Genomic DNA, 55311 nt, shown 5'->3' with positions numbered 1-55311 from the left:
CGTGACGGCAGCCGTCGTCGCTGCCGCCGGAGCTGGAACGGCGGCTGGCGGCACTGCGGCGGCGGCCGGCGCCGAAGCGGCGGCAGCGGCAGGGGCGCCCGTCTGCGTATCGTTGCCTGGCGGCGGCGGCACGGAAATCAGGGGCACGGACGGCGACTGCACGGGCGTCAAGTCCTGGCCCGGCTTGATCAGGGTCGTTTCCACGGGGCCCACCTCCGCATGCGCCGCTTCCTTCCCGGCCTGCGGGGACAGCAGGCTGGCCGGCACGTAGCCGAGTTTATAGGCACCAAAGGCGGCCGCCACGACGACGGCCACGGCGCCGGCGATCCAGAGGGGAGTCTGGTTCGACGAACGCTGCGTCATCGACGGGAAGCGCGATTCCGAGAACGTGGCGGAAATCTCGCGCCGCACGGGCGCTGCCGGGTCTTGCGCCGGCGCCGGATGGACTTCGATCATGGCCACCAGCGGGGCTGCGTCGAGACGCACTACCTTGGCGTAGGCGCGCACGAAACCGCGCACCACGGCCACGTTCGGCAAGGCCGCCATGTCGCCCTCTTCCAGCGCGATCACCTGGCGCGGCGCCAGCTTGAGCTGGTCGGCCACCTGTTCCACGGGCCAGCCCAGCGCTTCGCGCTGCGCCTTCAACTGTGCGCCTGCCAACGCAAGATTGCCCTGGGGCTGCTGCTGAGGCGTTTCTGCCCACTCTGAATTCATTGGTATCCCTGTCTCACTCATCAAACGCCCCATTTTGATAAGCAGCATATTCGGGGGAGCCGGAATGGTGGCTGCGCAAATGCGCCGCCAGGCCAGCTTCCGCACCTGCATCCCCGAGCTTATGCTGCACCTTGATCCCGAGCCACAGCACATCGGCCGTCTGGCTCTCCATTGTTGCTATCTTACCGAGCCGCTGCCAATACTCAGCCGCCTGCCGGTAGTCTTGCTGTTGGTAATACACGCGCACCAGGCCGGCATACGTGATTGCCGCGCCAGGTGCGATGCGCTCCGCCTTGAGCCAGTACTCGGCGGCGCGCGGGTAATCTTTCATGACCAGGCTGCATGCCGCCGCATTATGCAGCGCCAGTTCAGGCGTGCCATAGGCAACATCTTGCAGTGCGGCATCAAAATACGCCAGCGACTGCGCCGCGCGCCCGGTCTGGCACAGAAACTGGCCATAATTATTGCTCAACTCGGGATTGTGGGGCGCGAGGCGCAATGCGTAAAGAAAATCTTTTTCAGCAGCCCCAGGCTGGCGCAACGCGGCAAGAATCAGGGCGCGCATGCCGCGCACCTGGGCGTTCTCCGGCAGCAGCCGCACCGCCTGCTCCGCTTCGGCCAACGCCACCGCATACTGATCCTGCATATAATAGGCGCTGGCCAGCTGCAAGCGCAAGGCGGCGCGCTGCTCGACAGATGCAGCTTGCTCCTTGTCTGCGGTGGAAGCACAGCCGACCAGCAGCACAGCCAGGCAAACAGCGGCCACAGCGAGCGAGCGTTGGCAAGCCATGCTTTCCCTCATCAGGAGCGGATCTCCACGATCTTGCCGAAATTGGCGCCAAATTTCTGTTGATACTCAGTCATCTTTTCCATCCGCTCCTGCACCCGCGTGCGATCCTTGACTTCGCCGGCCAGCTGGCCGCAGGCCGCGTCGATATCGTCGCCGCGCGTCTTGCGCACGGTGGTGACGATGCCGCCATCCATCAGCACCTGGGCAAACGCCTTGATGCGCGGGTTCTTCGAGCGGAACAGGCCCGACTCGGGGAAGGGATTGAAGGGAATCAGGTTGAACTTGCAGTTCACGCCGAACTCGCGGTCTTGCACCAGCGCCAGCAGTTCGCGCGCGTGCTCGTCGCTGTCGTTGACGCCATCGAGCATGCAGTATTCAAACGTGATGAAGTCGCGCGGCGCGAATTCCAGGTAGCGCTTGCAGGCCGCCATCAGTTCCTTCAGCGGGTATTTCTTGTTCAGTGGAATCAGCCCGTCGCGCAAGGCATCGTTCGAGGCGTGCAGCGAGACGGCCAGGGCCACCGGCACTTCCTGCGACAGTTTGTCCATCATCGGCACCACGCCCGACGTCGACAGGGTCACGCGGCGGCGCGACAGGCCGTAGGCGTTGTCGTCAAGCATCAATTTCAGGGCCGTGACGGTCGGTTCGAAGTTCAGCAGGGGCTCGCCCATGCCCATCATCACCACATTGGTGATCTGGCGCTCGCCCTTCGGACCCGGTTCGATGCCCTTGGTGCGGCGCAATTCGAATTCGGCCATCCACAGCTGGCCGATGATTTCGCCGACGCTCAGGTTGCGGTTGAAGCCTTGCTTGCCCGTCGAGCAGAAACGGCAGTTCACAGCGCAGCCGGCCTGGGTCGAGATGCACAAGGTGCCGCGGTTGTCTTCCGGAATGAACACGGTTTCCACGGCATTGCCATTGCCTACGTCGACCAGCCACTTGCGCGTGCCGTCGGCCGACGTGTGGTCGCTGATGATGGCCGGGGCGCGCACTTCGGCGCGCGTGGCCAGTTTGTCGCGCAGCGACTTGGCCAGGTCCGTCATGGCGTCGAAGTCGGAGGCGCCGAACTGGTGTATCCAACGCTGCAATTGTTTCGCACGAAACGGTTTCTCTCCCAACTCGGCGCAGTAGGCGATGAGTTGCGCGGGATCGAGGTCCAGCAAGTTGGTGAGTGTCGTCGTATGCATGATCTTGTCTATTCTAAAAATCCGTCCCCGCGCGCATCAGGGGCAAAGCACCACAGCGCAGCGGGAACAGGGGGTGATAAGTTATTTCACAGATAACGCCAGGAAATAACGTTATCTAAGGCAATTAAGCCTTCAGTTCTGGGAAGAAGTAAGCGATTTCCACTTTAGCAGCTTCGACAGCGTCGGAACCGTGTACGGCGTTAGCGTCGATCGAATCGGCGAAATCGGCGCGGATCGTGCCTTTTTCTGCTTTCTTCGGATCGGTCGCGCCCATCAGGTCACGGTGGGCCAGAACGGCGTTTTCGCCTTCCAGGGCTTGGATCATGACGGGACCGGAAACCATGAAGTCGACCAGGTCTTTGAAGAAGCCGCGCTCTTTGTGCGCTGCGTAGAAGCCTTCAGCTTGTTCGCGCGACAGTTGGGTCATGCGTGCTGCAACGATTTTCAGGCCAGCGTTTTCAAAACGCGAGTAGATTTGACCGATTACGTTTTTTGCAACTGCGTCTGGTTTGATGATCGACAGGGTGCGTTCGATTGCCATGTGTGAAAACTCCAATAAAAAGAAAGGTTTAAAACGGTAAATTGATAACTCAATCAACCTTTGATTTTACCATACTCCACCCCATATCACCCAGACAGGCAGGTAGGCATCTTCCGCCCTTGCCTGAGTTTAATGAAATCTTAAGCTGGTTTTTTTGTAAAAACCGGGGTCCATGCTATCCTTGGGCAAAGCAGTAATTTGAATTGACAACACGGAGGCACTATGAATCAGAACATGCAACGCACCTTTGACCTGTCGGGGGGCATGCAGCAAGTCCGCCACCAGGTCTTGCGCAACACTTACTGGCTGCTGGCACTGTCCATGATACCGACCGTGCTGGGCGCCTTCATCGGCGTGCAAATGCATTTGCCGATGCTGACCGGCGGCATGGGTTTCATCATCTTCATGGCCGTCGCATTCGGCTTCATGTACGCGATCGAGAAAACCAAGAACTCGGGCCTCGGCGTCGCCGTCCTGCTGGGCTTTACCTTCTTCATGGGCCTGATGCTCACGCCCATCCTGACGCGCACGCTCGGCTACTCGAACGGCGGCATGCTGATCATGACGGCATTCGGCGGCACGGCCACCATCCTGGCCGTGATGGCGACGATCGCCACGGTGTCGAAGCGCGACTTCTCGGCCATGGGCAAATGGCTGTTCGCCGGCGTGATCGTGCTGATCCTGGCATCGGTGGCGAACATTTTCCTGGGCCTGTCGGCACTGTCGATCGTGATCTCCATGGTCGCCATTGCCATCTTCTCGGCCTACATCCTGTATGACGTGCAGCAAATCATCAACGGCGGCGAGACCAACTACATCTCGGCCACCCTGCGCATCTATCTGGACGTGTACAACATCTTCACCAGCCTGTTGTCGCTCTTAGGCTTCGCTGGCGGCAGCCGCGACTAAGCGCTGCGCTTATGCGCATGAAAATAAAAGCCGACCCACGGGTCGGCTTTTTTACGTCTGTCGAGCCTACTTGCTTCGCTCCGCCACCTCGAGCAGGCAGGCGCGGGCGCGGTCCAGGGTCGGATTGTCGCGCTGGGCCGCGTAGACGGCGTAGGCGGAATGCGAGAACTCGGGCGCGTCGCGCACGCGGTACAAGAGGCCCCCGTCGAGATACGGCAGCGCGCTGCCGATGCGAAAGTAGCTGGCGCCGCCCACTTCCAGCAGGTACACGAGGGCCAGCGGCCCCAGGGAAATGGAGATGGGCGGGCTGCTCAGCTCAGGATACGCCGCCTGGTGGTTGGCCGCGAAGCTGGGTCCCCAGTCGACATACACATAGGTATCGGCCTGCATCTGTCCATCCGCGCGCGTGGTCACCATCACCAGCTTTTCCTCGGCCAGCAATTCGCTGGCCAGGCCCGGGCGCTGCGGCGGGTTGTACAGCACCGCCAGGTCCAGCGAGCCGTCGTGCACGGCGTCGAGCAGGCGCGCGGGACTGTCGACTTCGGCGCGCAAGGCAATCTCGGGGCAGTCGCGGCTCATGCGTATCAGCCAGTCGCCGAGCAGCGGCTGCCACAGGCTCAGTTCGCAGCCGATGCTGACGGCGTCGTCGCGCCCCGGCGGCAAGGCCACCTGGTGGCGCGCCCGCTCCCACACCTGCACCATGGTGGCCGCGTGGCGCATGAAGCGCTCGCCGGCCGACGTCAGGCGCGCGCCCGCCTTGTTGCGCACGAACAGCTGGCGCCCCAGCTGCTGCTCCAGGGTGCGGATGCGGGCGCTGACGGCCGTCTGCGTCACGTGCATGCGTTCGGCCGCCATGATGAAGCTGCCGCAGGAAGCCACTTCCAGGAAGGTACGCGCTTGATTGATGTCCATCAATCCATCATATCAGCTGACGCGCGCATAGCCACCCAATACGCCCTGCTTCGACAAGACCCATTGCCACAGCTGCAGGTCGCGCGCGCGGAAGGCGCCCGCGCAGGACAGCAAATAGTACGACCACATGCGGTGGAAGCGCTCGCCCAGCCGGGCGGCAAAGCGCGGCCACGCATGTTCAAAATTCGCATGCCACGCCATCAGGGTCTTGTCGTAGTCGGCGCCGAAATTGTGCAGGTCCTCGGCGACAAACAGGTCATCGATGGCGTCGCCGATCTGGCCGATGGAGGGCAAGTCGCCATTCGGGAAAATGTACTTGTCGATCCATGGATCGCATGCGGAATCGCGCTTGTTCTTGCCGATCGTGTGCAACAGGAACAGGCCGTCGTCTTCCAGGCAGCGGTGCGCCACTTCCATGAAGGTGCGGTGATTCTTGTGCCCCACATGCTCGAACATGCCGATGCTGACGATGCGGTCAAATTTTTCATCGGTGTCGCGGTAATCCTGCAGACGGAAGTCCAGGTTTTCTCCGCCCGGCATGCCGCGCGCGTACGCGACCTGCTCTTGCGAGATCGTCACGCCCACGCACTGCACCCCGTATTTTTGCGCCGCATAGCGCATGAAACTGCCCCAGCCGCAGCCGATGTCGAGCACGCGCATGCCCGGTTCCAGCCGCAGCTTGCGGCAGACCAGATCGAGCTTGGCTTCCTGCGCCTCGGCCAGGTTGCCGGCATCCTTCCAGTAGCCGCAGGTATAGGTCATGCGCGGGTCGAGCATGGCCGCATAGAAGGCGTTGCCCAGGTCGTAGTGTTCCTTGCCCACCATCCACGCGCGGCGCTCCGTCTGCAGGTTGAACAGGCGCGCATACAGCGCGTGGAAGGCCAAACGCATGGGGCGCACGTCGTCGGCCACCCGGGCGCGCAGCAGATGGCAAAAGAATTCGTCGAGCTGCTGCGCATCCCAGTCGCCATCCATGTAGGCCTCGCCCAGGCCCAGGTTGCCGCTGGCGAAAGCCCGTTCGGGCACGCCCGGTTTGCGCAGCTGCATGTCCCAGGCGGCGCGGCCATTCAGGTGGATGTCGGCGCGTGCCAGCAGCTCGGCCGCTTCGCGGGTCAGCCGCGTGTCGAGCTGGAGTTCAGTACTACTTGCCGGTGCTTGCTGTAACTGTGTCATTTGCTGCGTGTTCATGCCCTGCCGCCTCCAGATGGTTGTCGGTGCTGGCGCACGCCGGCAATGCACTCAGCGGCCGGGCGCCGCGCCAGCCATMAAATTAYCCGCCCGCCATGACCATCTGGATAATGAAACATCATGGCAATTCATATCAAAATAATTGCTGAAAAATGATTTGAATAAATTTTTTTATAGAAATGTCTTATACAAGAAGCACACCGCACAATGAAAAAAGCCGCCAGTACGGCGGCTGTGCGCGGCAAGTGAACCTACAATCAAAAGTCGTGATTCGGCGGATACTTGCTGTAAAAATCGTTATCCCATTTGAAGTTGGTAAACGCCACCGTCATCGACACGTCGAGCGCCTCGACGAAATGCCAGCAGCCGACGGGCAAAAACAGGATCTCGCCCGGCGCCAGCACGCATTCGCGCACCTGCACGTCGGCCATCAGCGGATAGCGCTGCAAGTCGATGGCGCGTCCGTCGACGGGCGTAAAACAGTGGCGCTGGTTATACACCCGCGCCACCTCGCAGGCGGCCATGATGCGCAGCCGCTTGCGCCCCTGGACCTGCGCCATGAAGTTGTTCGTCAGGTCGTGGTGGAATGGCGTCACCGTACCGGCCGGGCCGAACCACAGAAAACCCGTGGGGCCGCCACTCTGCTCCAGGTATTCGGGCAGCTGGCCGATGTCGTCCCACAGCTCGCGCAAGGCTTGCCGGTTCTGCGAATTGTTATTCGCCGTCATATAGAAATCGTTGGTCGCGCCGCTGCCCTCGACCAGGCTGGCATATTCGCCAAACGCCATCTTGCGCTTGTGCGCCACGCTGTTCATTTCATACTGCGCGTCCGCTTCGCGGCCGAACTGCACTTCCACTTCGCGCTGCGCAAAATGTTCGCGGAAGTAGGCCGGGCTCCACTTGGCCATCGCGGGCCAGTTCTCCATCATGCCCGTGATGATGACGGGCTGGTTGGTCGAATAGAATTCGTCCAGGAATTCCTGCGAGGACAGCCTCTCGCGGCGTGGAATTTCGGGCGGGCGCAACTGGTTCAGCTTGCGCTGGATGTCGATCACCCAGTCGCGCTTGGCCAGGCGGTTCGACAGCCGCACGGCGCCGGCCAGGTAGGGGCTGTGCAGCGCCAGCTCGATTTCGCGGCGCGCCAGGCCTTCGGCGATGCCGGCCTGCTGCAGCACCGGCATCAGCGCCGACGGGTGACTGCCCAGCATGAGGTTTTCCGCGATCCAGCTGCGCCACTCGCGGCTCAGTTCCTGTTCCGGATGTTTTACTCCCAATGTCGACACTGCCGCCATCGCCCGTCTCCTCTTTTTTATATGAACAAGCGGCCGGGCAGCAATGCCGCCCGGCCGCATCCTGCTACGCTAGCACACGGTTAGCGCACCTTCCACACCTCGGTCGCCAGCACGCCATTCGCGTCGCCATCGAGTTCCCACGAGAACGCGCCGCGCAAGCCCTGGTCCTTGACGTATTTCACCTTGGTGCCGATGACGGTCGGATCATCATAGCTCCACCATTGGCCGCCCGCCCCCGTGTACAGATACAGCTGCTTGGTCACGGGATGGTAGTAGCGCGTGCCGGCCTTGGCGACGAGGATTTTATAGTCCTCGATGCCCGACTCGTACGTGCCCGGCGCTGTGCCCGTGGCCGCCTGGTACAGGCCATCGCCGTTCGGTCCCGGCGCCACGCCCGTCCAGCCGCGGCCATAGAACGGTATGCCCAGCAACAGCTTGTCGCGCGGCACGCCGGCGGCAATCATGTACTGCACCGCCTTGTCGCCCACGTATTCGCGCGCCATGCCTGTCGACGGATCGGCAGGGTCGGCATACAGCTGGGCGTTGAAGTTGGTACTGTTTTCCCAGCCGCCGTGGAAGTCGTACGTCATCAGGTTGATCCAGTCCATGTACTGCGAGTACAGGGCCGGTTCCGTGTTGTCGATCTTGTCCTTGCCCGCACCGACAGCGGCCGTCAACAGGTAGCGCTTGCCGTTGGCGGCGCCGAGCGCATCGAGCTGGCTGCGGAATTCCGCCATCAGCAAGGTGAAGTTGCGCTTGTCGTTGGGGCTGACCGTGTTGTACGGCTGGCCGCCGCCGACCGGGTATTCCCAGTCGATGTCGATGCCGTCAAAGATGTTGGCCGCCGCACCCACGCCACCGCGCCCGCCCTGCACCGGCAGGTTGCCCTTGATGTAGATATCGATACACGAACGCACCATCTGCTTGCGCAGCGCATCGGTGGCCGAACCGACGGAGAAGTTCTTCGACCAGCTCCAGCCGCCCAGCGAGATGAACAGTTTCAGATTCGGGTGCGCCGCCTTCAGCTTTTTCAGCTGCAGGAAGTTGCCCGACAATGGAGCGTCCCAAGGAATGGCCTGGCCATCGACGGTGCGCTTCGGCGTGCGGATGTAGTCGGCCTCGGCATCGCCGCCCGTGCCCGCGTCCGGCGAATTCGGATTCGTCGCGCCCGGCTCCGTCTTGGTGATCATGCCGCATTCGTAGCCGCCGTTTTTCGGATAGATATTGCCGAAGGCGTAGTTGATGAAGGTCAGCTTGTCGGCCACGCCGCTCGTGTGCACGTTCGCCACTTCGTAATCGCGGCCATACACGCCCCATTGCGCAAAGTAGGAACCGACTTCGCGGCCGGTCGGCGTTGGCGTTGGCGTTGGCGTCGGCGTCGGCGTCGGCGTCGGCGTCGGCGTTGGCGTCGGCGTCGGTGTTGGCGTTGGTGTTGGTGTTGGTGTTGGAGTCGGCGTCGGTGTCGGGGTTGGCGTGGTGCCGCAGATCTCCAGGCTGGTCCATGGTTTGCCCGTGCCGGCGGCGCCGCTGCTGGTTGACGGGTTGTCGCCCTGCGTCCAGTAGTTGGCGCGGTAATTCGTACCCGCATAGCTGACGGTGGCGCCCGCGCTGTAAGCCGTGCCGGCCGCCCACGCCAGTGCGCAGGTGCCGCTGGTGGGAGTCGGCGTTGGCGTTGGCGTGGGTGTCGGGGTTGGATTCGGCGTCGGGGTCGGTGTCGGCGTTGGCGTGGGGGTGGGAGTCGGCGTAGGAGTTGGCGTAGTTCCGCCGTCGCACATGCCGCCGGCGCTCCACAGGCTCGGCGTGGAGACGGGGTTCCAGCCCGAGCCCACGTGGTCAGTCTGCGTCACCAGGGCCGTGTAGTTGGCGCCCAGGTAAGTGACCACCGTGCCCGCGTTATACGTGCCGCCCTCCTGCCACGGCACGCAGGCGACCACCGTGCTGGCCGCCAGCAATTGCGAGCCAGCCGGTGCGCCGGCGTCGCCGCCACCGCCGCATGCCGCCAGCACGCCACCGCTGGCCAGACATATCATCATGTTCCTGATCGTTTTTTTGAGTATTAAATTTTCCACGCTGTCTCCTGTTCAGGTTTGCGGAAATGCCACTCTGCATCGATAAGAGTTACCCTGTGATTTTGGTTTTCTGCAGTTGCAAGAACAGCATGCTGCTGAAAAAATAGGCGGTCAAGTGGTTTTGAAGTGGCCTCAAAGTGCGCAATACCACTTCACGCAAAAAGCGCAGCGGCATATGCGAACGGCGTGTTGTCCTACTGGACAATCAAAAAACAGCAGAGGGAAGATGAAAAAAGACGCTGGACGGGAAAAAGACAGACCAGTTTTATAATACGGCGTAAGTGGTATTGCGCCGGCTTGCTGCGCCGCTGAACGCGGCAACGGCGGGTGCGTGCCTGGCCACCCGCCGTATTTTGAATGCTTATTGCGCCAGATCAAACACCGCCATCGACTCCACATGGGACGTGTGGGGGAACATGTTGACCACGCCCGCCTTGCTCAGCACATAACCCGCTTCCAGCGCCAGGATGCCGGCGTCGCGCGCCAGCGTCGACGGGCTGCACGAGACGTACACGATACGCTTGGGCAGCAGGTCCGGACGCACTTGCGACAGGCCGACCAGCGCCTGGCACAGGGCCATGGCGCCATCGCGCGGCGGGTCGACGAGGATGCGATCAAAACGGCCCAAGGCGATCAGGTCGTCCGTCGTCACTTCGAACAGGTTGCGCGTCGAGAACGAGGTTTTTTCCGCCAGGCCATTGGCCAGCGCGTTTTCCAGCGCCCGCTCCGTCAAGGTGGTGCTGCCTTCGATACCCACCACTTCACTGCCTTGCGTGGCCAGCGGCAAGGTAAAATTGCCCAGGCCGCAGAACAGGTCGGCCACGCGGTCCGTCGGCTGTACTTCCAGCAAACGCAGGGCTTTCGACACCAGCACGCGGTTGATGTGGTGGTTCACCTGCGTGAAATCGACGGGCTTGAACGGCATCTTGACGCCGAATTCCGGCAGCAGGTAGTGCAATTGCTTGTCCAGCGGATAGAACGGCACGGCCGTTTCCGGGCCTTTCACCTGCAGCCACCATTGCACGCCATACTCGTCGGCAAAGGCCTTCAGCTTCGTTTCATCGTCCGCCGTCAACGGCGCCATGATGCGCAGGACCATGGCGGTCACGTCTTCGCCCACGGCCAGTTCGATCTGCGGCATCTGGTCGAAGATGGACAGCGAAGCGATCAATCCACGCAGCGGCAGCAGCATGGCGGAGATGTGCGGCGGCAAGATTTCGCAGCTATCCATGTCGGCGACAAACGCCGATTTCTTTTCATGGAAGCCCACCAGCACGGCGTCTTTCTTCTTGACGTGGCGCACGGACAGACGCGCGCGGTAGCGGTAGCCCCAGGTCGGGCCATACATGGGGCGCATGATGCTTTGCGGACGCACCTTGCCGATATGCCACAGGTTGTCTTCCAGCACGCGCTGCTTGATCGCCACCTGCGCCGACGGTTCCAGGTGCTGCATCGAGCAGCCGCCGCAATTGTCGAAATGCTTGCACTTGGGCGTCACGCGCATAGCCGATTCGCGGTGCAGCGCCGTCATGCGGGCCATTTCCCAGTTCTTCTTTTTCTTGAACGTGACAAAGCTGACGCGCTCGCCCGGCAGCGCGCCTTCGACAAACACGACCTTGCCCGGCGAGCCGTCTTCGTTCTCGATATGGCCAACGCCACGGGCGTCCATGTCGAGCGATTTGATTTCGAGGATATTTTCTTGCATAGCGATCAATAGGTAAGAGTGGGCCAGGACGCAGGGCCGCGCTGGAACTTGCAAACAATGGGGGAAAGGTCAGGCGCCGCGAGCGGGGCGTATGATAGCAGATGCGGCCCCGGAAATACCGGGACCGGGCGTCCTAGAGCAGTGAGTCGCGCACGACGCCGCGTGCCGCCATGGCGCGTTTGAGCTTGATCAAGGCTTCCTGCTGGATCTGGCGCACGCGCTCGCGCGTCACGCCCATTTCTTCGGCCAGGGTTTCCAGGGTGGCCGGATCGTCGTTGTCGAGGCCGAAACGGCGCATGATGACGACGCGCTGCTTGTCGGGCAGCTTGGTCAGCCAGTCGCGCACCAGCACCGTCATTTCATGGTGTTCCGCGCGCGCATCGGGGCTGTCTTCGCTGGCGCCGGGCAGCATGTCCATCAGCGACGATTGCGGATCGTTGTCGAGCGGCGCGTCGAGCGACGTGGCGTGCTCGGACAGGGCCAGGATATCCTGCACCTCTTCCACAGGACGGCCCACGAGGTGGGCGATGTCTTCCGCGGTGGCATCCTTGCCGTCGTGGTGCTGGGCTTCCAGATGATATTTGCCGCGCAAGATTTGGTTCAGTTCGCGCACCATGTGCACGGGCAGGCGCACCGTGCGCGCCTGGTTCATGATGGCGCGCTCGATGCTCTGGCGTATCCACCAGGTGGCGTAGGTAGAGAAGCGGAAACCGCGCTCGGGCTCGAACTTGTCGATGGCGCGCATCAGACCGATGTTGCCCTCCTCGATCATGTCGAGCAAGACCACGCCGCGGTTGATGTAATGCTTGGCGATCGACACGACCAGGCGCAGATTGTGCTCGATCATGGTTTGCCGGGCTTCGAAATTGCCCTGCTTGGCCAGGGTGGCGTAATGCACTTCTTGCGCCGCCGTCAGCAGAGGCCGCGTGCCGATCTGGTTCAGATAGTGCTGCGTGGTATCGGTCGACAGCTCGGCCGCCAGCACCTTTTTCAGTTCATCGACACTTTCGACCACCACGCTGACGCTGGCTACCTCGCCACCCTCGCCCGCGTCGACGGCGTCAATGCCGTCGAGCTCGCCGGCATCGTCCGTCACGACTTCGTCTGCCCCGTCTTCCGGCAGTTCCGGGTCATCGTCCAGCTGGTCGTGCGGCGCGTGTGTCATTGCTTTACCTAACGGTTAGGCAGGAATTTCGAAGGGTCGACAGGCTTGCCCTGCTGGCGGATTTCAAAGTGCAGCTTCACGCGGTCGGCATCGGAATCGCCCATTTCAGCGATGGCCTGGCCTTTGTTGACGTTCTGCCCTTCCTTCACCAGGATGCTGCGGTTATGCGCATAAGCCGACAACAGGCTATTACTGTGCTTCACGATGACAAGATTACCATAACCACGGATTCCGCTCCCGGCATACATGACTTTTCCCGCGCCTGCTGCCACCACTTGCTGGCCGGCCTTGCCGGCAATATCGACGCCCTTGTTCTTGCCTTCGTCAAAAGTGCCGATGACCTTGCCTTCGGAAGGCCACATCCAGCTGATCTTGTCGTCGCCAGGCGCCGATGCGGCAGAGGCTGCGGCAGCCGGTGCGGCGGCGACAGTTGCCGCCGGCGCGGGCGCCGGCTTGGACTCGCCGGTACCGCCATCGGCGCGCAGCTCGGCCAGGGTGGCGTCGGAATACGCGCGCTTCTCGCCGCGCGGGCCCGTTTTCTTCGGCACGGCAGGCGCGGCCGGCTTGACTTCCGTCGACGGCGGCATCACGATGGCCGACGTTTGCGCGCCGCCTGTCTCGCCAGTCGGCGGCAGCACGCGCAACACCTGGTCGACCTTGATGTCGTTCGGGTTGCTCAAGTCGTTCCAGGCCACCAGGTCGCGGTAATTCTGGCCATGCTCGAGGGCGATGCGCAACAGGGTGTCGCCACGCTTGACCGTGTAATAGGCCGGATCGCGGTCGCGCGGATCGCTGGCGGCGGCGCTGCTGCTCGATGGATGGCGCTCAACGACGGGCGCCTGGACGCCAGTGGTGCCGCAACCGCTCAACAGGGCGGCCAGCGTGACGCTGCATATCAGTATGTTACTTTTCTTAATCATTCGCATGTAATAGTATGTCCTGCTTGCTAGCTGATCCGGGGATCATATGGTGCCCGGGCGCAAAGGCACGAAATGGCAATCTTCCAGGGTTTGGCTGGTCCATTCCGTTTTCCCCACCCGGGTAATGAGTTGTAAGTGTTGCAATTTAGCCCCCACCGGCGCAACCAGACGCCCGCCGGGCGCCAGCTGTTCCAGCAAGGCTTGCGGGACTTCCAGGCCGGCTGCGGCAAGGATGATCCCGTCGAAGGGCGCCGCCTGCGGCAGGCCAAGCATACCATCTCCGTACTGCAAGCGCAGATTCGACACGCGCAACGGGCGCAAATTGGCCTTCGCCAACTCGTGCAAGGGCCGGATGCGCTCGATCGAATACACCTCCTTCGCCACCAGCGACAGCACCGCCGCCTGGTAGCCGCAACCGGTGCCGATTTCCAGCACGCGCTGCAAGCTGCCGCCCTGGCGCATCACTTCGATCATGCGTGCGACGATATACGGCTGCGAGATGGTCTGGTGGTGGCCGATCGGCAAGGAGGCGTCGATGTACGCCTGCGATGCCAGCGCCTCGTCCATGAACAGATGGCGCGGCACGGCTTGCAGGGCGTCGAGCACCACCTGGTCCTTGACGCCCTGCTTCGCCACGCGGGCCACCATGGCCCGGCGCACGGCCTCGGAGACCAACGGGTTTTGCCGCGGCGGCGACACCACGGCCGGCTGCGCCCGCTCATTGGCGATGGCTTGGGCGCGCGACGGCGCGATGGCCGCGTGCGTGCCATACGGCGGCGCTGCGCCGCGCGCCGCGTTTTGCGCCGCATTCTGCGTGGCCGTCTGCGGCGTGGCGATCCTGGACTGGGCCAGCGACTGCCCCCCGCCCTGCCTGGCGGGCTTGCCGGCCAGCGAATCGAGGGAAAGGGGGAAGGTACGCGGCTTGTCAGTCATAGTGAGCGGTCATGCCAGGCCTTTTGCCAGTGCATCGAGTTGGGTGGTATGGGTCAGGTCGATCTGCAGCGGCGTGATCGATACTTGTCCATGTTCAACGGCATGGAAGTCCGTGCCCGGGCCGCCTTCCTTGGCGGCGCCGGCGGGGCCGATCCAGAAGATTTCACGGCCACGCGGGTCGAGCGCGCGAATGACGGGCTCGGCAGAATGGCGCTTGCCCAGGCGCGTGGCCGCCATGCCTTGCAATTGCTCGTAAGGAATGGCGGGGATATTCACGTTCAGCAAATACGGTTTCTGCAGGGCGTCGAACTGGCGCTCGACGATTTCCCGCGCCACGCGGGCAGCCGCGTCCAGGTTGGCCCAGCCGAACTGCGACTGGGAAAAGGCGATGGCGGGAATGCCGAACAGATAGCCTTCCGTAGCCGCCGCCACGGTGCCCGAGTACAGGGTGTCGTCGCCCATGTTGGGACCGTTGTTGATGCCGGAGACCACCAGGTCGGGGCGCTCGATGAGCATGCCCGTCAGCGCCACGTGCACGCAGTCGGTGGGCGTGCCGTTGACAAAATAAAAGCCGTTGGCGGCCTTCTGCACGGACAGGGGCCGGTCCAGGGACAGCGAATTGGACGCGCCCGAACGGTTGCTGTCGGGCGCCACCACCACGATGTCGGCAATGGGCGCGAGGGCGTCGGCCAGGGCCGCCAGGCCAGGCGCCAGGTAGCCGTCGTCGTTACTGATAAGGATTCTCATAACGAGATTTTACCTGAAGCAATGCCCACACTGCGCATGCCGCACGCCGATAGGCAGCATTTTTTGTGCCGCCGCGTGAACCTGGCGCGCAAGCTCAGCGCTGCTCGATGCGCGCTTCCGACAGCGCCCCTTCCAGCGCCTGCACCTCATCCTCCTGCAAGGCCAGCAAGGCATTCAGGTCGCCTTGCAACTTGTACATTCTTTTCAGCTGCGCCATGCCGCGCCTGCGCAGCTTGCCCGGCACGCCAGGGCGCAGCAGGCAGGATTTCAAATGTTCGGCCAGTTCGCCCGCCTGCGCATACTGTTCCCGTTCGATCATGCCTTGCAGCATAGAGATCATGCTGGCCAGGGTGTCCGGCTCGGCCGCATCCTGTTCGTTGGCGCGGCCGGCCAGGATGGTTTCCTGCAAATGCCGCGCACCGTCGAGCACGCTGTCCGCATGCCCCGTGACGGACGCATTCAAGAGCCGGTCACTGCCGCTGAGCACGGCGTCTTCCAGCAGGCGCGCCGCCTCGTTGTCGCCCTGCTGCTGCAGGGTGCCGGCCAATTGCTTCTTGCTGTGCAAGGTATCGAGGTGGTCTTCGCCCAGCAGGCGCGCATGCACTTCCAGCACCTGCTCCTGCACGCTGCGCGCCGCATCGAGTTCACCGCGCCGCAGCAGCGCCTCGGCCAGCTTGCGCTGGCTCATCAAGGTTTCCGGATGGTCGAGCCCGTGCGTGCGCTCGCGCGCCGCCACCTGGTCTTCATGCAGCTGGCGCGCGCCGGCCCAGTCGCCCTGCCCGGCCACGATATCGGCCAGCAAGTCGCGCGTGGACAGGGTCGCCGCATGGTCGCCGCCCAGGCGCCGCTCCTGCACCTGCAGCACGGCGGCGAGCAGGCGCCGTGCGCCCTCCAGGTCGCCTTCGCGTCCCAGCGCCTGCGCCAGGGCCAGCTTGCTGCGCAAGGTATCGCCATGCTCGGCGCCAAACAGGCGCTCGCGCGCCGCCACCACCGTGCCCAGCAATTGCCGCGCCTGCGCCAGCCTGCCCATGCGCAGCAAGGTGGCGGCGCGGCCATCCATCGCATCCAGGGTCAGCGGATGCTCGCCGCCCAGCTGGCGCACGTAGGTGGCCAGCACCGTATCCTGCAGCAGCAGCGCCGCCGCCAGCTCGCCCTGCAGCAACAAGGTTTTCGCCAGGCAGGCCCGGGCGGCCAGGGTGTCGGGATGCTCGCTGCCCAGCACGCGCTCGCGCACGTCGAGCACGTCTTCTTCCAGGAAGCGCGCTTCATCGAGCTTGCCCAGCTGGCGCAGCAGGCGCGCCATGCCGCTCTTGCACGCCAGACTGTCGGGATGCTCCTCGCCCAGCAGGCGCACGCGGATCTCGACGCTCTGGCGGAAGGCGTCGAGCGCCTGCGCGCTGCGTCCATCCTTGCGGTACAGCTCGCCCAGACGGGCCAGATCGCGCGCCAGCGGAAGGGCCACGGCGCGGCCCGGTTCCAGCTGCAAGGCCTGGCGCGCTTCGCTGATGGCGCCCAGCAAGGCGATTTCGCGGCTCGATTGCCAGGGAAAGTAGCCGCCCGTCAGCCAGTGCAAAAAGGCTTCGAAGGTGCGCGTAAGGGAAAAGCGGTCGCCGCCCTGGTCGATGCGCACGGCCAGCTGCTCGCCATAGGCAAAGGTTTTCGTCTGCTGCAGCTGGACTTCGTCGAAATAGCTGTCGAGGGCGATCTGCGGCAAGCCGTAGGACGTGCGCAGCAGGCGCTCGAACATGGGCTGGAAGCCGGCGATGCCCTTGTGCACGTCGCCGCGGCGCCACTCGGCGCGCTGCGCGCCATCGCCCATTTCTATGCGCGACGGCAAGGGATACACGAGCAGCGGGCGCTGTTCATCTTCATGGCTGCGCCGGTACTCGATGGCCCGCGTGACGAGCGCGTCGACGCCCTCCAGGCTTTGCCGGTTTGGCGTGAAGACCACCACCAGCTTTTTCGGCAGCAAGGTGGTGCAGATGCCGGCGCTGTCCGTGCGCCCCGTGCGCGAATCGACGAGCACGTAGCGGAAATGCTGGGCCAGGGTGTCGGCAAAGCAGCGGAACAGGGCCGGGCAGCTGTCGAATAGCTGATCCCAGCGCATCTGCGCCAGACGCTCACTGTAGCTGGCGTCGAAGCGCCCCGCGCGCATCAGGTACAACGGACTGCCCTGGTCGACGCGCACCACGTACTGCTGCCAGTCGATGGCGTCGAGCACGCGCTGGGCCAGCGCCGCGTCCTCGCGACCGGTACCCTGCCCGCAGGCGCGCCCGCCCGCCGTTTCCAGACTGATACGTTCGATCTGCTGGCGGCACGCCTCGAAGAACTCGAGCACGCCCGGCCGCTCCTCGTGCTGCTCGAAATAATGGTGCAGGCCCGGCGCTTCCATGTCCCAGTCCAGCATCAGCACGGGCACGCTGGCGTTTTCCCGGCGCGCCAGCAGGACGGCGATATTCGACAGGGCCATGGTGCGGCCGGTGCCGCCCTTGTAGGAATAGAAGGTGACGACTTCGCCAGGGGCGCTCAAAGGCGGCAGGGAGAGGCGTTGGCATTCCATGACGGGACCTTTTACGTGATTAACGTGGAAAGTGGGGAGGCGGAATGGCGCGCCATTCCGGTGGAATATCGGGCAACACGAAACGGCTGCAATCGTGGCCGGGCGGTGTTGACCGCTTGAGCAAGTGGTAATGCGTGGCGATGCGCTGCACGATGCGTTCGATGTCGGGCAGGTATTGCGGATTCGACTTCAGGTCGCCGCTGGCCAGCGTATAGCCGGAAAAATCGACGTACAGACCCGACTCCGTGATTTGCGGCGGCAAGCCGTCCGGATGGCGCGTCATGATGATGGGGATGATCAGGTGGCTGGGCAGTTCATACCAGGCGCGGCGCTCTTGTTCGATCAGCTGCATGGCGGCAAATTCGCGCCGCGTGTAGCCGTGCGCTTCATATTTGGGCGTGTACAGCACGATCATGCAGACGCTCTGGCACATGGCGCGCGCCACGCGCTGGTCGATATCGTCGCCGCCGCCCAGTTGCTCGCTGTCGATGAACAGGACTTCCTCGCGGTCGAGGTGCGGCTCCAGATAGCACGCCAGCGCCTCGATGAGGTCATTCTTGAACTTGTTCATGAACGCATATTGGCCGTGTGCATAACTCAAGAAACAGCCGTAGCGGATCTCCATGGCATCCCCCTGTTCCCCGTGCGGCCCTGCCGTCGCCGCGCCTCATCCTGCAAGGCATGAGCTCACTGTAGACTGCCCGGCAACAAGACTGTTTGCGCTGGCACAAAGATGTGTCTGGCGTCCTGGACATGCGTCACAATGCCAGAAAATGGCGTGATCGCGCCGTTTTCTGGCATGCCCGGCGCGCAGGCACGCAGCGCGCGAAAAACGCTACTCGCTTGATAACAAAGGGAAATAAGCCGGCGCGCCGATGGCGCCGGCAAGCAGGACCTACGCGTCCCTGGCCGGCAGGTTGCGGAAGAACTCCACCACTTCGTTTGTGTCACGCGTACGCTTGAACGGCGGCAGGCTTTGCCAGATGCGCTTGCCGTACGGCTTGGAAATGAGGCGCGGATCGCAGATCATCAGCACACCCCGGTCGCCCTCGTCGCGGATCAGTCTGCCCGCGCCCTGCTTCAGGTTGATGATGGCTTCCGGCAGCGAATGGTGCATGAAACCATTCTTGCCCTGCTTTTCCATCACTTCGATGCGGGCGGCCAGCACCGGGTCGTCCGGCGGCGCGAACGGCAGCTTGTCGATGATGACCAGGGACAAGGCATCGCCGCGCACGTCGACACCTTCCCAGAAGCTCTGGCTGCCAATCAGCACGCCATTGCCGGCGGCGCGGAACTGGTCGAGCAATTCCGTACGGCCCTTCTCTCCCTGCACGAACAGGGGGAAGTTCAGGCCCCGCTGCCTGAATTCGTCGGCCAGACGCTCGGCGGCCCGCTTCACGGCGCGCAAGGTGGTGCACAGGAAGAAGGTGCGCCCGCCCGCCGCCTCGATGATGGGCAAGGCGCAGTCGATGACGGCATCCGTGTAGCCGAGCGAGTTCGGCTGCGGCAGGTTTTGCGGCACGAACAGCAAACCCTGCTGGCCATAGTCGAACGGACTCGGCCACGTATGCGACGGTTCGCCCGTCAAGCCCATCTGCTCGGAAAAATGCTTGAAATCGTTTTTCACGGCCAGGGTGGCGGACGTGAAAATCCAGCTGCGCGGCGTGCCTTCGCGCTGGTTGTTGAAGATCGGCGCGATCGACAATGGCGTTTTGTGCAACTGCAGGGAACTGGAAAACGCTTCCACCCAGAACACGGCCTCTTCACCGGCCGCCACTTTCGCCTTCGGATCGAACTTCCAGCCGCTCAATTGCTGCGCCAGCTCGACGCCGCGCACCCTGCACTGCTCCAGCGTTTCCGCCCGTTCCGCCTGGGTTTCCAGCACGGCCACCATGCCGTCAAGCTCATCCTTGAGCGTGTCGAGCGCAGGGAAAAAGTCGCTCGACGGGGCGATCTGCGGCAGCGACAGGCGCACGATATCCTGCGGGAACGTCAGGCGCAGGTCGCGCGCCGCCTTTTCCACCACCGTCACGGTCTTGGCCCAATCGATGCCGCGCGCGTGCGCGAGTCCCTCGGCAAGCACGTCGCGGCACAGTTCCAGGATTTGCGAGGTCGACACCGTGTTACCGAAGAACAAGGTTGCCGTATCGGGCAGCTGGTGTGCCTCATCGAAGATGATGGTATTGGCCGAAGGCAGCAATTCGGCCACGCCCGTGTCTTTCAGGGCCACGTCGGCAAAGAACAAATGGTGGTTGACCACCACCACGTCGGCCTGCTGCGCTTCCTTGCGGGCCTTCATGACGAAGCAATCCTGGTAATACTGGCACTCGGCGCCCATGCAGGTGTCGCGCGTGGACGTCACCAGGTTCCAGATCATGGCGTTTTCCGGCACCTTGGCCAGTTCGGCCTTGTCGCCGGAGCTGGTCATCTTGATGAAGCGCGAAATTTCGCGCAGATGCCCCACGTCGTCGCGCGAGGTCATGCGCCCGTTCTGCAGGGTGCGTTCCAGGTGGTAATGACAGACGTAGTTCGAGCGACCTTTCAGCAGGGCGACGGAGACGGGCGCCTGCAGCGCGGCGCGCACGGTCGGGATATCGCGCAGGAACAATTGATCCTGCAAGTTTTTCGTGCCGGTGGAAACGATGGTCTTGCCGCCCCACATCAGGGCCGGCACCAGATAGGCGAAGGTCTTGCCGGTGCCCGTGCCCGCCTCGGCGATCAGGGTCGTCTGGCTGTCGATGGCGCTGGCGATGGCCTTGGCCATTTCCGTTTGCGAACGGCGCGGCTTGTAGCTGCCCACGGCCGGACCGAGCGGGCCGCCGGCGCCAAACAGGCGCTCGATGTCGGCATCATGCTTGCCAGGCGCCGCCTGTGGTTCGGCCGGCGGAGTCGCTTGCAGATCGGTCGGCTGGCCATCCGGGTTTACTGGCAATAAATTGTGATCGGTCAAAATATACTTAAGTGAAGGCTGGACTGGACGCTACTGGCGCCCCTCAGGCGGGAACGTCGGGCACCAACTGCATTTTCAGCAAGGTGATGTGATCCTTCAATTGCAATTTGCGCTTTTTCAGGCGGCGCAGTTGCAGCTCGTCATGGTGGCCATCGAGTATCAGCAACTCGATGACGGCATCGAGGTCGCGGTGCTCCACGTTGAGTTCAATCAGGCGCCGCTCTATTTGCTGTGCATCGCTCATGTGTTGCGTTCCAGGCAGTGTTGGTAACAGTGTTGGGAAACCGGCGCGGCGCGCGCAGGCAGCCATGGTGCATAGTTTAACCTGCCGCGCGCGTTAGGGCACGCCATTTCCGGCGTCCCCCTGCGCGGCGGTGTTATTTGACCGGCGGCACAGGCGCGGCAGCCGCCGGCGCGCTGGCAGCGGCGGCTGCCTTGGCGGCCTTGGCATCGGCTTCGGCCTGGCGCTCGGCCAGGCGCTGGGCCACGCGTTTCTGACGCGCCACGGCATCAGCCTGTTTCTTCGCATAGGCTGCTTCGCGGGCGGCGCGGCGCGGCGCCTCGGCGGCATCGTCGGCCGCTTGTTTCGCCACTTTCGCCGCGTGCTCGGCCTCGCGCTCGGCAACGCTCTTGCCTTGCGGCTTGGGCGGCGCCGGATCGGGCGTGACCACTTTCACGGGCTTGGGCACGGCCGCGGCCCGCTGCTCGGCATCGAGGCGCGCACTTTCCTGCGTCCTGGCCAGGTCGATATCGCGCAGGCGCACGGACTCGGCGCGCTTGAAATAATTCGCTTCCGCGTCGATGGCGCGCAGGCGCACGAGGATCAGGCGGCGCTTTTCCTTGGCCTTGTCGAGGCAATTATTCACGAAAAACTTGTCATAGCACTCCAGCTCGCGCGCGGCAAACTCGTTTTCCGCCGCTTCGCGTTCGCTGGCCGACTGCTTCAGCTTGGCGTCCGCCTCCTCCACGGACAAGGTGGCGGGCACCTGCGGTGCGCCGACCTCATGCAACGCCGCGGCACCCTGGTGCACGCAGGCGGACAACGCCAGAACCAGGCCCAGCGCCGCACCCAGCTTGTATAGTGTATTTGCCATCATGTTCCTTATCCCTGCCTCAAACGATCGCGTCGGCCGCGCCGCGCTGTTCTTTTTCCATGTATTCGCGCGATTGCATCTCGATGATACGCGAAACGGTGCGGTGAAACTCGTTGGCCAGCATGCCGTTCGTGTACAGCTCATCAGGCGGCACTTCGGCCGACATGATCAGCTTGACTTTCTGGTCGTAAAACACGTCGATCAGCCAGGTGAAGCGGCGCGCCTCGGACGACTGCGCCGCCGACATGGCCGGTATGCCGGACAATATCACCGTATGGAAGCGGCTGGCGATTTCCAGGTAATCATTTTGCGAACGGGGCCCGCCGCACAGGGTGGCGAAATCGAACCAGATGATGCCACCGGCGCGGCGCAGGCAGTGGATTTCGCGGCTCTCGATGCGGATGCGCGCATCTTCGTCGGCCGTCTCGGCGATGCGCGTGTAGGCGTCGCGCAGGGCCCTATCCGTGTCCGCGCCCAGCGGCGTGTAGTAACTCTCCACCTGCTCCAGCGCGCGGCCGCGGTAGTCGACGCCGGCGTCGACGTTCATCACGTCGAGTTTTTCCTTGAGCAGCGCGATGGTCGGCAGCATGCGGTCGCGGTGCAGGCCGTCCGGGTACAGCAGGTCCGGGTCGTAATTCGAGGTCATGATGAAGGACACGCCATTGGCGAACAGGGCCGACAGCAGGTTGTACAGGATCATCGCGTCGGCGATGTCCGAGACGTGGAATTCATCGAAACAGATGAGGCGGTATTTCTTGGCGATGCGCTTGGCCACCTCGTCGAGCGGATCGGCCACGCCTTTCAATTCATCGAGCTGCTGGTGCACGCCGCGCATGAATTCGTGGAAGTGCAGGCGCGTCTTGCGCACCAGGGGCACGACCGAGTAAAAACTGTCCATCAAGAACGATTTGCCGCGCCCCACCCCGCCCCACATGTACACGCCTTTCGGCACGGCGGGACGGTTGATCAGGCGCTTGAAGGTGCTCGAGCGCTGGCCCTTGTAGGCCACCCACTCGTCATAGCACAGCTGCAGGCGGTCGACCGCGCGCCGCTGGGCGGCATCGGCCTTGAAATCACGCTTCTGCAACGCGTGCTGGTAAAACTCTTCTACGTTCATGGGATTCGCTTTAACGCACAAGGGCGCCGGCGGAAAAAATCCGCGAGCGCCCCTGCTGGACTAACTACAATTAAAAGTTCAAGGTACGCTTGTCAATCGCCAGTGCCGCTTCCTTGGTCGCTTCCGACAGCGATGGGTGAGCGTGGCAGATGCGCGCGATGTCTTCGGCCGAGGCCTTGAATTCCATCGCCACGACGGCTTCGGAAATCAGTTCGGACGCCATCGGGCCGACGATGTGCACGCCGAGGATTTCATCGGTCGTCGCATCGGCCAGGAATTTCACCATGCCCGAGGTGTCGCCCAGCGCGCGCGCACGGCCGTTGGCCATGAACGGGAAGGTGCCGGCCTTGTAGGCGATGCCTTCCGCCTTCAGGGTTTGCTCGGTCTTGCCGACCCACGCGATTTCCGGCGAGGTGTAGATCACCCACGGAATCGTGTTGAAGTTGGTGTGGCCATGCTGGCCGGCGATACGCTCGGCCACGGCAACGCCTTCTTCTTCGGCCTTGTGCGCCAGCATCGGGCCGCGCACGACGTCGCCCACCGCCCAGACGTTCGGCAGGTTGGTCTTGCAGTCGCCGTCGACGGCGATGAAGCCGCGCTCGTCGAGCTGCAGGCCAACCTTGTCGGCGCCCAGGCCGTTCGTGTTCGGCGTGCGGCCGATCGAGATGATCAGCTTGTCGAACACGGCTTTTTGCGCTTCGCCCTTGGCGTCCACGAATTCCACGGTGACGTCTTTCTTGCCCGGCGTGATCGCGCCGATCTTGCAACCAAGGTTGATCTTCAAGCCTTGCTTGGTAAACAGCTTCGACGCTTCCTTGGCGATCTGTTCGTCGACGGCGCCCAGGAAGACCGGCAGGCCTTCCAGCACGGTGACGTCGGCACCCAGGCGGCGCCAGACGCTGCCCATTTCCAGGCCAATCACGCCGGCGCCGATGACGCCCAGCTTGGCGGGTACGGCGTCGATGGCCAGTGCGCCCGTGTTCGACAGAATCAGTTTCTCGTCGAATGGCGCGCCCGGCAATTCGCGTGCGTTCGACCCCGTGGCGATGACCACGTGCTTGGCGCTCAGCGTTTCGTTGGCTTCGCCCGTCACGCTGATCTCATACGCGCCAGCGGCGGCGGCGGCGAAAGCGGCGCGGCCGTGGAAGAAGGCGATCTTGTTCTTCTTGAACAGGTACAGGATGCCGTCGTTGTTTTGCTTGACGACGGTGTCCTTGCGCTTGAGCATCTGGCCCAGGTTCAGCTTCAGGCCGGCGACGTCGATGCCGTGCTCGGCGAAGCTGTGGCCCGCGTGTTCGAAATGCTCGGACGATTGCAGCAGCGCTTTCGACGGGATGCAGCCGACGTTGGTGCAGGTACCGCCAGGCGCGGCGCCGCCCTTGGCGTTCGACCACTCGTCGACGCAAGCGACGGAAAAGCCCAGCTGCGCTGCGCGGATGGCGGCGATGTAGCCGCCAGGGCCCGCACCGATGACAACTACGTCAAATTGTTTAGTACTCATGTTTTGTTATTCCAATCTCTTCGTCTGGTACGAAAATCCACAATAGAAGGTAAATCGCCACGCCGAAGCCGAAGGTCAATGTAAACAGGACGAAGACGAGGCGCCAGATCCACGCTTCCATGCCGGAAGCGCGGCCCAGGCCGCCGCACACGCCGCCGAGCCAGCGGTCGTCGCGCGAACGGCGCAGGCGGTTGAATTCCTGCACCAGGTCGTTCGACGGACCATGGCCGGCAGCGGCGCCGGACGTGCTATCCGGCTTGTCCAGGTTGATATTGCTCAGGAGCTTGGCTTTCGCTTGCGCGAATTCCGCGTCGCTCAGGGCGCCCGCCAGGTGCAACTCGTGCAGACGCTTGATTTCTTCAGAGATGTTCATAGGAATCCTCTTTCATTGAGATCAGCCAGCTGCGTCTTCTGGCAAGGGGTATCAGCTACATTGCCCCGGCGGCTGCGCCGGGGGACTACAGTGCTTACAGGTCCAGCAGCAGGCGTGCAGGATCTTCCAGCGCTTCTTTCATCGCCACCAGGCCCAGGACGGCTTCGCGGCCGTCGATGATGCGGTGGTCGTAGGACATGGCCAGGTAGTTCATCGGACGCACCACGATCTGGCCGTTTTCGACGACGGCGCGGTCCTTGGTCGCATGCACGCCCAGGATGGCCGATTGCGGCGGGTTGATGATCGGGGTCGACAGCATGGAGCCGAAGGTGCCGCCGTTCGAGATCGAGAACGTGCCGCCCGTCAGGTCGTCCAGGGTCAGCTTGCCTTCCTTGGCTTTCGCGCCGAATTCACCGATTTTTTTCTCGATGTCGGCGATCGACAGCTGGTCCGCGTTGCGGATGATAGGCACGACCAGGCCGCGCGGCGAACCGACAGCGATACCGATGTCGAAGTAGCCGTGGTAGACGATATCGTTGCCGTCAACGGAGGCATTGATGATCGGGTACTTTTTCAGGGCGGCGACGGCGGCCTTGACGAAGAAGGACATGAAGCCCAACTTGACGCCGTGCTCTTTCTCGAACTTGTCCTTGTACTTGTTGCGCAGGTCGATGACCGGCTGCATGTTCACTTCGTTGAACGTGGTCAGGATGGCGTTCGTCGATTGCGATTGCAGCAGGCGCTCGGCGATACGTGCGCGCAGGCGGCTCATTGGCACGCGCTCTTCCGGACGGTCGCCCAGGTTGGCGGCCGACGGGGTGGCCACTTGCTGCAGGGCCGGCTTGGCAGCGGCTGGCGCCAGCGGCGCGACAGCTGGCTTGGCGGAAGCGGCCAGGGCGTCGCCCTTGGTCACGCGGCCGTCTTTGCCCGAACCGGCGACGTCGCCGGCGGACAGGCCTTTTTCGGACAGGATCTTGGCGGCGGCAGGCATGGCGACATCGCCTTTGGTCGCAGCGGCTGGTGCCGAAGCGCTGGCGGTATCCTGGGCGGCGGCAGCCAGGGCTGGCGCAGGCACAGCGGAGACTTCCATCGGGCTGACCTTGGCCGAGCCGTCGGTGTCGATGATGGCGATGACTTCGCCGGCAACGACGGTGGCGCCGTTATCCTTGATGATCTGCACGATCACGCCGGCGGCAGGCGCAGGCAGTTCCAGCACGACTTTGTCGGTTTCGATGTCGATCATGTTTTCGTCGCGCGCAACTGCTTCGCCGACTTTCTTGTGCCATGCCAGCAGGGTCGCTTCCGCAACCGATTCCGACAACTGGGGAACTTTGACTTCGATTTGTGCCATGTAAAACTCCGTTTATTTTGTTATTGCGGCGCCGCCCCTGCGTAGCAAGGACGGCGCTCCGTCATGATATCTGCGAGCAGGCGCCATGCATACACATGGCGCCCCTTATCGAGCCAATTACTTGGTCAGGATAAAACCCTTCAGCTTCGAGAATGCCGTTTCCAGCAGGTCTTTTTGCTGGGCGTAGTGCTTGTCATAGTAACCGACAGCAGGCGACGCCGAAGCGGGACGGCCGGCGTAGGCCAGACGCTGACCCGACTCCAGGCCTTCGAAGATGTTGTGCTGGATCTGGAACCAGGCGCCCTGATTTTGCGGCTCGTCCTGCGCCCAGACGACTTCGACCAGGTTCGGGAACTTCTTCAGTTCGGCAGCGAACGACTTGTGCGGGAACGGATACAGCTGTTCCAGGCGCACGATGGCCGTATCGGTCTGGCCGCGGGTCTTGCGTGCGTTGACCAGGTCGTAGTAGACCTTGCCCGAGCAGGCGACCACGCGCTTGACTTTCTTGGCGTCGATTTTGTCGTCGACTTCGCCGATCACGGTCTGGAAACCGCCCTTGGCCAGGTCGGTCAGCGGCGAACCGGCATCCTTGTTGCGCAGCAGCGACTTCGGCGTCAGGATGACCAGCGGCTTGCGGAACTGGCGCACCATCTGGCGGCGCAGCAAATGGAAGATCTGCGAAGCCGTCGTCGGCTGCACCACTTGCATATTGTTGTCTGCGCACAGCTGCAGGAAACGCTCGGGACGCGCGGACGAGTGCTCAGGACCCTGGCCTTCGTAACCGTGCGGCAGCATCATGACCAGGCCCGAAGCGCGGCCCCACTTCACTTCGCCGGAGCTGATGAACTGGTCGATGACCACTTGCGCGCCGTTGGCGAAGTCGCCGAATTGGGCTTCCCAGATCGTCAGGGTGTTCGGTTCAGCGGTCGAGTAGCCGTATTCGAAGGCCAGTACGGCTTCTTCCGACAGCACCGAGTCGATGACGGTGAACGGCGCCTGGTTGTCCGATACGTTTTGCAGCGGAATGTAGGTGCCTGCATCCCAACGCTCGCGGTTCTGGTCATGCAGCACGGCGTGGCGGTGCACGAAGGTGCCGCGGCCGGCATCCTGGCCCGTCAGGCGGATGGCGTAGCCGGACGATACCAGCGATGCGTAGGCCAGGTGTTCGCCCATGCCCCAGTCCAGGTTCATTTCGCCGCGGCCCATGGTGGCGCGGTCGCCCAGGACTTTTTCCACCAGCGAGTGGACCTTGAAGTCTTCCGGCACGGTGGTGATGCGCGCGGCCAGGCGTTTCAGTTCCGTCATCGGCACGGCGGTGTCGGCCGAGTCGGTCCATTTTTTGTTCAGGAACGGCAGCCAGTCGACGGCGTACTTGTTCTTGAAGTTCGAGATGACCGGATCGACGGTGTGCTTGCCGGCGTCCATGGCGTCGCGGAAGGCGGCCACCATCTTGTCGCCGCCATCGGCAGGGATCACGCCTTGCGCCACCAGCTTGTCCGCGTACAGCTTGCGGGTGCCTGGATGCTGGCCGATGCGCTTGTACATCAGCGGCTGCGTCAGCGCTGGCGTATCTTGCTCGTTGTGGCCAAGCTTGCGGTAGCAGATGATGTCGAGGACGATGTCCTTCTTGAATTCCATGCGGTAGTCGAGCGCGATCTGCGTCGCCAGTACCACGGCTTCAGGATCATCGGCGTTGATGTGCAGGACCGGTGCCTCGATCATCTTGACGACGTCCGAGCAGTACAGGGTCGAGCGCGAGTCGCGCGGATCCGAGGTGGTGAAACCGATCTGGTTGTTGATCACGATATGCACCGTGCCGCCCGTGCCGTAGCCGCGGGTTTGCGCCAGATTCAGCGTTTCCATGACCACGCCCTGGCCGGCGAAAGCGGCATCGCCGTGCACCAGGATAGGCAGCACTTGCGCGCCGTGCACGTCGCCGCGGCGGTCCATGCGGGCCTTGACGGAACCTTCGACCACGGGGTTGACGATTTCCAGGTGCGACGGGTTGAACGCCAGCGACAGGTGGACCGGGCCGCCCGCGGTCGAGATGTCCGACGAGAAGCCTTGATGGTACTTCACGTCGCCTGCAGGCAGGTCGTCGCCATGCTTGCCTTCGAATTCTTCGAACAGTTCCTGTGGCGCCTTGCCCAGGGTGTTCACCAGCACGTTCAGGCGGCCGCGGTGGGCCATGCCGATCACGATTTCCTGCACGCCTTTTTCGCCGGCGCGCTGGATGGTTTCATCCATCGAAGCGATGAAGGTTTCGCCGCCTTCCAGGGAGAAGCGCTTCTGGCCCACGTAGCGGGTGTGCAGATAGCGTTCCAGGCCTTCCGCCGCGGTCAGGCGGTCGAGGATATGGATTTTTTTCTCTGGGGTGAAATTCGGGGTGGAGCGGATCGATTCCAGTTTCTCTTGCAGCCAGCGCTTTTCGGCCGGATCGGAGATGTACATGAATTCGGCGCCGATCGAACGCGTGTAGGTGTCGCGCAGATAGTTGAGCAGATCGCGCAGGGTGGCGGTCTCGGGGCCAAAATAGGTATTGCTGATGTTGAATACGGTGTCCATGTCCGCATCGGTGAAACCGTAGAAGCTCGGCTCGAGTTCCGGGATCATCGGACGTTCCTGGCGCTGCAGCGGATCCAGATTGGCCCAGTGCGTGCCCAGGTAGCGGTAGGCGGCGATCAGCTGCGTGGCGGCGACGCGCTTGCGACCCATTTCAGCATCGAAGGAAGCGGTCACTGTGCGGATCGGACCTGCTTTTGCGCGCTCGGCGAACGAGGCGACGACGGAGGCATGCGCCACGTCAGGCTTGTTGGTGCCATCGACGGCAGGCACGTGCTGCATTGCGTCGAAGTAGGAACGCCAGTTATCGGGTACCGAGCCTGGATTGTTCAGATACGCCTCGTACAGGTCTTCCACGTACGGAGCATTCCCACCGAACAGGTAGGAGTTGGTCGTTAATTGCTGCATATATTGCTCACCTTTCTTCGCGCTTCGCGAGGAATTAGCGGGTTAATCTAACCTTCCGCGACACGGCCTGACCGGTTAGCGGATTGCACATCAAGTTGTGGGGAAGGGCTTTTTTATTGCACCAGCATTCTGCATACCGTCATTTAGAATAGCACGCGGTATTGTAACGCAACAACTGCCAGTTGAATTTTATTTGGCAAGCAAATGTAAGCTGTGTTGCTGATTTTCCCGGGCTTGCAAGCCTGTCACTGTTGTGCTTACGGCACATCGGCGGCCCTGCCGGCGTGCCGCTTGCGGCCAACTGGTCTGCCCGGCAACGGCCCCGCCGCGATGGCCGCCAGCCAGTCGGGATCGCTGGCAAACCACTGCACCAGAAAGTCGAGCATGGTGCGCAGCAGCGGCGACATGTGCTGGCGCGAAGTGTAGACACCATAGATGCCCATGTCCTGCGGCTGGTAGGCGGGCAGCAGCTCCACCAGCTGCCCGCTGGCGATCAGCGGCGCGGCCGAATAGCGCGGCTGCATGGCGATGCCCGCCCCCGCCACCGTGGCCACCAGCAGGACCAGCGATTCATTCGCCGACAGGCGGCCGCTGACGGGGACAGTGAGCGCTTCCCCGTCGTGCGTGAATTGCCACAGGCTCTTGCCGAAGTAGGTATAGGTCAGGCAATTGTGCAGGGCCAGGTCTTGCGCCCGGCGCGGCGTCCCGTGCGCCGCCAGGTACGATGGTGCGGCGCACACCACCGAGGCGCAGCTGGCCAGCTGGCGCGCGATCAGGTTCGGTTCGAGCGCGTTCGTGATGCGGATCGCCAGGTCGATGCGCTGCTCCACTAGGTTGACGGCGCGGTTCTCCATCTGCAGGTCGACGGCGGCGCGCGGGTAGCGCCGCAGGTAAGCGGTTACTGCGCCGGCGAGCGCCGTCTGCGCCAGCGATTGCGAGCAGGTGATGCGCAGCAGGCCGTGCGGCGTGTCGAGGCCCTCGGGCGTAGCGACGGCCATGGCGCCGGCCACTTCCAGCATCTGCCGGCAGCGCGCCAGCGTGGCCTCGCCCGCATCGGTCAGGCTCAGGCGGCGCGTGGTGCGATGCAACAGGCGCGCCCCCGCCCACTCTTCCATCTCGGCCAGGTAGCGCGTCACCATGGCGCGCGACATGTCGAGCGTCTCGCTGGCGGCCACCATGCTGCCCCGCTCGGCGATGGCGACGAATACTTGTGCGGCGGTGATACGGTCCATGCGCTACTCCTTGATTCATCCGATCCATGCAACTAAGTATTGCAATCTACCCTATTTGTCGCGGCTGGTCGAAAGGATAATATGCGACATGAGCACCTGATGCAGAAAGAATAATATGTTCACACGCGCCGCCCTTCCCTCCCGTACGCTGGAAACCTTCCAGCTGGATGTACTGGGCCGCGCACCGTCCACTTCGCTGCTGCTGAGCGGCGTGGCCGACGCCATCCTCGTCAATGCCCAGTTCCTGCGCGACGATGCGGCGCAGTTAGCGCACACCATCGCCGCCAGCGGCAAGCGCCTGATCACCATCTATATCAGCGCGGCCGAACCGCAAGCGTATTTCGGCCTGGGCGTGCTACGGCAAGCCTTTCCGCAAGCCCGCATCCTGGCCAGCGGCGCCACGGTCGAAGCGATCCGCCGCCAGGCCGGCGCCAGGGTCGCCCACTGGGGCGGCATCCTCAAGCACAACGCGCCGCGCTGCATCGTCATGCCCCAGCCCTATGAAGGCAGCAGCCTGCAGCTGGAGGGGCGCCAGGTCGCGCTGCGCCAGCTGGAAGCGGCGCTGAACTGAAGCCGCTCCGGCCGCTCCTACAGCGCGGCCAGGAAGCGCTCATACTCTTGCGCGCTGCGCGCCAGCCGCTCGGCATAGCCTGTTTCCTTCGGCCCGTCTTCCGCGCCATAGAAGGCAAAGAAGCGGCGGTTGTCGGCGCCGATATACGCGAGGGTGACATCGAACGGCGCCAGCAGCTGCGCCAGGGTAACCTTCCACTTGCCTTGCGGCGTAAAGTCTTCCTCGCGGATGCCGGACGTGACGCCCAGCGCCACTTTTCTCCCCCGGAAGGCGTCGCCGCCCGTGCCGTAGGCCCAGCCATACGCCAGCACCTCGTCGAGCCACCGTTTCAGCAAGGGCGGGCAGTTGAACCAGTAGACGGGAAACTGCAAGACCACATTGGCATGCGCTGCCACCAGCGCCTGCTCGCGCGCCACGTCAATATGGCCATCGGGATAGGTCTGGTGCACGTCGTGGATGGTGTAGCGGTCCGGATACCGCGCCAGCTCCTGCAGCCAGCGCTTGTTGGCCACCGACGTGGCGATGGAGGGATGGAAGACGATCACAAGGGTTTTCATCATGCTGCTTTCCTGAAAATGAGATGGACGCACCGGCGCCGCCTTCTCAGGAAAGCAGGCAAGCCGATGCCCTGCCCCGTGGCGCGCCGCACGTGGCCGCGCGCCTTCAAAGGCAGAGCCAGCATAGCCACTGTGAGTACTTTTCACAAGTACGCACATTTACTGCCCATACAGGAAGAAAAGTAAGCTACAAGGCCGCAAAAAGTCGCTTGCGCGTGCGCATCCGTATCAGACTGGCTGATGCCGCTCGCCCCACGCGCACAAGGTATGCAGCACGGGGATCAGCGAGGCACCCTTGTCCGAGAGGGAATACTCGACCTTGGGCGGCACTTGCGGGTATTCCTTGCGGACGATCAGCGCATCCGCTTCCAGCTCCTTCAGGACGACGCTGAGGGTCTTGAAGGCGATGCCGCCCAGATGGCGCTTGAGTTCGTTATGCCGCAGCACGGTATTTTCCGCCAGCGCGTACAGGATCAGCATCTTGTATTTGCCGCCGATTAGCGACAAGGTATAGCCAAATGCCGTATCACCGAGGGCCACGCCGCTCGGGGCGCAGGTTTCTTCATTCATCGCGTTGTGCTTCCTGTTGGTCAGAGTGCGAGCATAACAGCCCGGCGGCTCCTGCTTGCGTCGAACACGCGCATAAAAAAACGGGCCGAAGCCCGTTTTTTTGTTTGCTCGATACCGCTCTGGATTAACGCTTGTCCAGTGGCAGTACTTCGCGCGTGGTCGAACCGACGAACAGCTGGCGCGGACGGCCGATTTTCTGTTCCGGATCGGCGATCATTTCGTTCCACTGGGCGATCCAGCCGATGGTGCGGGCCATGGCGAAGATACCGGTGAACAGCGACACAGGGATGCCCAGCGCCGATTGCACGATGCCCGAGTAGAAGTCGACGTTCGGGTACAGTTTGCGCGACACGAAGTATTCGTCGTTCAGCGCGATCTTTTCCAGTTCCATCGCCAGCTTGAACAGCGGATCGTCTTGCAGACCCAGTTCTTGCAGCACTTCGTAGCAGGTTTCACGCATCAGCTTGGCGCGTGGATCGAAGTTCTTGTACACGCGGTGGCCAAAGCCCATCAGCTTGACGCCCGAGTTCTTGTCCTTGACTTGCGCGATGAAGGCAGGGATGTTCTCGACGGTGCCGATTTCTTTCAGCATGTTGAGTGCCGCTTCGTTGGCGCCGCCGTGGGCAGGGCCCCACAGGCAGGCGATACCGGCAGCGATACAGGCGAACGGGTTGGCGCCCGACGAACCGGCCAGACGGACGGTCGACGTCGATGCGTTTTGCTCGTGGTCCGCGTGCAGGATCAGGATGCGGTCCAGGGCGCGCACCAGCACGTCGTTGACCTTGTACTCTTCGCATGGGTTGGCGAACATCATGTGCATGAAGTTGGCGCTGTACGACAGGTCGTTGCGCGGGTACACGAACGGCTGGCCGACCGAGTACTTGTAGGTCATGGCAACCAGGGTCGGCATCTTGGCGATCAGGCGGATGGCCGACACTTCGCGGTGACGCGGGTCGTTGATGTCGAGCGAATCATGGTAGAACGATGCCAGCGCACCGACGGTGCCCACCAGGACCGACATCGGATGCGCGTCGCGGCGGAAGCCACGGAAGAAGAATTGCATCTGTTCGTGCACCATCGTGTGCTTGGTGACGGTGTCGACGAACTTGGCCTTCTGCGCCGCGTTCGGCAGTTCGCCGTTCAGCAGCAGGTAGCACGATTCCATGAAGTCGGCGTTGACGGCCAACTGTTCGATCGGGTAACCACGGTACAGCAGCTCGCCCTTGTCGCCGTCGATGTAGGTGATCGACGAATTGCAGGCGGCCGTCGACATAAAGCCTGGGTCGTAGGTGAACTTGCCGCTACCGGCGTACAGCTTGCGGATGTCGATGACGTCCGGGCCAACCGTGCCTTTGTAGATAGGAAATTCAAGCGATGGGCTGCCATCGGAGAACGACAGGGTAGCTTTTGTGTCAGAGATATTCATGGGCTCTTCCTTCTCGGGAGTGAGTCGAAATTAAAATCAAAAATTCTGGCTGCAATTCGCACCGCATTCGGCAGTGCTACAGCGCGCCACTCGCACCGTTTGCAATATATCGCCCAGGCGTCTAGGCAATGCGCAGTCGTTGCAGCAGTGCGCGCACATGCGGCAGATCGACTTCGCCTTCCGGCTCTTTACGGGCCAGTACCAGATCCATTAACGCATTGTCCGACAAATCCAGCAAACGCGTCAGCGCGTCAACTTCTTCATCGGTCAATTCGGTTTCATACGCATCGAGAAAACGGGTCAGGATAATGTCGTTTTCCAGCAGGCCACGGCGTGAACGCCAGCGCAGGCGGGCGCGGTTGGCCGGGTCGGCCTGATGCGAGGACAAAATTGATTCTGTCATTTGGTTTACCACTTTACGTGTGCCTTGCGGCACGGTGCTGCTTTGCAGGCGCCGCCTGCAAGCAAGAGAGGATACCCTCTTCCGGCAAACGGCGCCCGGCGGACGCGATCAGGAGGATCAGATCGCGCGGCGGACCATCAATTCCTTGATCTTGCCGATCGCCTTGTTCGGGTTCAACCCTTTCGGGCAGACGTCGACGCAGTTCATGATCGAATGGCAGCGGAACAGGCGATACGGGTCTTCCAGGTTGTCCAGACGCGCGCCGGTGGCTTCGTCGCGCGAATCGGCGATGAAGCGGTAGGCTTGCAGCAGGCCGGCCGGGCCGACGAACTTGTCCGGATTCCACCAGAACGACGGGCACGACGTGGAGCAGCATGCGCACAGGATGCACTCGTACAGGCCATCGAGTTCTTCGCGCTGTTCCGGCGACTGCAGGCGCTCTTTTTCAGGCGGGATCGAATCGTTGATCAGGAAAGGCTTGATCGAATCGTACTGCTTGAAAAATTGCGTCATGTCGACGATCAGGTCGCGGATGACCGGCAAACCTGGCAACGGGCGCAGCACGATAGGCTCCGACAGTTCGTTCAGGTTGGTGGTGCATGCCAGGCCGTTCTTGCCGTTGATGTTCATCGCGTCCGAACCGCACACGCCTTCGCGGCACGAGCGGCGCAGGGCCAGCGAGTCATCGACATCCGCCTTGATGCGCTGCAGCGCGTCGAGCAGCATCTTGTCGGTGTCTTTCAGTTCGACCGTCAGGTCTTGCATGTACGGCTTGGCATCCTGGTCAGGATCGTAGCGGTAGATTTTGAATTTAAGAGTGCGTGCCATGGTATAGCCTTAGAAAGTACGTGGTTTCGGTTTGAAGGTATCAACCGTCAGCGGCTTGGTCACGACCGGCTTGTATTCCAGTCGGTTGCCTTCCGAATACCACAGAGTGTGCTTCATCCAGTTCTCGTCGTCGCGTTGCGGATGGTCGTCCTGGGCGTGGGCGCCGCGCGATTCCTTGCGGGCCGCTGCCGAAACGATGGTCGCTTTCGCCGTTTCGATCAGGTTGTCCAGCTCCAGCGCTTCCACGCGGGCCGTGTTGAAGACCATCGATTTATCCTTGAAGGAGACGTGCTTGCGGCGCTCGTCGAGCTTCATGATTTCTTCGACGCCCTTGTTCAGCATCTCGTCGGTACGGAACACGCCGCAGTACTTCTGCATCGTTGCGCGGATGTCGTTCGCCACGCCCTGCACGGTTTCCGTGCCGGTCGAGTTTTCCAGTCGCTGCAAGCGGCCCATGGCAAAGTCGGCCGCGTCGGCTGGCAAAGGCTTGTTTTCCTTGCCTTTCAGGCCGCTGTTGACGATATGGTTGCCGGCCGCGCGGCCGAAGACCACCAGGTCGAGCAGCGAGTTCGTGCCCAGGCGGTTGGCGCCGTGCACCGAAACGCAGGCGCATTCGCCGATCGCGTACAGGCCGTTGACGACCTTCGCCGAACCTTCAGGACCGGTCGGGGTGACGACCTGGCCGTGGATGTTCGTCGGGATGCCGCCCATCTGGTAGTGAATCGTCGGCACGACAGGAATCGGTTCCTTGGTGGCGTCGACGTTGGCGAACTTGTGGCCGATTTCCAGGATCGACGGCAGGCGCTTGGCGATGGTGTCGGCGCCGATATGGCGCAGGTCCAGCATCACGTGGTCCTTGTTCGGACCGCAGCCGCGGCCTTCCTTGATTTCCTGGTCCATCGAACGCGAAACGAAGTCGCGCGGCGCCAGATCCTTCAGCGTCGGCGCATAGCGCTCCATGAAGCGCTCGCCTTCGCTATTGATCAGGATGCCGCCTTCGCCGCGCACGCCTTCGGTGATCAATACGCCCGCGCCGGCCACGCCGGTCGGGTGGAACTGCCAGAATTCCATGTCTTGCAGCGGCAGGCCGGCGCGTGCCGCCATGCCCATGCCGTCGCCGGTGTTGATGAAGGCGTTGGTCGACGCGGCGAAGATGCGGCCTGCGCCGCCCGTTGCCATGACCGTCGTTTTTGCTTCCAGGATCATGCATTCGCCGGTTTCCATTTCCAGCGCGACGACACCGATCACGTCGCCTTCGGCGTCACGGATCAGGTCGAGCGCCATCCATTCGACGAAGAAGTGCGTACGCGCGCGCACATTGCGCTGGTACAGCGTGTGCAACAGGGCGTGGCCGGTACGGTCGGCTGCCGCGCAGGCGCGCTGCACCGGCTTTTCGCCGAAGTGGGCCGTGTGGCCGCCGAACGGACGCTGATAGATGGTGCCGTCAGGGTTGCGGTCGAATGGCATGCCGAAATGTTCCAGTTCGTACACGACCTTCGGTGCTTCGCGGCACATGAATTCGATGGCATCCTGGTCGCCCAGATAGTCGCCGCCCTTGACGGTGTCGAACATGTGCCAGAACCAGTTGTCTTCGGCCATGTTGCCGAGCGACGCGCCGATACCGCCCTGCGCCGCCACGGTGTGCGAGCGGGTCGGGAAGACTTTCGACAGAACTGCGACGTTCAGGCCGGCTTCAGCCAGCTGCAACGACGCGCGCATGCCGGAACCGCCGGCGCCAACGATGACCGCATCAAAGCGGCGGGTAGGGATTGCAGATTTATATGCTGCCACGATTACACACTCCAGAGTATCTGTACCGTCCAGCCGGCACAAGCGATCAACCACAGCATGGTGGCAATTTGCAGGGTCAGACGGAGGCCAGCGCTTTTCACGTAGTCCATCCAGATGTCGCGTACGCCGACCCATGCGTGGTAGAACAGGGCGACGAAGGTCACCAGGCTGATCAATTTAAACCACTGCTGTGCGAACAGACCAGCCCAGCCTTCATAGCTGAAGTTGCTGCCGGTCAGGAAAGAAATCAACAGGATGGCCACATAAGCCACCATGACGATGGCGGTGACGCGTTGCGCCAGCCAGTCGCGCAAGCCGTAATGGGCACCGACGACGAGGCGTTTCGGTCCGATATTATTGTCTGCCATGTTTAAAATACTCCAAACAGTTTCAAAGCGACCAAAGCCGTCAACACCAGGCTCACGACCAGCACGGACGATGCGGTCTTGCGGGCCGAATCTTTTTCGATGGCAACGTGCACATCCATGAACAGGTGACGGATACCGGCGCAGAAGTGGTGCAGGAAGGCCCAGACCAGACCCAGGGTGATCAGCTTGACGAACCAGTGCGAGGCGATGCCCTGGAAGTAGGCGTAGGACATTTCGGAACGCAGGCTCAGTTCCAGCATGTACAAGATGCATGGCAGCAAGGCGAAAATGATGAAACCGCTGATGCGATGCAGGATCGAGACGATGGCGCCGACAGCCATGCGGTAGTTCGACAATTCGGTAACATGAATGTTACGGAATTGCGGCCGTTCTTTTTTTGGTACTTCTCTTACGGCTTCAGACATAACAAAAACCTCCCCTTTGAATTTCAACTAAATATTGAAGCCGCGATTTTCGCCGATTTTCGCAACCCATACCAATATCTATTGTTACATATAACCAAAATGGTTTTTTACTACAAAATACCGCGCTACTTTCCGTAGTTCACGTAATTTAATTACAGAATCGCCGGCAAAACACGGCCCGCCGGGGCGGGCCATGCTGTCGCTGCGCTTTCCGTTGTCTCCGTAGCCCGCCTTGCGACAGGCATCTTGCAAGCGATGCACTTCAGCCTTGCCGCTTGTGCGGACACCCGCGGGCGCCCCGCCGCTTCAGCTGAGTTCATTCTGATAATGATGGCGACTGGTCAGGTACAAGCCCCGGCGCAGTTCGACGGGCTTGTCGCCGTAGGTAAACGACACGCGCTCGGAACTGAGCAAGGGCGTGCCGAGGTCGATATTCAACAGTTGCGCGGCGCCCGCGTCGGCGCACACGGCGCGGATCTGTTCGGACGCGCGTATCATGCGCGTGCCGAATTCCGTTTCGAACAGGCCGTACATGGGGCCCTTGTATTCCACCAGCCGCTCGGCCGTCAGACCCTTGAAGATCAGGCCGGGCAGCCACAGCTCCTCGACGATGGTCGGCACGCCGTCGAAATACTGGACGCGCTTGATGAAGATGACGGCGTCGCCCGATTTCAGGTCCATCAGGCGCGCCACGTCGGCCGGCGCGCGCACGCGCTTGACTTCGATGAATTTGCTTTCGGGATAATGCGGCACGCCTTCATCCGGCACCAGGCGCAGGAAGCGGAAATGCGCGCGCGCCTCATGGTGGGTGGAAACGAACGTGCCCTTGCCCTGGCGGCGCATGACGAGATTCTCGGCGGCCAGTTCATCAATGGCCTTGCGCACCGTGCCCTGGCTGACCTTGAAGCGACCGGCCAGCTCGACCTCGCTGGGAATCAGTTCGCCCGGTTTCCATTCGCCCGATTGCAGACTTTGCGTGATGAGCGCCTTGATCTGCTGGTACAGGGGACTGAAGGTGGGCGAAGCAGTGACTGCAGGCACGGCCGACGCGGTGGTATTGCTGGCGGCCGTCACGGTGACTGGCGTACTGGCCGCCGCGGCGACGGGCGTGGCCGGGGTGCCCGCGGTCGGACTGACCGCCCCGCTTGCAGCAGTGGCATTGTTGGTCAGATTGGACGAGGCGGAATTCATAGTCCGACATTTCAACACAAATCACTGCCCGCGTCCAGTAAAACAGACGCGGTTATCTGTCTTATATAAGACATAAGATATGATTGACAGATAGGGATCGGAGGCCTAAACTGCCCTCGATAAAACATGTGAGCCCGCGTTTTATGTTGTCGGCCAGCCACTCTGGCTTCGTGCAGCACGAGCGTGACGGCAGCGTACACCAGCAATTCGGTGGCGCGGGCCGGTTTTGGTATCATTATAGTTTTTCCGGATAAGCGTAAGCCCAGCTTCAAGCCCGTTTTCTTTCCCATTTTTGGAGATTCATCATGGCTAAAACCCCAATGCGTGTTGCAGTGACCGGCGCCGCCGGCCAGATCGGCTACGCCCTGTTGTTCCGCATCGCCAATGGCGACATGCTCGGCAAAGACCAGCCTGTCATCTTGCAACTGCTTGAAATCCCGGACGAAAAAGCCCAGAAGGCGCTCAAGGGCGTGATGATGGAAATCGACGACTGCGCCTTCCCGCTGCTGACGGAAATGACCGCCCACTCCGATCCGCTGACCGCATTCAAGGATGTCGACGTGGCCGTCCTGGTTGGCGCGCGTCCACGCGGCCCAGGCATGGAACGCAAGGACCTGCTGGAAGCGAACGCCCAGATCTTCACGGTACAAGGCAAGGCGCTCGACGCCGTCGCCTCGCGCAATGTCAAAGTGCTGGTGGTCGGCAACCCTGCCAACACCAACGCCTACATCGCCATGAAATCGGCGCCGTCGCTGCCGGCGAAAAACTTCACCGCCATGCTGCGCCTGGACCACAACCGCGCGCTGTCGCAAGTCGCTGCCAAGACCGGCACCGCCGTGAAAGACATCGAGAAGCTGACCGTCTGGGGCAACCACTCGCCAACGATGTACGCCGACTACCGCTTCGCCACCGTGAACGGCAAGGCTGTCAAGGATCTGATCAACGACCAGGAATGGAACGCCAACGTGTTCCTGCCAACCGTCGGCAAGCGCGGCGCGGCCATCATCGAAGCGCGCGGCCTGTCGTCGGCAGCGTCGGCAGCGAACGCCGCCATCGACCACATCCATGACTGGATGCTGGGCACGGCCGGCAAGTGGACCACCATGGGCGTGCCTTCGGATGGCTCGTATGGCATTCCAGAAGGCACCGTATTCGGCTTCCCGGTCACCACCGACAACGGCGAGTACACCATCGTTCAAGGTCTGGAAATCGATGCATTCTCGCAAGAGCGCATCAACCTGACCCTGAAAGAACTGACCGAAGAGCGCGAAGGCGTGAAACACCTGCTGGCCTAAGTCCAGTTCTGGCGGCGCGGCGCAAACGTGCCGCCCGCCACGAAGGCCGCTCCGCGAGATTCGCGGCGCGGCTGTTTTATCAAGTAGTCTTTACCTGCAGAAATGCCTTAAGCATGCACCCTTCCGAGGTTTTATTCCAAGGCAAACGCCAGCCGCTGTTGCTCGCCGCTTGCGACCACTACGCCGGCTCTGAAAAGCTGATGCGTAAATCGATTGCTTTGCAACAAGAGCTTGGTCCCCTGTTCGACATCACGTTCGACTGCGAAGACGGCGCCAGCGCCGGCAATGAAGAATCCCACGCCCTGATGATCGCCGGCCTGCTGGCCAGCGACGACAACCAGTTCAACCGCATCGGCGTGCGCGTGCACGACGTCGACAGCGCGTTTTTCGCGCGCGACGTGGAAATCATCTGCGCGGCCGCGTCCCGCCTGGCCTATATCGCCGTGCCCAAGGTGGCCGGCGTGCAGGACGCCATGCTGGCCATCGACCTGATCAACTTGCACGCGCGCCGCGCCGGCCGCGACAACCTGCCCGTGCATATCCTGATCGAGACGCACGGCGCGCTGCGCGACGCCTATGCGATCGCCGCCCTGCCCCAGGTCGAATGCCTGTCCTTCGGCATCATGGATTTCGTCTCGGCCCACTACGGCGCCATTCCCGCCGCCGCCATGCGCACGCCGGGCCAATTCACGCACCCGCTGGTGGTGCGCGCCAAGCTCGAAGTGGCGGCCGCCTGCCACGCGCACGGCAAGGTGGCGTCGCACAACGTGACGACCGACGTGCGCGATTCGGCCGTGGTGGCCAACGACGCCCAGCGCGCAACGGCCGAGTTCGGCTACACGCGCATGTGGAGCATCCACCCGGACCAGATCAAGCCCATCATCAAGGCCTTCACGCCGCGCCTGTCCGAAGTCAACGAGGCCAGCAACATCCTCAATGAAGCGCTGCGCGCCAACTGGGGGCCGATTGCGCAAAATGGCCGCTTGCACGACCGCGCCAGCTACCGATATTATTGGACCGTTTTGCAACGCGCCAAACTGGCGGGCCTCGGCCTGCCCGAGGCGGCCGCCGCATTACTCAACACCCCCTCTTCCAGCACCACTGAAAACTGACAGGAATGACACGATGTCCCTCTCCAAATTAGCAATTGCCTGCAGCGTCGCGCTGGGCGCCATGACCCTCACGCTGGCGCCAGCCAGCTTCGCCGCCACGGCAGAGGCAAATCCCAAGGCCGTCAAGGCCAAGCCAAAGGCCAAGGCCGCCAAGGCAAAAGCTGCAGCCAAGGAAGCGCATCCGCTCGCCATGTCGGTCGCCGACAAGGAAGAAGCCGATGAGCCGAACACGGCAGGCTCGGCCTCCACCGATTTCAATTGTGAACTTGGTAATAAAATTACCATCTACACCAATGCTACTGACGACAAACACATCGCCCTGCGCTGGAAGAAGCGCCTGCACCGCCTGAGCCGCGTAGGCACCACCACCGGCGCCAACCGCTTCGAGAACCGTCTGTATGGTCTCGTCTGGATCGGCATCCCGGCCAAAGGCATGCTGCTCGACTCCAAGCAGGGCCGCCAGCTGGCCAATGAATGCAAGGATGCGGAGCAAGCCAAGCCGGCGGCCGTGGTGGAAGCCGCGCCATCGCTGGGCGTGCTGCCGGCGACCGGCGGCTGATGTGCGTAGCAAGGGCCTCTTCGGGGGCTCAGTCATGTTTTGTAATTTGAATAATCAATAATAGACGATACCCAACAAGGAGAGGTCATGTCCCGCAACACTCTGAACACGCTCAAGGACTTTAATATTTCGGATAGCAAGAAGGGCAAGCTGTATTCCCTGCCTGCGCTGGAAAAAAGCCTGGGCATCAATGTCTCCCGCCTGCCAGTGTCGATTCGCATCGTGCTCGAATCGGTATTGCGCAACTGCGACGGCAAAAAAGTCACCGAAGAACACGTCAAGCAATTGGCGAGCTGGGGCCCGACCGCCGAGCGCACCGACGAGATCCCGTTCGTAGTGGCGCGCGTCGTGCTGCAAGACTTCACCGGCGTGCCATTGCTGGCCGACCTGGCCGCGATGCGCAACGTGGCCGCCAAGATGGGCATCAACGCCAAGAAGATCGAACCGCTGGTACCGGTCGACCTGGTGGTCGACCACTCGGTGACCATCGACCACTACCGCGAAAAGAAAGCGCTGGACCTGAACATGAAACTGGAATTCTCGCGTAACAACGAGCGTTACCAGTTCATGAAATGGGGCATGCAGGCCTTCGACACCTTCGGCGTCGTGCCACCGGGCTTCGGCATCGTCCACCAGGTCAATCTGGAATACCTGGCGCGCGGCGTGCACCACGCAGGCAAGAAAGCCGGCGACGTGTACTACCCTGACACCCTGGTCGGCACCGACTCGCACACCACCATGATCAACGGCATCGGCGTGGTCGGCTGGGGCGTGGGCGGCATCGAGGCGGAAGCCGGCATGCTGGGCCAGCCAGTCTACTTCCTGACGCCGGACGTCATCGGCGTGAACCTGTCGGGCGCGCTGCGCGAAGGCTGCACCGCCACCGACCTGGTACTGACCATCACCGAATTGCTGCGCAAAGAGAAAGTCGTCGGCAAGTTCGTCGAATTCTTCGGCGAAGGCACCGAGTCCTTGACCCTGACCGACCGCGCGACGATCGCCAACATGGCACCGGAATACGGCGCGACCATGGGCTTCTTCCCGGTCGACGAAGCAACCATCGACTACTTCAAGGGCACCGGCCGCAGCAAGGCTGAAATCGCCGCGTTCGAAGGCTACTTCAAGGCGCAAAACCTGTTCGGCGTGCCAAAAGCCGGCGACATCGACTACACCCGCGTGGTGGAACTGGACCTGGCATCGGTCGCTCCGTCGCTGGCCGGCCCGAAACGCCCGCAAGACCGTATCGAAATCGGCAACGTCAAGGCCAACTTCGCCGAGCTGTTCGCCAAGCCAACGACCGAAAACGGCTTCAACAAGAATCCGGCCGACCTGGCTGCCGTGTACGAAACGACGAACGGCGTGAAAGTGTCGAACGGCGACGTGCTGATCGCCGCGATCACTTCGTGCACCAACACCTCGAACCCGAGCGTGATGCTGGCCGCCGGCCTGCTGGCCAAGAAAGCCGTGGAAGCCGGCCTGAAGGTCGCGCCGCACATCAAGACCTCGCTGGCTCCCGGCTCGCGCGTCGTCACCGAGTACCTGACCGCTGCCGGCTTGCTGCCCTACCTGGAAAAACTGGGCTTCGGCGTGACCGCCTACGGCTGCACCACCTGCATCGGCAATGCGGGCGACCTGACGCCTGAGCTGAACGCAGCGATTGCCACGCACGACATCGTCGCGTCGGCCGTACTGTCGGGCAACCGCAACTTCGAAGCGCGCATTCACCCGAACATCCGCTCGAACTTCCTCGCTTCGCCACCGCTGGTCGTCGCTTACGCCATCGCCGGCAACATGACGCGCGACCTGATGACGGAACCTGTCGGCAAGGGCAAGGGCGGCAAGGACATCTACCTGGGCGACATCTGGCCAACCTCGGCTGAAGTATCGGCCATGATGAAGTTCGCCATGAATGCCAAGGTGTTCAAGGACAACTACGCGGACGTCAAGGGCGCGCCAGGCAAGCTGTGGGAAAAAGTCACCACCGTGTCCGGTCAAGTCTACAACTGGCCGAAATCGACCTACATCGCGGAACCACCGTTCTTCGACAACTTCTCGATGACGCCAGCGGCCGTGGCCACCGGCATCGAAGGCGCGCGCGCACTGGGCGTGTTCGGCGATTCCATCACCACCGACCACATCTCGCCAGCCGGCTCGATCCAGGAAAACGGTCCTGCAGGCAAGTGGCTGAAGGAAAACGGCGTCCTGAAAGCGGACTTCAACTCCTACGGCTCGCGTCGCGGCAACCATGAAATCATGATGCGCGGCACGTTCGCCAACGTGCGTATCAAAAACCGCATGATCCCTGCCAAGGCGGACGGTTCGGCGGTCGAAGGCGGCATCACGATCCACCAGCCTTCCGGCGAACAGATGTCGATCTACGACGCAGCGATGAAATATGTTGCTGAAGGCACGCCAACCATGGTCTTCGGCGGCGAAGAGTACGGTACGGGCTCGTCGCGCGACTGGGCAGCCAAGGGCACCCAGCTGCTGGGCGTGAAAGCCGTGATCACCCGTTCGTTCGAGCGCATCCACCGCTCGAACCTGGTCGGCATGGGCGTGCTGCCGCTGCAATTCATCGGCGACGACAGCGTGCAAACCCTGGGCATCACCGGCAATGAAACCTTCGACCTGAAAGGCCTCGAAGGCGAAATCAAGCCACAGCAACTGGCCACCCTGGTGATCCACCGCGCCGACGGCAGCAGCCAGGAAGTCAAAGTCCTGCTGCGCATCGATACGCCGATCGAAGTCGATTACTACAAGCATGGAGGTATCCTGCCATTCGTGCTGCGTCAACTGCTGGCCGAGTAATCAGCCTGGCCGTGAGGCAAGATAAAAGCGCCGGTTCCGACCGGCGCTTTTTTTTCGTCCCGGCCCCCGTTCGGACTTGAAATTTCGACTATTGGCATGATCTAGGGACAGCTTACGTATTGCGTGCGGCTGAATCCTCTACAATACGGTTATAAGGGTTTATCATTGTTTGACTGATCCATTTTTTTCACTTTCCGAGACTCTTATCCCGCTATGCGTCGTCCTTCCAAAGATTCATCCCATAAACTGACTGCCGACAGCCAGCGCCTGGTCACCTTTGCCCAGGCGATCGTACAGGCAGCGAGCCGTCTCGAAGAGCGGTCCTGGGAACACAGCCTGGATACGCAGCTCCAGAAATTACTCAAAACCGGCCACCAGGACACCATCGACAACACCCTGGGCAGCCTGTTCAAGGAAGACTTGAACGCCTACGACGTGCTGATGGACTGCGTTGAAGCCGTCAGCGAATCGACCGTCATCACGCACGAAGACGTGCGCTACGACGCCCTGCTGGTGGCCGTGCCCGTCCTCGCGTGGACGCGCTTTTCCATCGCTTCCGGCCCCATGGCCGGCGACGCGCACGGCGTCTTGTCCGCGCATTTCGCCGCCCACCTGCTGGCCGACGGCACGAAGATGGCCATGGCGCCGACCCTGTACTCGATCGACCAGTTGCCGCGCAGCCACGTTGAAACCTATGCCAAGACGCAGAAGCTGGCCCTGGCCGCCCTGAAAGGCACGGCCGTCAAGCCGTCGGGCAAAGAGGCGGAAACGGCGCCATTCCTGGCCGACACGCGCTACCTGCTGGTGGCCGTGGTGGCGCCCTTTGGTGCGCCGCTGTTCCGCTGGCAGACGCCGGCCAGCCAGCTCGACTTCATCGCCGAGCGCAGCGCCGCCCTGGAACAATGGCGCACGCAAGCCACGCCGACCTTCGCCCGGCTGCTGCCCGGCTGCGGCCTGGAACTGCTGCTGCCGGAAGCGTATTACGTGGCTTGCCGCGAAGCGGACAAGCTGATCCGTCCCGTCTCCGTGCGCGCCGCCGTGCATTACCTGACGCATACGCTGGCCATCGAGCCGTCGGAGCTGCGCGCCGTGATCGCCGGCTTCGGCGAAGAAGCGGCCGATGGCCAGGTGGACGAGTACCGCATCGCTTTCACCCTGCGCCAGGCGCCGGACGTCATCTACGGCATCGTCTGGCCCCTGTACGGCCAGGAAGACGAGGATGGCACGCCGATCGAAGGCCTGATCCAGGTCGGCATCGCCGCGCTGGACAAGCAAAAGACGCCCGTCGATGAAATCATCGAGCACCTGAACGCCGCCGGCGTGACGCAGATCAAGCGCCACGCGGAACGTTTTGTCGGAGAGTATTGCGACGATTGCGGCGCGCCGCTGTTTGCCGACCCCGTTGGCGAGCTGGCGCATGCGGAAATGCCGGAAGATACGCCGCAGGGTACCGAGCATTTTCACTGATGCTGTAACGGTATTGTCGGATTACGCCGTGCCGGCTAATCCGACCTACGGCCTTTGCTGATATCACAGCACGTAGGTCGGATTAGCGCGCAGCGCGTAATCCGACAACAGCGATGGCCAAAAAAGAAAGGCGGAACTCAGGTTCCGCCTTTTTGCATTTCAAGCCACGCTTAACGCGCCATCACCACTGCGAGAACGGGTGGCGGATCAGGTTCGCATTGTAGTAGCGCGCATCGCCCGACACTTCCGCGCCTATCCACTCTGGCTTGTCGAAGGGCTGGTCTTCCGACGCCAGCTCGATCTCGGCCACCAGCAAGCCCGCATTGGCGCCCAGGAACTCGTCGACTTCCCACACCATGCCCGCGTGTTCGATGCGGTGGCGAACCTTTTCGATCAGCGGCTGTTCGCACAGGCCGTCAAGCAGTTCGGCGGCCTCGGCCAGCGGAATCGGATACTCCCACTCGCCGCGCGTCGCGCCCACGTTCGCGCCCTTGATGGTCAGCATCGCCTGCTCGCCTTCGATGCGCACGCGCACCACGCGCTCACGCGCGGAGGACAAATAGCCCTGGCGCAGCAGCACCGCCTGCCCCAGGCCGCGCCAGGCATCGCCGGCCAGCAGGAATTTACGCTCGATCTCGACGCCCATGATCAACGCCGCTCAATCGAGCGACAGCAGGATAGGCTGCAGCATGGCCGCGCCCAGGGCCGCGCTGCGCGCGCCGTTCCAGCCCACGGCCGGGTCGGGCAAGTCGGCGTTTTCCTTGAACGGCATTTCCAGGGTCAGCGCCAGGCAGCCGAAGTGGTGGCCGATGTATTTCGACGCCAGGGTCAGCATGTCCGACTTGTACTTGCTGGCGGCATAACCGAACTTGTCCTGGAAATCGGGGCTGGCCTGCTTGTAGCGCTCGATGAAGGCTTTCTGGTGCGCCGCTTGCGCCGGCGTGAAGTTTTCCAGCATTTCGTTGCCGGCCACAAAGTTATACGGCAGCGCTTCATCGCCGTGGATGTCGAAGAACATGTCGACGCCCGTTTCGTGGATCTTGTTTTTCACGCACAGCACTTCCGGACTGGACTCCAGCGATGGCGTCATCCATTCGCGGTTCAGGTTGGCGCCGGCCGCATTCGTGCGCAGGTTGCCGCGGATGGAGCCGTCCGGATTCATGTTCGGCACGATGTGAAACACGGCGCGCTGCAGGAGCTTGCGCGCGATCGGGTTGGCGTCGTCGAGCAGCGAGTCGATCAAGCCTTCGACGAACCATTCGGCCATCGATTCGCCCGGATGCTGGCGCGCGATGATCCAGATTTTCTTTTCCGCCTGCGGATTGCCAATGGTCACCATATTCATGTCGCGGCCGTCGACCGTGCTGCCCAGGTCGGATACGCGCGCCAGCGGATGCTCGGCCACTTCGCCCAGCAGGCGCAGATGGCGCTCCCACGAGTACGGCTCGAAGTAGGCGTAGTACACGCTGTCGAGTTCCGGCGTGTGCGAGATCGTCATGACCTGACCGTCGAACGTCGTCGGCACGCGGAACCAGTTTTCGCTGTCGTAGCTGGCCACGGCCTGGTAGTCTTCATAGCCGGCCGGATAGGTGGCCTGGCCCGCGTTCAGGAAACGCATCGTGCATGCCTGGCCGCGCGCGCCCTGCAGGCGGAAGTGGAACCACTGGTGAATGTCGGCGTGGCTATCCTTGCGTAAGTTCAGGTCGATGGCGCCGGCACTGGCGGCGCTCACCACGTCGATGGCGCCCGAGTCGAAGTTCTGGCTGATTTTAATGGTCATGTAATGATCCCGTCCGAATGTAAGTGTTCCGGCGCTGCCTCGTGGGCCACCGCCGTCGCGCTAAAAAACGCAGTGTAAGCTATCCCGCTATTTTCCGCCCTTTGGCCCCGTTCGCAAAGCCTGGCCCGGTGATTTATGCACCAATCCGGGGCATCGATGGAAAAGCGGGGGGCAAAAGCGCGAAAAATCGGTCTACTGTCGCATCCACCGGACAAAAAACTGAATTGTAACAATGCCAGACACATTAGCGGGCCATCGCGCCCCTATAATTCCTGCTTTCATAGAGTCGCCAGGAAAGAGTCGTGGACAAGAAGTTGACCAATATTCAGGAAAGAAAGTTGCGCGAGGCGCAGGCGCGGCGCGAACACATCATCGACGTTGTCAAAGACCTCATCAAAAAGGGTGGCGCGCGCGCCGTCTCCATCCGCAAGGTGGCCGAGGCCGCGGGATTTTCCACCACCGTCGTGTACGCCCTGTTCCGCGACAAGGCCACCCTGATCGCCCAGGCGATGGACAAGGACTTGCTGGAACTGGTGCGCGCCATGCGCACGGCCTGCGCCGCCAGCACTGACCCATGGGAGCGCATCGCCCTGATCGGGCGCGCCTACATCGAATACGGCTTCCAGCACCCCGACGAGTATTCACTGATCTTCATGGAATTGCGCCCGCATGCGGAGCTCGATGCCGTCGCGGTAGAACACGGCAATATCGAGCAGGACCCGTATGCCTACGCGCTGCACCTGTTCGGCGAACTGGCACAGGCGGGCCTGGTCCGCCACGACGAGAAAGCGCTGCACGCGATGACGCAAATCTTCTGGCAATCGCTGCATGGCCTCGTATCGCTGCGCATCGTCATGGATGCGGGCGACCCATGGACGCCGCATCCGGAAATGCACCAGCATATCGACGACTTGCTGGCCGTCGTCACGGCAGGCATCGGCCTGCGCTTTGCACCGGCTGGCTGACGTTTGATCCAGCACAAACCGCCATGCTCAAAAAGGCGGACAGTGGGATGACGCCGCCTGCGCTGGTGCAGCGCGGCCCCGCGAAGGAGGGCGCGATGAACGAAGCCTATGCCACGGACCTGCTTGACAAACAGCAAAGCGCGCACAATGCTGTCCGTATGGAAGCGCGGCTGACAAAACTGGAAACGGGCCGGGAACATGACCGGCAATGGTTCAAGACGCTGGAAACGCGTCTTGGCAACGGCCTCGACAACGTGCGCACGGAATTACGCGGCGAATCGCAGCTGCTGCGTGCCGACCTGACGCAGTTTCGCGGCGACCTGCGCGGCGACTGCCACGCCCTGCGCACGGAACTGGGCGACATCCGCAAGCACATGCACACCCACTTCCTGTGGTTCATGGGCATACAGGCGACCACCACGTTTGCCCTGCTGGGGCTGGGCGCCAAGGCCCTGCATATGTACTGACGCACCGAACGCCAATGAAAAAGGCAGGCGCGGTGCCGCACCGCCCTGCCCTGTCTTCATGCCCGCACTGGCGCGCACCTTACTGCGCGCCTTACTACTTGCCTTTGCTGCGCTCCCTTACTGCGCTGCCAGCATGCTCTGCGTTTCCTGGTAGCGCACATGCCACGCCAGCGCTTCTTGCAAGATATGCGGCGTGTGGCCGCCGCGCTGGCATGCCGCGTCGTAATACGCACGCAATTGGTCGCGGTAGTCGGGATGCGTGCAGCGCTCGATGATCAGCGGCGCCCGTTCGCGCGGCGCCAGGCCACGCAAGTCCGCATAGCCCCACTCCGTCACCAGCACGTCGACGTCATGCTCCGTATGGTCGACATGCGAGACCATCGGCACGACGCTGGAAATGCGCCCGCCCTTGGCCGCCGATTTCGACACGAACATCGACACTTGCCCGTTGCGCGCGAAATCGCCCGAGCCGCCGATGCCATTCATCATGTGCGTGCCGCACACGTGCGTGGAATTGACGTTGCCATAGATATCGAACTCGAGCGCCGTGTTCAGGGCGATGATGCCCAGGCGGCGCACGATCTCTGGATGGTTGCTGATCTCTTGCGGACGCAGCACGATCTTCGAGCGGTAGTGGTCGATATTGTCCATCAGCTTTTGATGCACGGCAGCCGACAGCGTGATCGACGAAGCCGAGGCGAATGCCAGCTGGCCCGAATCGAGCAGTTCGATGGCGCTGTCCTGCAGCACTTCCGAATACATGGTCATGTTGCGGAAGGGCGAGCCGATCAGGCCATGCAGCACGGCATTGGCGATGGTGCCGATGCCCGCCTGCAGCGGCAGCAATTCGGGCCCCATGCGCCCGGCCGCCACTTCGCCCTCTAAAAAAGCGATGACGTGGCCGGCGATCGCCTGCGTCTCCGCGTCGGGCGGCAAGGCGTTCGACGGACTGTCGGGGCTATCCGTGATGACAATGGCGGCGATGCGGGCCGGGTCGATGGCAATCGCCGTGCTGCCCAGGCGCTGATCCACGCGCGTGAGCGGGATCGGTTCGCGGCCTGGCAAGGTCTGCGGAATATAAATGTCGTGCAAGCCCTCCAGCGCCAGCGGCGTGGACAGGTTGATTTCGATGATGACTTGCTTCGCCTGCTGGGCGAAGGCGGCGGAGTTGCCCACCGACATGGTCGGGATGATGGCGCCGGCGGCCGTGATGGCCGTCGCTTCAATGACGGCGATGTCGACGGCGGCCAGGTTGCCCGAGCGCAGCTGCTCAGCCGTTTCCGACAGATGCTGGTCGATGAACATGACTTCGCCCTTGTTGATCTTGCCGCGCAGCACAGGGTCGACCTGGAACGGCATGCGGCGCGCCAGCACGCCCGCCTCGGCCATCAGGCCGTCGCTGCCATTGCCCAGCGAGGCGCCCGTGATAAGGGTCAGGCTCAACGGGTCTTGCAGGGCACGCTCGGCCAGTGCGCGCGGCAAGGCCTTGGCGTCGCCGGCACGGGTAAATCCGCTCATGCCGACACGCATGCCGTTGTGGAATAATTTGGCTGCCTCATCGGCGCTCATGATTTTGCTGAGCAAGCCCGGGTGGCGGATACGGTCCTCGTACATCGTGATGCTCCTGATCTTCTTAATATTCTCAAACTGGATGGCTGTCATACACCAACCCCATAAGTGGTTTCAGTATAAAATCCCGCTTACATGCATGGCATGAATTAATTTCGCCACATCCAGTCGATATTTTCATGCCGCACCGAGTCGAGTTCCCTCTTGGATATCCGTTCCCTGCGCTATTTCGTCGAAACCGTGCGCCTGTCGAGCTTTACGCAGGCGGCCGAATCGCTGCACCTGACCCAGTCGACCATCAGCAAGATGGTGCGCCAGCTGGAAGACGAGGTGGGCGCGCAGCTGCTGGTGCGCGACGGGCGCAAGCTGACCTTGACGGACACGGGCCGCATCGTCTACCAGCACGGCCAGGAAATGCTGGCAAACATGCGCCAGCTGACCCTGGAAGTGCGCGATACCCAGGCCTTGCAGCGCGGCAGCCTGACGGTGGGCATTCCGCCCATGATCAATGTGCTGTTTACGCCCGTATTAAAAGCCTTCCGCGCGCGCCATCCGCAGATCAGCCTGACCCTGCAGGAAGACACGGGCCAGCAGATCGAACGCAAGGTGGCGGCCGGCGAACTGGAAATCGGCATGACGGTGCTGCCGGCCGACCCGGAACTCGACCTCGTGGCCGTGGAAGTGGCCAGCTACCCGATCTGGGCCCTGGCCGAACCGGGCACGTTCCAGAAAAACCGCACGACATTGCCCTTCAAGGCGCTGGCCGAGCTGCCGCTGGTATTACTCAAAGATGATTTCGCGCTCACGCGCAGCCTGCGCCAGCATTTCGCGCAAGCGGGCTTCACGCCAACCATCGCCGCGCAGAGCGGCCAGTGGGACTGGCTGGTGGCGATGGCGTCCGCTGGACTGGGCGTGACCCTGCTGCCAGAGCCGTTCATCCACCGCCTGGCCGGCGAAGCACTGGAGGCGGTGCGCATCGTCGAACCGGAGCTGGCATGGCAGGTGGCGCACGTCTGGAGCGGGCGCTATCTGTCGCACGCGGCGCGCGCCTGGCTCGAAGTGTGCCAGGACGTGCTGGGCACGCAATTCGCGCACTGAGGAGTTGACGGAAAAAAGGGTGGCCGAGGCCACCCTTTTGATCGATCGCGACAGCCCGGCTTACTTGGCGTCGTCGTTGTACATGCTGGCGTATTTCCAGCCGAAGTACAAAATGAAGGTGTAGCACAGGGCCGGCACGAGGAAGGACAGCTGCAGGTTGATGTGGTCGGCCAGGAAGCCCTGGATGAACGGCACGATGGCGCCGCCGACGATGGCCATGCACAGGATGCCCGAACCTTGTCCCGTTTGCGCGCCCAGCTTGTTCAAGGCCATGCTGAAGATGGTCGGGAACATGATGGAGTTGAACAGGCCGACGGCGATCAATGCCCACATGGCCGTGTGGCCGCTGGAGAACACGGCAACGAGGATCAGCGCGATGACGACGGCGGCGTTGAAGGCCAGGGTCTTGCCCGGGCTGACATAGCGCATCACGGCAAAGCCGACGAAGCGGCCCAGCATGGCACCGCCCCAGTAATAGCTGACGAAATAGGCGGCGTCGGCGTGGCTGAGGCCGGCGATATGGCTCTCGCCCAGGAAGTTGATCAGGAAGCTGCCGATGCTCACTTCACCGCCCACGTACAGGAAGATGGCCAGCGCGCCCAGCACCAGGTGGCGGTGCGACCAGATCGAGACCTTGTTGCCGTCCTGCGCCAGGGCGGCAGCATCGTCCGCATGCGAAATCTTCGGCAGCTTGGCCAGCGCGAACAGCACGGCCAGGATCACCAGGGTGGCGGCCAGTACCAGGTACGGGCCTTGCACGGAAGCGGCTTCCTTGGCGCGGTAGGCGAGCTGCTCGGCCGCCGGCAGTAGGTCGAACTGCTGCACCGTCAGCACGGTGCCCGACAAGATCAGCATGCCGCCCAGCGCAGGTGCCACGGTGGTGCCCAGCGCGTTGAACGCCTGCGTCAGGGTCAAACGGCTCGACGCCGTCTGCGGGTCGCCCAGTTCCGTCACGTACGGATTGGCCGCCACCTGCAGCACGGTGATGCCGGCCGCCAGGATGAAGAAGGACAGCAGGAACAGCGCATAGCTGCCGGTGGAGGCCGGGTAGAACATGGCGCACCCGGCGGCGGCAATCAGCAGGCCGGCGACGACGCCGCGCTGGTAGCCGATTTTCTTGATCAGCATGCCGGCGGGCAGCGAGACGATAGCGTAGGCGCCAAAGAAGCAGAACTGCACCAGCATCGCCTGCACATACGTCAGGGTGTAGATCGAGCGCAGATGGGGAATCAGCACATCATTGAGCGAGGTCAGCAGTCCCCACATGAAAAACAGCACCGTGACGATGATCAGGGCGCCTGTATTGTTTTGCGTGCCGGCCTGTGCGGACGGTACGCCCTGGCCTTGCTTTACGTATTCCATACCTTCTCCATTTTTCAATTCCAAGTTGATCTTGCCAGGCATGGAAGCGTTTCCACCCGGGCAGCACCAGAACGCGCAAGCGCCACGCAGATATCAGCGTGGACCATGACTGCCATCAGCAAAACGGGGGCAGCCATGGCGCTTCTTGCGCGCGGCCGACCGTTTCTCGTCAGAACACTGTCTCGTAGGCGCGGCACGCCTGCGGGCTGCGTCTGAAAACAACATCCAGGACAAAAACGTCTTGTAGTAAAACTACGATCCTGCGCCCGCATTATGCCTTAAAGCCCCGTATTGCGCAGCTTTCCCGCCTGTTATTTCAAAAATGAATAGCCGACATTTGAAATCAAAAGTAGCCTTATAACTTGGAATCGCTATACTTATATTGCAGTGCAGCACAACGCGGCACGCCACATAAGGAGTCTGCCATGTCTACCGCATTTACCTACCACACCACGCAAAACAGCAATATCGTCGCCACCCTGGTCCACGCCGCAAAACGCGTCGGCGCCTGGCTGAACCAAAGCAGCGACCGCCGCGAACGCGCTTACGAAGAAGCCTACTTGGCCGAATCGACCGACCGTTACGATCTGGAATACCGGATGCGCGAACTGGCCCGTGCCAACCCGCAGCCAAGCTGGATGAGCGGTCTGAGCCGTTAAGAGTGCCGCACTAGCCAGCCATACGGCTGTTGCAACATCGATAGCGCCATCCTGCTCGCCTTGCGCTTGAGCACAGGATGGGCTATACAGGCGGGATGCAAACGCCCATGACCATCCTCGCCATCGCCGGCAGCCTGCGCGCCGCCTCGCTGAACACCGCCCTGCTGCGCGCCATCGCCCAGCTTGCCCCAGCAGAATATGAGATCCGCATCTATCCGGGGCTCGGTGAATTACCCCTGTTTAATCCCGACCTCGACGCCGACAGCCTGCCGGCCGTGACGGGCCTGCGCGACGCCATCCTGGCGGCCGACGTGCTGATCCTGGCCAGTCCCGAGTACGCGCACGGCGTAAGCGGCCCCATGAAAAATGCGCTGGACTGGATGGTGGGAAATGAATCATTCATCGACAAGCCGCTGGTGCTGCTGAACGCCTCGCCGCGTGCCACGCACGCGCAGGCGGCCCTGCGCGAAACGGTACGCACCATGTCGGCGCGCCTGATCGACGAAGCCTGTATCAGCCTGCCCCTGCTGGGGTCGGGACTCGATGCGGAGGGTATCGCCGCGGACCCGGCATTGCGCCGGGCCCTGCTCGCTATGCTGCAGTGCATCAGGTCATTTTCATGACCACCTGCACGTTTTACTATCAATTCATCTAGTTTTACTACGTACTTCTACGGATCGCTCAGTGCGGGATCATGCCGGTGAATACGTACGCCTGCAGCATGGTGATGATGCCGATGATTACGGCAAACAACAGGCTGTGCTTCAGGGTAAAGCGGAACAGGTCCGATTCCTTGCCCACCAGGCCGGTCGCGGCGCAGGCCACGGCGATCGACTGGGGCGAGATCATCTTCGCCGTCACGCCGCCCGTCGTATTGGCCGCCACCATCAAGGTATCGGACACGCCGATCTGGTGCGCCGTGGTGTTTTGCAGTGAACAGAACAAGGCGTTCGAGGACGTGTCGGAACCCGTCAGGAAGACGCCCAGCCAGCCCAGGAACGGCGAGAAGAACGGGAAGGCGGCGCCGCTGCCGGCCAGCAGCAAGGCCAGGGTGGACGACATGCCCGAGTAATTGGCGACAAAGGCAAACGCCAGCACTAGGCCGATCGACAGCACGGGGCGGCGCAATTCCACCACGGTTTCCACGAAGGCCTTGGCGCCATCGCGCGGCTTCATGCGCAGCATCAGCATAGCCAGCACGGCCGTCAGCAAGATCGCCGTACCCACGGCCGACAGCAGATCGAGCTTGAACACGGCTTCATACGCTTTCGGCTCGGCCACGATGGGCATGGTCTTCAGCACCAGTTTATCGAGGTAGGGCACGTGGATCTTGATCACCAGGCTCGATAACGCGCCGCCGGCGGCAAACAGGGCCTTGAAGCCGGGCAGGCTCCACACGGTGACGATGGCCGTCAACAAACCGAACGGCGCCCACGCGCGCATGGTCTGCGCCGTCGTGTAGGGCGAGGCGGCGCGGTTGCCGCCGCCGCGCACCGCCGCAGCACTTCCAGCGCCGCCAAAGCCGGACAGCGCGGCCGTGCCGCCGCCGACGGCATGCGCCAGTTTCGCATGCTTCGGCTGCCACACTTTCAGGAACAGGGTCAGCGACACCAGGCTGACGAGGGCCGAGGTAATGTCCGGCAGCTCAGGGCCGATATGGTTCGAGGTGAAGTACTGGGTCACGGCAAAGCTCAAGCCCGTCACCAGGGCGGCCGGCCACACTTCGCGCACGCCGCGCACACCATCCATCATGAAGACCAGCCAGAACGGCACCAGCAGCGACAGCAGCGGCAACTGGCGCCCCGCCATGGCGCCGATCA

Annotated in this window: 50 protein-coding genes (1 of these 50 running past the window's edge); 12 read left to right on the top strand and 38 right to left on the bottom strand. The window is 62.4% G+C overall.

Features of this window, described 5'->3' with window-relative positions; all coding sequences use genetic code 11:
• The 4 genes from CBW66_RS01705 to ndk all read right to left on the bottom strand — a co-directional run.
• The coding region (locus CBW66_RS01705) for a RodZ family helix-turn-helix domain-containing protein (protein ID WP_253251331.1) at nucleotides 1-660 on the bottom strand (660 nt) is incomplete at its 3' end.
• Between the two features lie 67 nt (nucleotides 661-727).
• Entirely contained in the window at nucleotides 728-1504 is a 777-nt protein-coding gene (pilW, locus tag CBW66_RS01700) for a type IV pilus biogenesis/stability protein PilW (protein ID WP_086136449.1), read from the bottom strand.
• A gap of 11 nt (nucleotides 1505-1515) precedes the next feature.
• Nucleotides 1516-2691: a 23S rRNA (adenine(2503)-C(2))-methyltransferase RlmN gene (rlmN, locus tag CBW66_RS01695; RefSeq protein ID WP_086136336.1), complete on the bottom strand. Its 1176-nt coding sequence runs from the start codon at nucleotides 2689-2691 to the stop codon at nucleotides 1516-1518.
• A gap of 124 nt (nucleotides 2692-2815) precedes the next feature.
• Nucleotides 2816-3232: a nucleoside-diphosphate kinase gene (gene ndk / locus CBW66_RS01690; RefSeq protein WP_034752036.1), complete on the bottom strand. Its 417-nt coding sequence runs from the start codon at nucleotides 3230-3232 to the stop codon at nucleotides 2816-2818.
• Nucleotides 3233-3454: 222 nt separating this feature from the next.
• Between ndk and CBW66_RS01685 the strand changes: the two genes are divergently transcribed.
• On the top strand, nucleotides 3455-4141 hold the full coding sequence (locus CBW66_RS01685) for a Bax inhibitor-1/YccA family protein (RefSeq protein ID WP_034752039.1): 687 nt from the start codon (nucleotides 3455-3457) through the stop codon (nucleotides 4139-4141).
• A 66-nt stretch (nucleotides 4142-4207) separates the two neighbouring features.
• On the opposite strand, the gene CBW66_RS01680 is transcribed toward CBW66_RS01685, so the two are convergent.
• From CBW66_RS01680 to CBW66_RS01585, 20 genes are all read right to left on the bottom strand, one after another.
• On the bottom strand, nucleotides 4208-5053 hold the full coding sequence (locus tag CBW66_RS01680; RefSeq protein WP_086136335.1) for a LysR family transcriptional regulator: 846 nt from the start codon (nucleotides 5051-5053) through the stop codon (nucleotides 4208-4210).
• A 12-nt stretch (nucleotides 5054-5065) separates the two neighbouring features.
• Nucleotides 5066-6241, bottom strand: a complete 1176-nt coding sequence (gene cfa / locus CBW66_RS01675) for a cyclopropane fatty acyl phospholipid synthase (RefSeq protein ID WP_230491976.1) — start codon at nucleotides 6239-6241, stop codon at nucleotides 5066-5068.
• 257 nt (nucleotides 6242-6498) lie between these two features.
• Nucleotides 6499-7533, bottom strand: a complete 1035-nt coding sequence (locus CBW66_RS01670; protein WP_086136334.1) for a cupin-like domain-containing protein — start codon at nucleotides 7531-7533, stop codon at nucleotides 6499-6501.
• Between the two features lie 80 nt (nucleotides 7534-7613).
• On the bottom strand, nucleotides 7614-9566 hold the full coding sequence (locus CBW66_RS01665; RefSeq protein ID WP_230491977.1) for a glycosyl hydrolase family 18 protein: 1953 nt from the start codon (nucleotides 9564-9566) through the stop codon (nucleotides 7614-7616).
• Between the two features lie 397 nt (nucleotides 9567-9963).
• Nucleotides 9964-11307 carry a 23S rRNA (uracil(1939)-C(5))-methyltransferase RlmD gene (gene rlmD, locus CBW66_RS01660; protein ID WP_086136333.1) on the bottom strand — a complete coding sequence of 448 codons (1344 nt, stop codon included), beginning with the start codon at nucleotides 11305-11307 and terminating at the stop codon, nucleotides 9964-9966.
• 133 nt (nucleotides 11308-11440) lie between these two features.
• Entirely contained in the window at nucleotides 11441-12472 is a 1032-nt protein-coding gene (rpoS, locus tag CBW66_RS01655; protein ID WP_070223369.1) for an RNA polymerase sigma factor RpoS, read from the bottom strand.
• Between the two features lie 8 nt (nucleotides 12473-12480).
• Entirely contained in the window at nucleotides 12481-13392 is a 912-nt protein-coding gene (locus CBW66_RS01650; protein ID WP_086136332.1) for a peptidoglycan DD-metalloendopeptidase family protein, read from the bottom strand.
• 42 nt (nucleotides 13393-13434) lie between these two features.
• Nucleotides 13435-14325 (bottom strand): protein-L-isoaspartate(D-aspartate) O-methyltransferase, encoded by an 891-nt coding sequence (locus CBW66_RS01645; protein WP_086136331.1) that lies wholly within the window; start codon nucleotides 14323-14325, stop codon nucleotides 13435-13437.
• 9 nt (nucleotides 14326-14334) lie between these two features.
• Nucleotides 14335-15072 (bottom strand): 5'/3'-nucleotidase SurE, encoded by a 738-nt coding sequence (gene surE / locus CBW66_RS01640; RefSeq protein ID WP_086136330.1) that lies wholly within the window; start codon nucleotides 15070-15072, stop codon nucleotides 14335-14337.
• 94 nt (nucleotides 15073-15166) lie between these two features.
• Nucleotides 15167-17632: a tetratricopeptide repeat protein gene (locus CBW66_RS01635; RefSeq protein WP_170932901.1), complete on the bottom strand. Its 2466-nt coding sequence runs from the start codon at nucleotides 17630-17632 to the stop codon at nucleotides 15167-15169.
• A 19-nt stretch (nucleotides 17633-17651) separates the two neighbouring features.
• On the bottom strand, nucleotides 17652-18257 hold the full coding sequence (locus tag CBW66_RS01630; RefSeq protein ID WP_070219201.1) for a toll/interleukin-1 receptor domain-containing protein: 606 nt from the start codon (nucleotides 18255-18257) through the stop codon (nucleotides 17652-17654).
• A 270-nt stretch (nucleotides 18258-18527) separates the two neighbouring features.
• The gene (locus CBW66_RS01625; protein WP_086136446.1) at nucleotides 18528-20531 is read right to left on the bottom strand and encodes an ATP-dependent DNA helicase; all 2004 of its coding nucleotides are present in this window, start codon (nucleotides 20529-20531) and stop codon (nucleotides 18528-18530) included.
• A gap of 94 nt (nucleotides 20532-20625) precedes the next feature.
• Nucleotides 20626-20826: a YdcH family protein gene (locus CBW66_RS01620; protein ID WP_034752051.1), complete on the bottom strand. Its 201-nt coding sequence runs from the start codon at nucleotides 20824-20826 to the stop codon at nucleotides 20626-20628.
• A 133-nt stretch (nucleotides 20827-20959) separates the two neighbouring features.
• Complete coding sequence (locus tag CBW66_RS01615; RefSeq protein ID WP_086153602.1) at nucleotides 20960-21679, bottom strand: hypothetical protein; 720 nt, start codon at nucleotides 21677-21679, stop codon at nucleotides 20960-20962.
• 16 nt (nucleotides 21680-21695) lie between these two features.
• Nucleotides 21696-22793 carry a cell division protein ZapE gene (gene zapE / locus CBW66_RS01610; protein ID WP_086136328.1) on the bottom strand — a complete coding sequence of 366 codons (1098 nt, stop codon included), beginning with the start codon at nucleotides 22791-22793 and terminating at the stop codon, nucleotides 21696-21698.
• Nucleotides 22794-22863: 70 nt separating this feature from the next.
• Nucleotides 22864-24294, bottom strand: coding sequence for a dihydrolipoyl dehydrogenase (gene lpdA, locus CBW66_RS01605; RefSeq protein WP_086136327.1), 1431 nt, complete (start codon nucleotides 24292-24294; stop codon nucleotides 22864-22866).
• Nucleotides 24284-24667: a PspC domain-containing protein gene (locus CBW66_RS01600; protein ID WP_086136326.1), complete on the bottom strand. Its 384-nt coding sequence runs from the start codon at nucleotides 24665-24667 to the stop codon at nucleotides 24284-24286. The genes lpdA and CBW66_RS01600 overlap by 11 nt, the downstream gene beginning before the upstream one ends.
• A gap of 94 nt (nucleotides 24668-24761) precedes the next feature.
• Nucleotides 24762-26018: a 2-oxoglutarate dehydrogenase complex dihydrolipoyllysine-residue succinyltransferase gene (gene odhB / locus CBW66_RS01595; protein WP_070219196.1), complete on the bottom strand. Its 1257-nt coding sequence runs from the start codon at nucleotides 26016-26018 to the stop codon at nucleotides 24762-24764.
• A 117-nt stretch (nucleotides 26019-26135) separates the two neighbouring features.
• Entirely contained in the window at nucleotides 26136-28988 is a 2853-nt protein-coding gene (locus tag CBW66_RS01590; RefSeq protein ID WP_086136325.1) for a 2-oxoglutarate dehydrogenase E1 component, read from the bottom strand.
• A gap of 257 nt (nucleotides 28989-29245) precedes the next feature.
• A complete protein-coding gene (locus CBW66_RS01585; RefSeq protein ID WP_086136324.1) occupies nucleotides 29246-30220 on the bottom strand; it encodes a LysR family transcriptional regulator in 975 nt (324 codons plus the stop codon).
• Between the two features lie 115 nt (nucleotides 30221-30335).
• Here CBW66_RS01585 and CBW66_RS01580 point away from each other — a divergent pair, with 115 nt between their 5' ends.
• The gene (locus CBW66_RS01580; protein ID WP_086136323.1) at nucleotides 30336-30791 is read left to right on the top strand and encodes a hypothetical protein; all 456 of its coding nucleotides are present in this window, start codon (nucleotides 30336-30338) and stop codon (nucleotides 30789-30791) included.
• Nucleotides 30792-30808: 17 nt separating this feature from the next.
• On the opposite strand, the gene CBW66_RS01575 is transcribed toward CBW66_RS01580, so the two are convergent.
• From CBW66_RS01575 to CBW66_RS01535, 9 genes are all read right to left on the bottom strand, one after another.
• Nucleotides 30809-31351 carry an NAD(P)H-dependent oxidoreductase gene (locus CBW66_RS01575; protein WP_086136322.1) on the bottom strand — a complete coding sequence of 181 codons (543 nt, stop codon included), beginning with the start codon at nucleotides 31349-31351 and terminating at the stop codon, nucleotides 30809-30811.
• 225 nt (nucleotides 31352-31576) lie between these two features.
• Nucleotides 31577-31918: a helix-turn-helix domain-containing protein gene (locus tag CBW66_RS01570; protein ID WP_086136321.1), complete on the bottom strand. Its 342-nt coding sequence runs from the start codon at nucleotides 31916-31918 to the stop codon at nucleotides 31577-31579.
• A 124-nt stretch (nucleotides 31919-32042) separates the two neighbouring features.
• Nucleotides 32043-33344, bottom strand: a complete 1302-nt coding sequence (gene gltA, locus CBW66_RS01565; protein WP_034752071.1) for a citrate synthase — start codon at nucleotides 33342-33344, stop codon at nucleotides 32043-32045.
• A 121-nt stretch (nucleotides 33345-33465) separates the two neighbouring features.
• Nucleotides 33466-33747 (bottom strand): succinate dehydrogenase assembly factor 2, encoded by a 282-nt coding sequence (locus tag CBW66_RS01560; protein ID WP_034752073.1) that lies wholly within the window; start codon nucleotides 33745-33747, stop codon nucleotides 33466-33468.
• A gap of 117 nt (nucleotides 33748-33864) precedes the next feature.
• A complete protein-coding gene (locus tag CBW66_RS01555) occupies nucleotides 33865-34575 on the bottom strand; it encodes a succinate dehydrogenase iron-sulfur subunit (protein WP_034752075.1) in 711 nt (236 codons plus the stop codon).
• A gap of 9 nt (nucleotides 34576-34584) precedes the next feature.
• The gene (gene sdhA, locus CBW66_RS01550) at nucleotides 34585-36366 is read right to left on the bottom strand and encodes a succinate dehydrogenase flavoprotein subunit (protein ID WP_086136320.1); all 1782 of its coding nucleotides are present in this window, start codon (nucleotides 36364-36366) and stop codon (nucleotides 34585-34587) included.
• Nucleotides 36367-36368: 2 nt separating this feature from the next.
• Nucleotides 36369-36734 (bottom strand): succinate dehydrogenase, hydrophobic membrane anchor protein, encoded by a 366-nt coding sequence (gene sdhD / locus CBW66_RS01545; protein ID WP_086136319.1) that lies wholly within the window; start codon nucleotides 36732-36734, stop codon nucleotides 36369-36371.
• Between the two features lie 2 nt (nucleotides 36735-36736).
• Nucleotides 36737-37159: a succinate dehydrogenase, cytochrome b556 subunit gene (gene sdhC / locus CBW66_RS01540; protein WP_034752080.1), complete on the bottom strand. Its 423-nt coding sequence runs from the start codon at nucleotides 37157-37159 to the stop codon at nucleotides 36737-36739.
• A 306-nt stretch (nucleotides 37160-37465) separates the two neighbouring features.
• Complete coding sequence (locus tag CBW66_RS01535) at nucleotides 37466-38350, bottom strand: GntR family transcriptional regulator (RefSeq protein WP_086136318.1); 885 nt, start codon at nucleotides 38348-38350, stop codon at nucleotides 37466-37468.
• 305 nt (nucleotides 38351-38655) lie between these two features.
• Between CBW66_RS01535 and CBW66_RS01530 the strand changes: the two genes are divergently transcribed.
• The 5 genes from CBW66_RS01530 (at nucleotide 38656) to CBW66_RS01510 (ending at nucleotide 45591) form a co-directional block, all read left to right on the top strand.
• Entirely contained in the window at nucleotides 38656-39645 is a 990-nt protein-coding gene (locus CBW66_RS01530) for a malate dehydrogenase (protein ID WP_034752084.1), read from the top strand.
• A gap of 113 nt (nucleotides 39646-39758) precedes the next feature.
• The gene (locus CBW66_RS01525; RefSeq protein WP_086136317.1) at nucleotides 39759-40757 is read left to right on the top strand and encodes a CoA ester lyase; all 999 of its coding nucleotides are present in this window, start codon (nucleotides 39759-39761) and stop codon (nucleotides 40755-40757) included.
• Nucleotides 40758-40770: 13 nt separating this feature from the next.
• The gene (locus tag CBW66_RS01520) at nucleotides 40771-41316 is read left to right on the top strand and encodes a hypothetical protein (protein WP_070219188.1); all 546 of its coding nucleotides are present in this window, start codon (nucleotides 40771-40773) and stop codon (nucleotides 41314-41316) included.
• Between the two features lie 87 nt (nucleotides 41317-41403).
• Nucleotides 41404-44124: an aconitate hydratase AcnA gene (acnA, locus tag CBW66_RS01515; RefSeq protein ID WP_086136316.1), complete on the top strand. Its 2721-nt coding sequence runs from the start codon at nucleotides 41404-41406 to the stop codon at nucleotides 44122-44124.
• A 213-nt stretch (nucleotides 44125-44337) separates the two neighbouring features.
• On the top strand, nucleotides 44338-45591 hold the full coding sequence (locus CBW66_RS01510) for a DUF2863 family protein (protein WP_086136315.1): 1254 nt from the start codon (nucleotides 44338-44340) through the stop codon (nucleotides 45589-45591).
• 181 nt (nucleotides 45592-45772) lie between these two features.
• On the opposite strand, the gene CBW66_RS01505 is transcribed toward CBW66_RS01510, so the two are convergent.
• Both CBW66_RS01505 and CBW66_RS01500 read right to left on the bottom strand, forming a co-directional pair.
• The gene (locus CBW66_RS01505; RefSeq protein WP_086136445.1) at nucleotides 45773-46237 is read right to left on the bottom strand and encodes a CYTH domain-containing protein; all 465 of its coding nucleotides are present in this window, start codon (nucleotides 46235-46237) and stop codon (nucleotides 45773-45775) included.
• Nucleotides 46238-46249: 12 nt separating this feature from the next.
• Nucleotides 46250-47371 (bottom strand): M14-type cytosolic carboxypeptidase, encoded by a 1122-nt coding sequence (locus tag CBW66_RS01500; protein ID WP_086136314.1) that lies wholly within the window; start codon nucleotides 47369-47371, stop codon nucleotides 46250-46252.
• A 302-nt stretch (nucleotides 47372-47673) separates the two neighbouring features.
• On the opposite strand from CBW66_RS01500, the gene CBW66_RS01495 reads away from it, so the two are divergent.
• Nucleotides 47674-48336: a TetR/AcrR family transcriptional regulator gene (locus tag CBW66_RS01495; RefSeq protein WP_086136313.1), complete on the top strand. Its 663-nt coding sequence runs from the start codon at nucleotides 47674-47676 to the stop codon at nucleotides 48334-48336.
• Nucleotides 48337-48383: 47 nt separating this feature from the next.
• A complete protein-coding gene (locus CBW66_RS01490; RefSeq protein WP_086142850.1) occupies nucleotides 48384-48803 on the top strand; it encodes a hypothetical protein in 420 nt (139 codons plus the stop codon).
• A 117-nt stretch (nucleotides 48804-48920) separates the two neighbouring features.
• Here the strand turns inward: CBW66_RS01490 and CBW66_RS01485 are convergent, their stop codons facing one another.
• Nucleotides 48921-50417 carry an acetyl-CoA hydrolase/transferase family protein gene (locus tag CBW66_RS01485; protein ID WP_086136444.1) on the bottom strand — a complete coding sequence of 499 codons (1497 nt, stop codon included), beginning with the start codon at nucleotides 50415-50417 and terminating at the stop codon, nucleotides 48921-48923.
• A 159-nt stretch (nucleotides 50418-50576) separates the two neighbouring features.
• Here CBW66_RS01485 and CBW66_RS01480 point away from each other — a divergent pair, with 159 nt between their 5' ends.
• Nucleotides 50577-51470 carry a LysR substrate-binding domain-containing protein gene (locus CBW66_RS01480; RefSeq protein ID WP_086136311.1) on the top strand — a complete coding sequence of 298 codons (894 nt, stop codon included), beginning with the start codon at nucleotides 50577-50579 and terminating at the stop codon, nucleotides 51468-51470.
• Nucleotides 51471-51530: 60 nt separating this feature from the next.
• On the opposite strand, the gene fucP is transcribed toward CBW66_RS01480, so the two are convergent.
• Nucleotides 51531-52832: an L-fucose:H+ symporter permease gene (gene fucP / locus CBW66_RS01475; RefSeq protein WP_086136443.1), complete on the bottom strand. Its 1302-nt coding sequence runs from the start codon at nucleotides 52830-52832 to the stop codon at nucleotides 51531-51533.
• Between the two features lie 425 nt (nucleotides 52833-53257).
• On the opposite strand from fucP, the gene CBW66_RS01470 reads away from it, so the two are divergent.
• Nucleotides 53258-53491, top strand: a complete 234-nt coding sequence (locus CBW66_RS01470) for a DUF3563 family protein (protein WP_080698581.1) — start codon at nucleotides 53258-53260, stop codon at nucleotides 53489-53491.
• A gap of 107 nt (nucleotides 53492-53598) precedes the next feature.
• Nucleotides 53599-54114: an NADPH-dependent FMN reductase gene (locus tag CBW66_RS01465; protein ID WP_086136310.1), complete on the top strand. Its 516-nt coding sequence runs from the start codon at nucleotides 53599-53601 to the stop codon at nucleotides 54112-54114.
• A gap of 58 nt (nucleotides 54115-54172) precedes the next feature.
• Here the strand turns inward: CBW66_RS01465 and CBW66_RS01460 are convergent, their stop codons facing one another.
• A protein-coding gene (locus CBW66_RS01460) for a lactate permease LctP family transporter (protein WP_086136309.1) crosses the window boundary here: on the bottom strand, nucleotides 54173-55311 show its 3' portion. 568 nt of this gene lie beyond the right edge of the window; the window shows 1139 of its 1707 coding nt (coding positions 569-1707); its start codon lies beyond the right edge, outside the window; the stop codon is at nucleotides 54173-54175.

Origin of the sequence: Janthinobacterium sp. GW456P (genome assembly GCF_002127655.1) — a bacterium.
In the GTDB taxonomy this organism is placed as follows: domain Bacteria; phylum Pseudomonadota; class Gammaproteobacteria; order Burkholderiales; family Burkholderiaceae_D; genus Janthinobacterium.
The sequence above is the reverse complement of the archived record's forward strand: the minus strand, read 5'-3'. Positions and strand labels throughout refer to the sequence as shown.

Excerpts from the sequence above, each read along its gene's own strand:
- CBW66_RS01645 (WP_086136331.1), bottom strand. The coding sequence starts at position 14,325 with ATGACTGACAAGCCGCGTACCTTCCCCCTTTCCCTCGATTCGCTGGCC.
- CBW66_RS01510 (WP_086136315.1), top strand. The coding sequence starts at position 44,338 with ATGCGTCGTCCTTCCAAAGATTCATCCCATAAACTGACTGCCGACAGC.
- CBW66_RS01600 (WP_086136326.1), bottom strand. The coding sequence starts at position 24,667 with ATGAACATCTCTGAAGAAATCAAGCGTCTGCACGAGTTGCACCTGGCG.
- CBW66_RS01570 (WP_086136321.1), bottom strand. The coding sequence starts at position 31,918 with ATGAATGAAGAAACCTGCGCCCCGAGCGGCGTGGCCCTCGGTGATACG.
- CBW66_RS01505 (WP_086136445.1), bottom strand. The coding sequence starts at position 46,237 with ATGGGCGTCGAGATCGAGCGTAAATTCCTGCTGGCCGGCGATGCCTGG.
- CBW66_RS01490 (WP_086142850.1), top strand. The coding sequence starts at position 48,384 with ATGACGCCGCCTGCGCTGGTGCAGCGCGGCCCCGCGAAGGAGGGCGCG.
- sdhD (WP_086136319.1), bottom strand. The coding sequence starts at position 36,734 with ATGGCAGACAATAATATCGGACCGAAACGCCTCGTCGTCGGTGCCCAT.
- CBW66_RS01615 (WP_086153602.1), bottom strand. The coding sequence starts at position 21,679 with ATGATGGCAAATACACTATACAAGCTGGGTGCGGCGCTGGGCCTGGTT.
- CBW66_RS01680 (WP_086136335.1), bottom strand. The coding sequence starts at position 5,053 with ATGGACATCAATCAAGCGCGTACCTTCCTGGAAGTGGCTTCCTGCGGC.
- CBW66_RS01525 (WP_086136317.1), top strand. The coding sequence starts at position 39,759 with ATGCACCCTTCCGAGGTTTTATTCCAAGGCAAACGCCAGCCGCTGTTG.
- CBW66_RS01630 (WP_070219201.1), bottom strand. The coding sequence starts at position 18,257 with ATGGAGATCCGCTACGGCTGTTTCTTGAGTTATGCACACGGCCAATAT.
- fucP (WP_086136443.1), bottom strand. The coding sequence starts at position 52,832 with ATGGAATACGTAAAGCAAGGCCAGGGCGTACCGTCCGCACAGGCCGGC.
- CBW66_RS01500 (WP_086136314.1), bottom strand. The coding sequence starts at position 47,371 with ATGACCATTAAAATCAGCCAGAACTTCGACTCGGGCGCCATCGACGTG.
- CBW66_RS01560 (WP_034752073.1), bottom strand. The coding sequence starts at position 33,747 with ATGACAGAATCAATTTTGTCCTCGCATCAGGCCGACCCGGCCAACCGC.
- surE (WP_086136330.1), bottom strand. The coding sequence starts at position 15,072 with ATGAGAATCCTTATCAGTAACGACGACGGCTACCTGGCGCCTGGCCTG.
- lpdA (WP_086136327.1), bottom strand. The coding sequence starts at position 24,294 with ATGAGTACTAAACAATTTGACGTAGTTGTCATCGGTGCGGGCCCTGGC.
- gltA (WP_034752071.1), bottom strand. The coding sequence starts at position 33,344 with ATGAATATCTCTGACACAAAAGCTACCCTGTCGTTCTCCGATGGCAGC.
- odhB (WP_070219196.1), bottom strand. The coding sequence starts at position 26,018 with ATGGCACAAATCGAAGTCAAAGTTCCCCAGTTGTCGGAATCGGTTGCG.
- rlmN (WP_086136336.1), bottom strand. The coding sequence starts at position 2,691 with ATGCATACGACGACACTCACCAACTTGCTGGACCTCGATCCCGCGCAA.
- CBW66_RS01530 (WP_034752084.1), top strand. The coding sequence starts at position 38,656 with ATGGCTAAAACCCCAATGCGTGTTGCAGTGACCGGCGCCGCCGGCCAG.
- CBW66_RS01585 (WP_086136324.1), bottom strand. The coding sequence starts at position 30,220 with ATGGACCGTATCACCGCCGCACAAGTATTCGTCGCCATCGCCGAGCGG.
- CBW66_RS01580 (WP_086136323.1), top strand. The coding sequence starts at position 30,336 with ATGTTCACACGCGCCGCCCTTCCCTCCCGTACGCTGGAAACCTTCCAG.
- CBW66_RS01485 (WP_086136444.1), bottom strand. The coding sequence starts at position 50,417 with ATGTACGAGGACCGTATCCGCCACCCGGGCTTGCTCAGCAAAATCATG.
- CBW66_RS01670 (WP_086136334.1), bottom strand. The coding sequence starts at position 7,533 with ATGGCGGCAGTGTCGACATTGGGAGTAAAACATCCGGAACAGGAACTG.
- CBW66_RS01650 (WP_086136332.1), bottom strand. The coding sequence starts at position 13,392 with ATGATTAAGAAAAGTAACATACTGATATGCAGCGTCACGCTGGCCGCC.
- rpoS (WP_070223369.1), bottom strand. The coding sequence starts at position 12,472 with ATGACACACGCGCCGCACGACCAGCTGGACGATGACCCGGAACTGCCG.
- CBW66_RS01665 (WP_230491977.1), bottom strand. The coding sequence starts at position 9,566 with ATGATGATATGTCTGGCCAGCGGTGGCGTGCTGGCGGCATGCGGCGGT.
- CBW66_RS01620 (WP_034752051.1), bottom strand. The coding sequence starts at position 20,826 with ATGAGCGATGCACAGCAAATAGAGCGGCGCCTGATTGAACTCAACGTG.
- CBW66_RS01535 (WP_086136318.1), bottom strand. The coding sequence starts at position 38,350 with ATGAATTCCGCCTCGTCCAATCTGACCAACAATGCCACTGCTGCAAGC.
- sdhC (WP_034752080.1), bottom strand. The coding sequence starts at position 37,159 with ATGTCTGAAGCCGTAAGAGAAGTACCAAAAAAAGAACGGCCGCAATTC.
- ndk (WP_034752036.1), bottom strand. The coding sequence starts at position 3,232 with ATGGCAATCGAACGCACCCTGTCGATCATCAAACCAGACGCAGTTGCA.
- acnA (WP_086136316.1), top strand. The coding sequence starts at position 41,404 with ATGTCCCGCAACACTCTGAACACGCTCAAGGACTTTAATATTTCGGAT.
- cfa (WP_230491976.1), bottom strand. The coding sequence starts at position 6,241 with ATGAACACGCAGCAAATGACACAGTTACAGCAAGCACCGGCAAGTAGT.
- zapE (WP_086136328.1), bottom strand. The coding sequence starts at position 22,793 with ATGAACGTAGAAGAGTTTTACCAGCACGCGTTGCAGAAGCGTGATTTC.
- rlmD (WP_086136333.1), bottom strand. The coding sequence starts at position 11,307 with ATGCAAGAAAATATCCTCGAAATCAAATCGCTCGACATGGACGCCCGT.
- CBW66_RS01635 (WP_170932901.1), bottom strand. The coding sequence starts at position 17,632 with ATGGAATGCCAACGCCTCTCCCTGCCGCCTTTGAGCGCCCCTGGCGAA.
- CBW66_RS01590 (WP_086136325.1), bottom strand. The coding sequence starts at position 28,988 with ATGCAGCAATTAACGACCAACTCCTACCTGTTCGGTGGGAATGCTCCG.
- pilW (WP_086136449.1), bottom strand. The coding sequence starts at position 1,504 with ATGGCTTGCCAACGCTCGCTCGCTGTGGCCGCTGTTTGCCTGGCTGTG.
- CBW66_RS01520 (WP_070219188.1), top strand. The coding sequence starts at position 40,771 with ATGTCCCTCTCCAAATTAGCAATTGCCTGCAGCGTCGCGCTGGGCGCC.
- CBW66_RS01575 (WP_086136322.1), bottom strand. The coding sequence starts at position 31,351 with ATGATGAAAACCCTTGTGATCGTCTTCCATCCCTCCATCGCCACGTCG.
- CBW66_RS01555 (WP_034752075.1), bottom strand. The coding sequence starts at position 34,575 with ATGGCACGCACTCTTAAATTCAAAATCTACCGCTACGATCCTGACCAG.
- CBW66_RS01685 (WP_034752039.1), top strand. The coding sequence starts at position 3,455 with ATGAATCAGAACATGCAACGCACCTTTGACCTGTCGGGGGGCATGCAG.
- CBW66_RS01465 (WP_086136310.1), top strand. The coding sequence starts at position 53,599 with ATGACCATCCTCGCCATCGCCGGCAGCCTGCGCGCCGCCTCGCTGAAC.
- CBW66_RS01470 (WP_080698581.1), top strand. The coding sequence starts at position 53,258 with ATGTCTACCGCATTTACCTACCACACCACGCAAAACAGCAATATCGTC.